The 57,178-nt window shown below is 52.6% G+C and carries 54 protein-coding genes (1 of these 54 cut by a window edge); 20 read left to right on the top strand and 34 right to left on the bottom strand.

Going from position 1 to position 57,178, the window contains the following annotated elements:
- The 3 genes in view from AC5E51_RS10605 to mtnC are tightly spaced (at most 7 nt apart) and all read left to right on the top strand, a layout consistent with a single transcriptional unit that may run on beyond the window.
- Positions 1-382 carry the 3' portion of a methylthioribulose 1-phosphate dehydratase gene (locus AC5E51_RS10605; RefSeq protein ID WP_068439271.1) on the top strand. 263 nt of this gene lie to the left of the window's left edge, so 382 of the gene's 645 nt are visible here — the last part of the coding sequence; its start codon lies beyond the left edge, outside the window; the stop codon is at positions 380-382.
- Positions 383-389: 7 nt separating this feature from the next.
- Positions 390-935, top strand: a complete 546-nt coding sequence (locus AC5E51_RS10600; protein WP_068439268.1) for a 1,2-dihydroxy-3-keto-5-methylthiopentene dioxygenase — start codon at positions 390-392, stop codon at positions 933-935.
- 7 nt (positions 936-942) lie between these two features.
- Positions 943-1,650 carry an acireductone synthase gene (gene mtnC, locus AC5E51_RS10595; RefSeq protein WP_488045996.1) on the top strand — a complete coding sequence of 236 codons (708 nt, stop codon included), beginning with the start codon at positions 943-945 and terminating at the stop codon, positions 1,648-1,650.
- A 137-nt stretch (positions 1,651-1,787) separates the two neighbouring features.
- Here the strand turns inward: mtnC and AC5E51_RS10590 are convergent, their stop codons facing one another.
- From AC5E51_RS10590 to ccoG, 3 genes are all read right to left on the bottom strand, one after another.
- Positions 1,788-3,476: a class I SAM-dependent methyltransferase gene (locus tag AC5E51_RS10590; protein ID WP_488045995.1), complete on the bottom strand. Its 1,689-nt coding sequence runs from the start codon at positions 3,474-3,476 to the stop codon at positions 1,788-1,790.
- Between the two features lie 121 nt (positions 3,477-3,597).
- On the bottom strand, positions 3,598-4,110 hold the full coding sequence (locus tag AC5E51_RS10585) for a hypothetical protein (RefSeq protein ID WP_297533864.1): 513 nt from the start codon (positions 4,108-4,110) through the stop codon (positions 3,598-3,600).
- Between the two features lie 123 nt (positions 4,111-4,233).
- Positions 4,234-5,556, bottom strand: a complete 1,323-nt coding sequence (gene ccoG / locus AC5E51_RS10580; protein ID WP_488045994.1) for a cytochrome c oxidase accessory protein CcoG — start codon at positions 5,554-5,556, stop codon at positions 4,234-4,236.
- Positions 5,557-5,669: 113 nt separating this feature from the next.
- Here ccoG and AC5E51_RS10575 point away from each other — a divergent pair, with 113 nt between their 5' ends.
- A complete protein-coding gene (locus tag AC5E51_RS10575; protein WP_488045993.1) occupies positions 5,670-7,055 on the top strand; it encodes an aminotransferase-like domain-containing protein in 1,386 nt (461 codons plus the stop codon).
- Positions 7,056-7,099: 44 nt separating this feature from the next.
- Here AC5E51_RS10575 and AC5E51_RS10570 read toward each other — a convergent pair whose 3' ends face one another.
- The 4 genes from AC5E51_RS10570 to AC5E51_RS10555 all read right to left on the bottom strand — a co-directional run bounded on the left by AC5E51_RS10570 (position 7,100) and on the right by AC5E51_RS10555 (position 10,833).
- Positions 7,100-7,543 (bottom strand): hemerythrin domain-containing protein, encoded by a 444-nt coding sequence (locus AC5E51_RS10570; protein WP_488045992.1) that lies wholly within the window; start codon positions 7,541-7,543, stop codon positions 7,100-7,102.
- 136 nt (positions 7,544-7,679) lie between these two features.
- Positions 7,680-8,630 (bottom strand): SGNH/GDSL hydrolase family protein, encoded by a 951-nt coding sequence (locus AC5E51_RS10565; protein ID WP_491778553.1) that lies wholly within the window; start codon positions 8,628-8,630, stop codon positions 7,680-7,682.
- Between the two features lie 230 nt (positions 8,631-8,860).
- Complete coding sequence (fghA, locus tag AC5E51_RS10560) at positions 8,861-9,694, bottom strand: S-formylglutathione hydrolase (protein WP_491778552.1); 834 nt, start codon at positions 9,692-9,694, stop codon at positions 8,861-8,863.
- Between the two features lie 17 nt (positions 9,695-9,711).
- Entirely contained in the window at positions 9,712-10,833 is a 1,122-nt protein-coding gene (locus AC5E51_RS10555; protein ID WP_297533868.1) for an S-(hydroxymethyl)glutathione dehydrogenase/class III alcohol dehydrogenase, read from the bottom strand.
- Positions 10,834-10,946: 113 nt separating this feature from the next.
- On the opposite strand from AC5E51_RS10555, the gene AC5E51_RS10550 reads away from it, so the two are divergent.
- A complete protein-coding gene (locus AC5E51_RS10550) occupies positions 10,947-11,819 on the top strand; it encodes a LysR substrate-binding domain-containing protein (RefSeq protein WP_491778551.1) in 873 nt (290 codons plus the stop codon).
- Positions 11,820-11,884: 65 nt separating this feature from the next.
- Here AC5E51_RS10550 and AC5E51_RS10545 read toward each other — a convergent pair whose 3' ends face one another.
- From AC5E51_RS10545 to AC5E51_RS10535, 3 genes are read right to left on the bottom strand one after another with little or no spacing between them, the layout of a single operon-like run.
- Positions 11,885-12,202: a hypothetical protein gene (locus AC5E51_RS10545; protein WP_491778550.1), complete on the bottom strand. Its 318-nt coding sequence runs from the start codon at positions 12,200-12,202 to the stop codon at positions 11,885-11,887.
- The gene (locus tag AC5E51_RS10540; protein ID WP_301388925.1) at positions 12,177-12,437 is read right to left on the bottom strand and encodes a hypothetical protein; all 261 of its coding nucleotides are present in this window, start codon (positions 12,435-12,437) and stop codon (positions 12,177-12,179) included. Before AC5E51_RS10540 ends, AC5E51_RS10545 begins: the two co-directional genes overlap by 26 nt.
- The gene (locus tag AC5E51_RS10535) at positions 12,365-13,087 is read right to left on the bottom strand and encodes a metallophosphoesterase family protein (RefSeq protein WP_491778549.1); all 723 of its coding nucleotides are present in this window, start codon (positions 13,085-13,087) and stop codon (positions 12,365-12,367) included. The genes AC5E51_RS10540 and AC5E51_RS10535 overlap by 73 nt, the downstream gene beginning before the upstream one ends.
- Before the next feature lie 424 nt (positions 13,088-13,511).
- Here AC5E51_RS10535 and AC5E51_RS10530 point away from each other — a divergent pair, with 424 nt between their 5' ends.
- Positions 13,512-15,035 carry a carbon-nitrogen hydrolase family protein gene (locus AC5E51_RS10530; RefSeq protein ID WP_068439052.1) on the top strand — a complete coding sequence of 508 codons (1,524 nt, stop codon included), beginning with the start codon at positions 13,512-13,514 and terminating at the stop codon, positions 15,033-15,035.
- A gap of 60 nt (positions 15,036-15,095) precedes the next feature.
- Here AC5E51_RS10530 and AC5E51_RS10525 read toward each other — a convergent pair whose 3' ends face one another.
- The 13 genes from AC5E51_RS10525 to AC5E51_RS10465 form a co-directional block, all read right to left on the bottom strand.
- A complete protein-coding gene (locus tag AC5E51_RS10525) occupies positions 15,096-15,554 on the bottom strand; it encodes an acyl-CoA thioesterase (RefSeq protein ID WP_297533871.1) in 459 nt (152 codons plus the stop codon).
- Between the two features lie 410 nt (positions 15,555-15,964).
- The gene (locus AC5E51_RS10520) at positions 15,965-17,257 is read right to left on the bottom strand and encodes an adenylosuccinate synthase (protein ID WP_068437373.1); all 1,293 of its coding nucleotides are present in this window, start codon (positions 17,255-17,257) and stop codon (positions 15,965-15,967) included.
- Between the two features lie 36 nt (positions 17,258-17,293).
- Positions 17,294-18,460, bottom strand: coding sequence for an ATP phosphoribosyltransferase regulatory subunit (locus AC5E51_RS10515; protein ID WP_068437370.1), 1,167 nt, complete (start codon positions 18,458-18,460; stop codon positions 17,294-17,296).
- A gap of 10 nt (positions 18,461-18,470) precedes the next feature.
- Positions 18,471-18,671, bottom strand: coding sequence for a DUF2065 domain-containing protein (locus tag AC5E51_RS10510; RefSeq protein ID WP_068437367.1), 201 nt, complete (start codon positions 18,669-18,671; stop codon positions 18,471-18,473).
- A 119-nt stretch (positions 18,672-18,790) separates the two neighbouring features.
- Positions 18,791-19,660, bottom strand: a complete 870-nt coding sequence (gene hflC, locus AC5E51_RS10505; RefSeq protein ID WP_068437364.1) for a protease modulator HflC — start codon at positions 19,658-19,660, stop codon at positions 18,791-18,793.
- Complete coding sequence (hflK, locus tag AC5E51_RS10500; protein ID WP_491226430.1) at positions 19,660-20,844, bottom strand: FtsH protease activity modulator HflK; 1,185 nt, start codon at positions 20,842-20,844, stop codon at positions 19,660-19,662. The genes hflC and hflK overlap by 1 nt, the downstream gene beginning before the upstream one ends.
- A 123-nt stretch (positions 20,845-20,967) precedes the next feature.
- Positions 20,968-22,278, bottom strand: coding sequence for a ribosome rescue GTPase HflX (gene hflX / locus AC5E51_RS10495; protein WP_491778548.1), 1,311 nt, complete (start codon positions 22,276-22,278; stop codon positions 20,968-20,970).
- A 199-nt stretch (positions 22,279-22,477) separates the two neighbouring features.
- Complete coding sequence (gene hfq, locus AC5E51_RS10490) at positions 22,478-22,723, bottom strand: RNA chaperone Hfq (RefSeq protein WP_068437341.1); 246 nt, start codon at positions 22,721-22,723, stop codon at positions 22,478-22,480.
- Between the two features lie 216 nt (positions 22,724-22,939).
- Complete coding sequence (miaA, locus tag AC5E51_RS10485) at positions 22,940-23,914, bottom strand: tRNA (adenosine(37)-N6)-dimethylallyltransferase MiaA (RefSeq protein ID WP_491778547.1); 975 nt, start codon at positions 23,912-23,914, stop codon at positions 22,940-22,942.
- On the bottom strand, positions 23,914-25,803 hold the full coding sequence (gene mutL, locus AC5E51_RS10480; RefSeq protein ID WP_076516523.1) for a DNA mismatch repair endonuclease MutL: 1,890 nt from the start codon (positions 25,801-25,803) through the stop codon (positions 23,914-23,916). The genes miaA and mutL overlap by 1 nt, the downstream gene beginning before the upstream one ends.
- 16 nt (positions 25,804-25,819) lie before the next feature.
- Positions 25,820-27,154 carry an N-acetylmuramoyl-L-alanine amidase gene (locus tag AC5E51_RS10475; RefSeq protein ID WP_068437331.1) on the bottom strand — a complete coding sequence of 445 codons (1,335 nt, stop codon included), beginning with the start codon at positions 27,152-27,154 and terminating at the stop codon, positions 25,820-25,822.
- A complete protein-coding gene (gene tsaE, locus AC5E51_RS10470) occupies positions 27,142-27,642 on the bottom strand; it encodes a tRNA (adenosine(37)-N6)-threonylcarbamoyltransferase complex ATPase subunit type 1 TsaE (protein WP_491778546.1) in 501 nt (166 codons plus the stop codon). The genes AC5E51_RS10475 and tsaE overlap by 13 nt, the downstream gene beginning before the upstream one ends.
- Positions 27,642-29,162, bottom strand: a complete 1,521-nt coding sequence (locus AC5E51_RS10465; RefSeq protein ID WP_076516520.1) for a bifunctional ADP-dependent NAD(P)H-hydrate dehydratase/NAD(P)H-hydrate epimerase — start codon at positions 29,160-29,162, stop codon at positions 27,642-27,644. Before AC5E51_RS10465 ends, tsaE begins: the two co-directional genes overlap by 1 nt.
- 66 nt (positions 29,163-29,228) lie before the next feature.
- On the opposite strand from AC5E51_RS10465, the gene queG reads away from it, so the two are divergent.
- The gene (gene queG / locus AC5E51_RS10460; protein ID WP_491778545.1) at positions 29,229-30,317 is read left to right on the top strand and encodes a tRNA epoxyqueuosine(34) reductase QueG; all 1,089 of its coding nucleotides are present in this window, start codon (positions 29,229-29,231) and stop codon (positions 30,315-30,317) included.
- Between the two features lie 57 nt (positions 30,318-30,374).
- Here queG and AC5E51_RS10455 read toward each other — a convergent pair whose 3' ends face one another.
- Entirely contained in the window at positions 30,375-30,845 is a 471-nt protein-coding gene (locus AC5E51_RS10455) for a Dps family protein (RefSeq protein WP_068437323.1), read from the bottom strand.
- Between the two features lie 169 nt (positions 30,846-31,014).
- On the opposite strand from AC5E51_RS10455, the gene AC5E51_RS10450 reads away from it, so the two are divergent.
- Together AC5E51_RS10450 and AC5E51_RS10445 are read left to right on the top strand one after the other, a co-directional pair.
- Positions 31,015-31,830, top strand: coding sequence for an SDR family oxidoreductase (locus AC5E51_RS10450; RefSeq protein ID WP_301181775.1), 816 nt, complete (start codon positions 31,015-31,017; stop codon positions 31,828-31,830).
- 58 nt (positions 31,831-31,888) lie between these two features.
- Entirely contained in the window at positions 31,889-32,623 is a 735-nt protein-coding gene (locus AC5E51_RS10445; protein ID WP_301181774.1) for a MauE/DoxX family redox-associated membrane protein, read from the top strand.
- An 84-nt stretch (positions 32,624-32,707) separates the two neighbouring features.
- Here the strand turns inward: AC5E51_RS10445 and orn are convergent, their stop codons facing one another.
- A complete protein-coding gene (orn, locus tag AC5E51_RS10440) occupies positions 32,708-33,250 on the bottom strand; it encodes an oligoribonuclease (protein ID WP_068437311.1) in 543 nt (180 codons plus the stop codon).
- Positions 33,251-33,349: 99 nt separating this feature from the next.
- On the opposite strand from orn, the gene rsgA reads away from it, so the two are divergent.
- On the top strand, positions 33,350-34,375 hold the full coding sequence (rsgA, locus tag AC5E51_RS10435; RefSeq protein WP_301181773.1) for a small ribosomal subunit biogenesis GTPase RsgA: 1,026 nt from the start codon (positions 33,350-33,352) through the stop codon (positions 34,373-34,375).
- Positions 34,376-34,384: 9 nt separating this feature from the next.
- Here rsgA and AC5E51_RS10430 read toward each other — a convergent pair whose 3' ends face one another.
- Positions 34,385-35,416 carry a flagellar motor protein MotB gene (locus tag AC5E51_RS10430; protein ID WP_301181771.1) on the bottom strand — a complete coding sequence of 344 codons (1,032 nt, stop codon included), beginning with the start codon at positions 35,414-35,416 and terminating at the stop codon, positions 34,385-34,387.
- A gap of 13 nt (positions 35,417-35,429) precedes the next feature.
- The gene (motA, locus tag AC5E51_RS10425; RefSeq protein ID WP_300428690.1) at positions 35,430-36,281 is read right to left on the bottom strand and encodes a flagellar motor stator protein MotA; all 852 of its coding nucleotides are present in this window, start codon (positions 36,279-36,281) and stop codon (positions 35,430-35,432) included.
- 163 nt (positions 36,282-36,444) lie between these two features.
- Between motA and AC5E51_RS10420 the strand changes: the two genes are divergently transcribed.
- The 3 genes from AC5E51_RS10420 (at position 36,445) to asd (ending at position 39,893) form a co-directional block, all read left to right on the top strand.
- On the top strand, positions 36,445-38,130 hold the full coding sequence (locus tag AC5E51_RS10420; protein WP_491778544.1) for an HDOD domain-containing protein: 1,686 nt from the start codon (positions 36,445-36,447) through the stop codon (positions 38,128-38,130).
- 66 nt (positions 38,131-38,196) lie between these two features.
- Positions 38,197-39,024: a sulfurtransferase gene (locus tag AC5E51_RS10415; RefSeq protein WP_068437297.1), complete on the top strand. Its 828-nt coding sequence runs from the start codon at positions 38,197-38,199 to the stop codon at positions 39,022-39,024.
- Positions 39,025-39,035: 11 nt separating this feature from the next.
- Positions 39,036-39,893, top strand: a complete 858-nt coding sequence (gene asd / locus AC5E51_RS10410; RefSeq protein WP_491778543.1) for an archaetidylserine decarboxylase — start codon at positions 39,036-39,038, stop codon at positions 39,891-39,893.
- 49 nt (positions 39,894-39,942) lie between these two features.
- Here the strand turns inward: asd and epmA are convergent, their stop codons facing one another.
- Positions 39,943-40,875 (bottom strand): EF-P lysine aminoacylase EpmA, encoded by a 933-nt coding sequence (epmA, locus tag AC5E51_RS10405; protein ID WP_297533887.1) that lies wholly within the window; start codon positions 40,873-40,875, stop codon positions 39,943-39,945.
- Entirely contained in the window at positions 40,868-41,434 is a 567-nt protein-coding gene (gene efp, locus AC5E51_RS10400; RefSeq protein WP_068437287.1) for an elongation factor P, read from the bottom strand. The genes epmA and efp overlap by 8 nt, the downstream gene beginning before the upstream one ends.
- Before the next feature lie 35 nt (positions 41,435-41,469).
- On the opposite strand from efp, the gene epmB reads away from it, so the two are divergent.
- The 3 genes from epmB (at position 41,470) to AC5E51_RS10385 (ending at position 46,651) form a co-directional block, all read left to right on the top strand.
- Entirely contained in the window at positions 41,470-42,498 is a 1,029-nt protein-coding gene (gene epmB / locus AC5E51_RS10395; RefSeq protein ID WP_491778542.1) for an EF-P beta-lysylation protein EpmB, read from the top strand.
- A gap of 151 nt (positions 42,499-42,649) precedes the next feature.
- Entirely contained in the window at positions 42,650-44,461 is a 1,812-nt protein-coding gene (locus AC5E51_RS10390; RefSeq protein ID WP_491778541.1) for a cyclic-di-GMP receptor FimW-related protein, read from the top strand.
- Positions 44,462-44,560: 99 nt separating this feature from the next.
- Positions 44,561-46,651 carry an EAL domain-containing protein gene (locus tag AC5E51_RS10385; RefSeq protein WP_491778540.1) on the top strand — a complete coding sequence of 697 codons (2,091 nt, stop codon included), beginning with the start codon at positions 44,561-44,563 and terminating at the stop codon, positions 46,649-46,651.
- 94 nt (positions 46,652-46,745) lie between these two features.
- Here the strand turns inward: AC5E51_RS10385 and serB are convergent, their stop codons facing one another.
- Together serB and AC5E51_RS10375 are read right to left on the bottom strand one after the other, a co-directional pair.
- Positions 46,746-47,954 carry a phosphoserine phosphatase SerB gene (gene serB, locus AC5E51_RS10380; protein ID WP_297533890.1) on the bottom strand — a complete coding sequence of 403 codons (1,209 nt, stop codon included), beginning with the start codon at positions 47,952-47,954 and terminating at the stop codon, positions 46,746-46,748.
- Positions 47,955-47,977: 23 nt separating this feature from the next.
- Positions 47,978-48,148, bottom strand: a complete 171-nt coding sequence (locus tag AC5E51_RS10375; RefSeq protein ID WP_175607907.1) for a hypothetical protein — start codon at positions 48,146-48,148, stop codon at positions 47,978-47,980.
- 144 nt (positions 48,149-48,292) lie between these two features.
- Here AC5E51_RS10375 and AC5E51_RS10370 point away from each other — a divergent pair, with 144 nt between their 5' ends.
- Positions 48,293-49,633: an adenylate/guanylate cyclase domain-containing protein gene (locus AC5E51_RS10370; protein ID WP_297533891.1), complete on the top strand. Its 1,341-nt coding sequence runs from the start codon at positions 48,293-48,295 to the stop codon at positions 49,631-49,633.
- 15 nt (positions 49,634-49,648) lie between these two features.
- On the opposite strand, the gene AC5E51_RS10365 is transcribed toward AC5E51_RS10370, so the two are convergent.
- The 3 genes from AC5E51_RS10365 to AC5E51_RS10355 all read right to left on the bottom strand — a co-directional run bounded on the left by AC5E51_RS10365 (position 49,649) and on the right by AC5E51_RS10355 (position 53,823).
- Positions 49,649-50,203, bottom strand: coding sequence for a tRNA-uridine aminocarboxypropyltransferase (locus AC5E51_RS10365; RefSeq protein WP_297533892.1), 555 nt, complete (start codon positions 50,201-50,203; stop codon positions 49,649-49,651).
- An 18-nt stretch (positions 50,204-50,221) separates the two neighbouring features.
- On the bottom strand, positions 50,222-53,053 hold the full coding sequence (gene uvrA, locus AC5E51_RS10360; RefSeq protein WP_491778539.1) for an excinuclease ABC subunit UvrA: 2,832 nt from the start codon (positions 53,051-53,053) through the stop codon (positions 50,222-50,224).
- 77 nt (positions 53,054-53,130) lie between these two features.
- Entirely contained in the window at positions 53,131-53,823 is a 693-nt protein-coding gene (locus tag AC5E51_RS10355) for a LuxR C-terminal-related transcriptional regulator (RefSeq protein WP_068437262.1), read from the bottom strand.
- 188 nt (positions 53,824-54,011) lie between these two features.
- On the opposite strand from AC5E51_RS10355, the gene AC5E51_RS10350 reads away from it, so the two are divergent.
- From AC5E51_RS10350 to AC5E51_RS10340, 3 genes are all read left to right on the top strand, one after another.
- A complete protein-coding gene (locus tag AC5E51_RS10350) occupies positions 54,012-55,379 on the top strand; it encodes an MFS transporter (RefSeq protein WP_488045982.1) in 1,368 nt (455 codons plus the stop codon).
- Positions 55,363-55,998, top strand: a complete 636-nt coding sequence (ssb, locus tag AC5E51_RS10345) for a single-stranded DNA-binding protein (RefSeq protein ID WP_491778538.1) — start codon at positions 55,363-55,365, stop codon at positions 55,996-55,998. The genes AC5E51_RS10350 and ssb overlap by 17 nt, the downstream gene beginning before the upstream one ends.
- Before the next feature lie 221 nt (positions 55,999-56,219).
- Positions 56,220-57,083 (top strand): MaoC/PaaZ C-terminal domain-containing protein, encoded by an 864-nt coding sequence (locus AC5E51_RS10340; RefSeq protein WP_068437253.1) that lies wholly within the window; start codon positions 56,220-56,222, stop codon positions 57,081-57,083.
- Positions 57,084-57,178 lie beyond the last annotated feature (95 nt).

Raw genomic sequence — 57,178 nt, 5'->3', positions numbered from 1 at the left:
GCACACGCAACTGTATCGACGCGATGGCAATATCGGCGCCGTGCTGCATACGCACTCACCGACCGTCGTGTTACTGTCGCAGATCTGGAAAGAAAACAGCCTGAGCATCACCGGCTGGGAGCTGCAGAAAGCCTTCGCTGGCGAAACCACCCACGAAGGCACAGTGACCTTCCCGATATTTCCGAATGATCAGGACATCGACCGCCTGTCTGCGCAGGTAGAAGCGCACATGCAGGAACACGGTCAGGGACATGCCTACCTGATCCGTGGCCACGGGGTTTATACCTGGGGCAAAGACCTGGCAGAGTGTTACCGCCACCTTGAGGCGCTCGAGCACTTGTTAGGTTACCAACTCGAATTATTAAAAATACGCCAACCGTGAGGCCACTATGAGCGTACTCCGCGTATACACAGACCACGACGTCACCAACCTGTTGTTCACCACCGACAACAAAGAAAAAATGGCCGCAAAACTGGCAGAAGCTGGCGTGCGTTACGAACAGTGGGAAACCGACGCAGAACTTGAGCCGGGTGCGCCACAGGAAGAGGTCATCGCGGCCTACCAGAAAGACATCGACCGCCTGATGAAAGAAGACGGCTACCAGACTGTCGACGTGGTGAGCCTCAGCGCCGACCACCCACAGAAAAACGAATTCCGTCAGAAGTTCCTGAGCGAACACACCCACAGCGAAGACGAAGTGCGTTTCTTCGTGGGCGGCGAAGGCCTGTTCACCCTGCACATCGGCGAAAAAGTCTTCGAAGTGCTGTGCACCGAAGGCGACCTTATCAGCGTACCCGCGAACACCACCCATTGGTTCGACATGGGCCCGAACCCGAACTTTATCGCCATCCGCCTGTTTAACAACCCAGAAGGCTGGATCGCGAACTTCACCGGCAGCGATATCGCCGACCGCTTTAACCGCTTGGAAAACTGATTCCGCTATGCAGAACGTCAAACTGATCCTGACCGATATCGAAGGCACCACGTCTTCGATTTCCTTCGTTAAAGACGTACTTTTCCCGTACGCGGCAGACCACCTGCCCGCGTTCGTAAAAGAAAATATTAACGACGAAAAAGTTCAGACCGCCCTGCAACAGACGGCAGAACTCGCAGCAGAAGACGGTGAAAACATCAGCGCCGACAATACAGACGCACTCATCGCCAGACTGCTGCAATGGATCAGCGAAGACCGCAAAGCTACCCCACTCAAAGCCCTGCAAGGTATGATCTGGAAAACCGGTTACGAAAATGGCGACTACCAGGCCCACATGTACCCGGACGCCACCGAATACCTGAAAAAATGGCACGACAGCGGCCTGCCACTGTACGTGTATTCCTCAGGCTCGGTAAAAGCCCAGGAACTCTTCTTCGGCTACTCGCAGGACGGCAACCTGCTGCCATTATTTAAAGGTCACTTCGACACGCTGATGGGCGGCAAACGCGAGACTCAGTCATATCGGAATATTCTGGCTGAACTGCAGAAAACACACGCCGGATTAAACGCCAAAGACGTGCTGTTTTTGTCAGACATCAAAGAAGAACTGGATGCCGCGAAAGAAGCTGGAATGCAGACCGTATGGCTGCTGCGCGATAGCGATATACCGACGGATGCGGAGCATAAAGCCGTGAAAAGTTTTGCGGAGATCTGAGATTCCTCTATCGATATATACGCTCCCTACGCCTGCCTCCCTCCTTGTAGGAGGGGATCATATCCCCGACACGGCTTTGGTCATCAAGAAACCTCTCGAATAAACCATGGGGTGTGCAGTGCACACCTGAATTGCTCTCAAGCACCATAATTCCACGCAGTCTCGCCACGCCGATAAATCGCCACCGCTGCTCGCTCAGACATATACTGAAAAAGCTCTTGCTCCCAGGACTTCTCGCGGAATAGTCCTAAGGTGCGATTAATTTCGAACTTAAATACCAGCGGTTGCTTATCATTAGCAAAGCGCCAGGTTTCGACAATCGCTTCCTTGCGGCGACGCAATAATTCAGGTGTCGGAATTTTATCCCGTTTCTCGTTATTTACCTTGCGCGCAGCAGGAAGAAGATTCCACAAATCATTATTTCGCCAGAGAGAAAACGGCAAAGCATGATCGACATCCATCGAAGCAAGAGTAATCTTTTTATCCGTCCATACACAGGCAAGGTTCGGGTGCTCCTCATACATCTGACGAGCAATAGACTGCTCTCGCTTCAAATCAACGTTTGGCAATAGGAATGGAAGAGCTATTCCTTTGTTTATATCAGGACAATTCTTCTTTGCGAACTTTTCACACAATTCGGCCCACCTGAGAATAATTGAATCTCTGATCCAGTGACTGGATAAACAGAACTCCCTCCATAAATCAGACTCAATCAGTACAAGAGAGGCTGCCTCATTATAGTGATACATGCCACCGCCCTCTGAGTGACGCACAGGACCTGTTATGATCGCCTTAGCGAATGTCTTAAGAACCAGGTTTAGCTGCGCTTTAATATCTTTCGAATAAGTTCCTTTCTTCCAGGAAGCCAATAGGATTGCATAGGCAGTTTCAGGGCTAACTTCTTCTCCATATGAAGCCAAGTCGATTAATTTTTTCAAATTCTCTCTGATTAAAAGACGCTTTTTTGAATCTTTGAAGTCCGTCTGGCTCTGCGGAATATGTACTGGCGCCGCGATGAGCGGCCAGTAATACGCTAACCAACACTCTGCCAGCGCTTCAATCGGCATCCCGACGTAACCATCGGCGAACCATGTCACTGCGTTCTCGTCACGCTCAGCAATATCACAGAATGCCCGAAGTAAAGCCAGTTTATAAGTAGCGACTTTTCTATCGTTTCTTAGTACAGATTCAATGCGATCTAAAGGGCGATTAGCCTCGCTGGTCTTCTCAAAAATCAGAGTATTCCACGCATACCCAGAGCGACCGAGACTGTCATTATCTTGAGTATGACTTATGAATGTGAAACCGATCTGTTCAGCAATTAAGCGAATTCGTTCTGGATCAGTGGGAACATAGAGGCGGCCATCAGGATCACGGAAGTCTCCATCGAGATCATCTCTGGTAGCGGGAATCGAGAGTAATAAGCGACCTCCTACTTTCAAGAGATTTCTGATATCGAGAAATGCCTCTAGCTGCTGCCCTTGAGGGATATGCATAAGGACAGCACTGCACACTACGCCATCGAATTTCTTGTCTACTGAAAACCCAGGAAGTACACCAGACCAAAGGCAGCTGGAAAGAGATGGATAACGTTGAATTGCAGCCCGCCTGAGTTCTTCGACAGGCTCGATTCCAAATGCGTTATACCCAGCACCAAGCAGCGCACGGAGGTCACGTCCAGAACCACAACCAACGTCCAGAATCTGCGAAGCCGGCTTTGGAAAGGCCAGTGAAAAATATTTCGATATCGGGCTATCGATGGCGTCGTAGCGACTAATTACATCGCTGACGTTATGAGCATAGAACTTCGCCGTTTGGTCATCCATTACGAGTGATACTCCTTACTACCTCACTCGAAACACTCTACCTGACGATTGACGTTATGTATAACATGCATCAACCTCAACTTGATACGGTCACTTCTGGATCATTACAGCACGCTGAAAATTAACCGACTTTGATGCTGATTCCAGCAGCAATAAGAGCCTTGGCTGCTTCAACGGAAGCAGCCTTAGCGCCCCTAATACGGGGCTGATATAAATGATCTGCTTCAATTGAGATAGTCAGCTGATAGCCATCATTCTCCCACATGTTTTTCAACTCGATCAGTCGTTCTGTGCACCCTACAGTATCTGGCTTAGAAGAAGTCTTGGGGTTCGTGGAAGATGAACATGGAGATGCGGTCAATTCAGTTATCTCTAACTCATTGTTTCCATGAGTTCTAACATGCCGGATATCCGCAACTACCCCTTCTGGCATCTGGAAACCATCTAAGCCGAACAAAATACTTTGCATGTGATCACATACAGCATCTTCCGCATGCTCGGTACCGTCGCAATAGGTTGTCTGTTTACTCCAGCATACGCCCAATTCATGGCCATTTAAGGTGACCTTGCAGGATACTGTTCCATATCCGGTAGGCAGCCTTGCATTTCCGAATCCATCTAGTTTCTTACACATCGCTTTCTCCCTGCGTAACGCTTTTCGTGAATCCAGTTTGTTAGAACTGAGACTTAACAGCAATTGAAAACTGGCATTCTGCGTCAGGGAATAGGACGTCCCCTAAATGATGGCGCAATCAGGCTATCGACCCACAATAAACGTCGTCCCTCGCACCACCTTTTCATCGTCTGCCGTAATTACAAACTCAATATCACTGCGATACGCGCCATGGCTCAGCGCCGCTGTGTCCACGCACACCTGATACTGTTGTGTTGCGACGCCATTATCTGGTACCAGCAGTGTTGCAGGCCCGGTCAGTTCTGCATGTGTAAGGCCTTGTATCGCCACATCAACGCGGTGACTGCCCGCTGCGAAGTATTCCACTTCGAGCTGGTAGCTGTTGCAGGTTTGGTCATTAACGGTCTGATAGTAGAGCTGTTGCCGGTCACGTTCGATGTCGACGACGATGCTGTCACGTTGGGCGATAAAGCTACCCAGAGTAACCACCGCGATACAGATCACAACAGCATAGGCCAGGGTACGTGTTCTCAGAATTGGGCTGACGCCATTGCGAAGTTTTCCTACCGAGGTGTAGGTAATTAGCCCTCGTGTTTTTTTAATTTTATCCATGACGCTATCGCAGGCATCAATGCAGGCACCGCAGTCGATGCAGGCAGCCTGCAGGCCATCGCGAATGTCGATCCCCGTTGGGCATACCTGTACGCAGAGGCTGCAATCAATACAGTCGCTGCTTCGTGTTTTGTCGTAGGTAACTGTCCGGGTATTGTCATCGAACATAACGCTCTGAAAGCGCGAGTACGGGCAGGCGTGCAGGCATATTTTTTCACGCACCAGCCCCGCGTTCAGGTAAGTGAGTGCTGTCATGGTGGTGAGCCAGATGCCTGTTGTGATGCTCGCTTCACCCAGTAGGGTTTCAGGCACTAATTCACGAATAGGTACAAAGTAGCCGGTGAAGGTGATGGCGGTCGCGGCGGCCAGCAGTAACCAAAGTGCATGTTTACTGACCCTGCGCAGGCGTTGCTCTGTGGTGAGGCCTTTTTCATCCATGCGCTTACGCGTCCAGGCTGGGCCTTCGGTCACTTCTTCGACGCGCAGGAACAGCCAGGTCCAGACACTCTGCAGGCACGCTGTACCACACCAGATTCTGCCCACCACAGCCGATGCCGCAAATAACGCAATGGCAGCGATAATGAGTACACCCGCAAGTACCGGGAAGTCGTGCCAGCCCCACTGGGTGCCAAAGAAATATAGCCTGCGGTCTTCAATCGAGAACAGTAACGCCTGCTGCCCATTGATGTTGACCCAGGCAAGGCCAAAGTATGCGAGCAGCAACGGCCAGCTGATCAGGCGGCGCAGTGTCTGAAAGCGGCCGGAGAATAACCTTACGTGTATCTTCTCTCCGGACTGAGCGGGCGTAATATCCAGTGCTGGAATTCTTTGCATACCTGTTACCTCCTCAGATTACAGCTTTCTCTCTATGCTGAGGTGAGGGTACGCGCCCTATCTGTACCACAAAAGGCACACTTTTATAAAATTTAAGTGGTACAGTTAACCTTATGAAGATTCATCAATATCAGATTCTCGAAGACTTACTGGCTGAGCAGATAGTCGAAGGCAGATTGAATGCCGGCGACAGGCTGCCTTCTGTAAGAGTGTTATGCGCGAGACATGATCTTGCGAAAGGGACTGTGCTGCACGCGCTCAGTCGTCTTGAGGCGCGCGGGCTGGTTGCCGCCAGACCTCGATCTGGATATTACGTTACTGAACGCGGGGCTCCCGTGTCAGCCACACCCCGCCCGGCTGCACCCGTTAACGCCAGAGTCAGTCCATTGCTGATGGACTTAATGCAACATGGTGCAGCTTTTGATTTAGTACCCGGCGCCGGAGGTGAAAACACACAAGGGCTGGAATTATTAAACCGCTCAATCAATCGCGTAATGCGGCGCCAGCGTGGCCAAAGCCATCTTTATTATGATGACCCTGCCGGTGCACTCGTGCTTCGTGAACAACTCTCAATGAGGCTACTACGCAGGGGCTGTCAGCTTAGCTCTGACGATCTGATGATTACTGCGGGATGCCAGAATGCATTATTTCTTGCACTAATGGCCACCTGCAAAGCCGGTGATGTAGTCGCTGTAGAGTCACCCGGATTTTATGGCGCTCTGCAGTTGTTAGAACAACTGCAGCTGAAGGTAGTAGAAATACCGTCCTCACCACTGACGGGGATGTCAGTCGATGCTTTGCAGCAGGCATCAAAGAAGTGGCCAATCAAAGCCTGCATCGTTTCTCCCTGCTTTTCGACGCCCGCCGGGGCTGTCATGCCAGAGCCCGAACGCCAGCACTTATTACAACTCGCAGAGCAGCGTGACTTTGCTGTCATTGAAGATGATATCTATGCCGATACGGCGCTTTCGTATACGCCTGATCCACTTAAGAAACTGGATCAGACTGGGCGTGTCATTCTATGTAGCTCTCTCTCAAAGTCTTTATCCCGAGACCTGCGCATCGGCTGGATCAGTGGTGGCCGCTGGCAACAGGCCTTACTGCAATTAAAACTGGTTACTCAATTAGCCAGCCCTTTAAGTGTACAGAACGGGCTTGCGGAGTTTATCTCCAATGGAGACTACGATTCGCATCTGAAACGACAACAAAAATGGTTACGCCAGCAAAGGGATGAACTCTCAGATCAAGTTCGGGGCTGGTCTGCTGTTAAGAATGTTGGAATTCCGGAAGGAGGTTTAACTCTTTGGGTCGAATTGCACGGAGATTGCGATACTTCAGCACTGTTCCCAGAGCTTAAAAATGAGGGCGTTTTTATTGCACCGGGTGCACTATTTTCATCAAAGCATAAATTCAAAAATTACATGCGTCTGAGTTTCGCACACCCCTGGAATAGCCGCCGACAGAAAGCCCTGTCGGCGCTTGGTAAACTACTCAGCTAGCTGGTTCAGATAGGTAGCTCAGTTACGACACTCAGTACCTGATATCAGGCGCTGCGACGACGCTCCATATCGTTGTCGTATTTTTCAGCCAGAACTTCTTTCTGATTATCGGTCAGTTCTTTACCTGCCACCTGAAAAACTTCCTGCTCTTCTTCCTCAAGATGGTGCTCAACAAGATGCTTCAGGTCTTTAAACTTTTGCAGCCACTGCGAGCTACTCATGTCGATAGCTTCCAGTTCTTCTACAAGGTCATCGATGTCTTTGTGCTCTGCAACACTGTGACGCGCTTTATCCTGGCTATTATCGTGCGCCATTAACTTTGAATAAAAATGGCGTTCCTCCGCAGCAGCATGTTCGGTCAATTCTTCTTTAAGTAACTTCATCTGCTCTCTTCTGGCCGACTCGTCACCTGAGGTGGAAACAATGTTATCCATCAGTTCACGTTGTACTTCATGGTCTTCACGTAGTTTTTCAAAAATCGTGCTCATGGTGTTCTCCTGAATTGATGCTTCCTGAAATTTATCGCGGTTGCCTTAATTCAGTTGCGATAAAAATCAGAAAGTTCAAAAAAGGTTCATGCGCTCACACACGATCGAAGAGTTGCGCATGAGAAAACAACAGCCCTCAGCGGCGACTACCACGGGAGTTACCACGTAAGCCATGGTGGCGGTGTCCGCGTTTATGTCCCCAGGTACTATTGCCCGGAGCTTCAGAAATCACGTTGTAACCGATGCTTTCCAGAATAATATTGGCCGCATTTTCAACTGTCGCCAGGTCTGGATGGATACCGTCACCAAGGTGAGAATATTCCGCCCAGTAATCAACTATCAGCGCTTCGGGAAGATCAGATGCAATGGTCGTCATCACGATGTTATTTAGCATCTGGTAATCGGTGGGAGAGATCGTCCACTCCAACAATGAACTCTGACGGAAGAGCTCCAGATCGATACTGCTCACGTCCGGGTAAGGCGCGAATATGGGGGTCATACCCAAACCAAGTATCAACTGCCCGACTTCGACCATACGGTCGGCAGCGTCCTGCATATCTTCTTCGTCACATTGCTGCGCATCGCTTTCAGGGAGTCCAAAGGCATCTGAGTGCAGGCAGTCGTTGGGGGCCGTTACAACGACGTATTCTGCGTTGTAGCTGCCGTCGGCCAGAGAATAAACACGAGAGCTGGCACGCAACACCTGAGTCTGGTAGCTGTCAGACTGGGCGGTGCTACAACCGCCACCATAGAGTGCGGTACGGCAACTTTCACGTGCAAAAGTCGTGGCTGAAGCCTGAGCTTCGGTAATGACATAGCCGCTGTGAGTACGATTGCGGATCAGTGCATCCCCTAACGAAATATACTGTCCGGTACCAACCGATAAGCCCAGTAAGGGCGATGACAGGTCGCCATCGAAAGGGGCCTTGCCATTAGCAAACGAAGCGCCAACGATCAGCACGGGAAGTGTCTCTGGTGTTTCCTCTGCGTGAGGATTTCCAACATGCCCACCATGATGGTGAGGGCCAGCAACGGAGGCTAGTGAGGTACCGAGCAGTAAACACGCGGTCAGCAGGTGTTTGCGCATATCAACATTCCTTGTATTTTTTGGGGAGATTAGGGTAAAAACGCCAGAAACATAATCAATGGCGCCCCCCGCAACAAGGACTGAAACTGCAAAAGCCGCATGCCTGACTCACTTTGTCTTTCCTTTCAATGGTCACAGGAAGCAGAGCCAAAACGACGCATAAAAAAGCCCGGCAATGCCGGGCAAGAGAAGCTCTGAGAAAACACTCAGAGAAGGTTCATACGAAATTCTCAACCGAGGTATTTCGCATGAAAGCGGAGATGCTCTTCTATAAAACTGGAGATAAAAAAGTAACTGTGGTCATACCCTTCATGACGACGGAGTTTCAGTGCGTAGCCAGATTCTGCAGCGGCTGCTTCCAGCGCTTCAGGCTTCAACTGCTCGACGAGGAAGTTATCCGCAAGCCCCTGATCCACCAGCAAAGGTAATTGCTTATCCGCATGACGAACCAGATAGCTGGCGTCGTGCTTCGCCCAGGTAGCCTTATCAGCGCCAAGGTAATTACCCAGCGCTTTTTCGCCCCAGGGGCAATCCATTGGATTACAGATCGGACTGAAGGCGGAGATACTGGTGTAACGATCCGGATTATTCAACGCCAGTGTAATCGCACCATGACCACCCATTGAATGACCACTGATAGCGCGTTTATCCGTGACCGGAAATTCGGCTTCAATCAGTTCAGGTAATTCTTTAACGACATAATCGTACATCTTGTAATGCTCAGACCATGGCGTTTCGGTCGCATTCACGTAGAAACCTGCGCCCAGTCCAAAATCGTAAGCGCCGTCAGGGTCGTCGGGTACGCCTTCACCGCGAGGTGATGTATCCGGCATCACAATCGCCATACCTAATTCGGCCGCCACGCGCTGTGCACCGGCTTTGTGAGTGAAGTTCTCATCGGTACAGGTGAGGCCAGATAACCAGTAGAGCACAGGTACATTTCTGACTTCAGCCTGCGGTGGCAGATAAATACCGAAGCGCATCTCACAGTTAAGCATCGCAGAGCGGTGCGTAAACTGCAGCTGACGACCGTCAAAACAACGGTTTTCGCTGACTTTTTCCATTACTTAATACCCGGTGTTCAGTAGTGAATTACGGTACGGATACTCTTGCCTTCGTGCATCAGGTGGAAGGCTTCATTAACGTCATCCAGTGGCATGGTATGCGTAATAAAATCACTCAACTTAAATTCGCCAGCGAGATAGCGTTCGACGTAATCCGGCAGCTCAGAACGGCCTTTTACACCACCAAAAGCGGAGCCTTTCCAGACGCGCCCGGTCACCAGCTGGAACGGACGGGTAGAGATTTCCTGACCGGCACCTGCAACACCGATGATCACAGACTCGCCCCAGCCTTTGTGGCAGCACTCAAGCGCAGAGCGCATAACGTCGACATTACCAATACATTCAAACGAGTAGTCGACGCCACCATCGGTCAGTTCAACAATGACTTCCTGAATCGGTTTGTCGTAGTCTTTCGGGTTAATACAATCAGTCGCGCCCAATTGTTTCGCCAGGTCGAATTTGCTTTCATTAATATCGATGGCAATGATGCGTGATGCTTTTGCCATGGTCGCACCGATAACCGCCGACAGACCAATACCACCCAGACCGAAAATAGCGACAGTCGCACCCTCTTCTACTTTGGCAGTATTCATCACGGCGCCCATACCAGTCGTGACACCACAACCGAGGAGGCAGACTTCTTCCAGAGGAGCTTCTGGATTTACTTTGGCCAGTGAGATTTCCGGCAGTACCGTGTACTCAGAGAAGGTTGAGCAACCCATGTAGTGGAAGATCGGCTTGCCGTTCTGGCTGAAGCGGCTGGTACCATCTGGCATCAGACCTTTGCCCTGAGTTTCGCGTACCGCCTGACAAAGATTGGTTTTACCGGATTTACAGAATTTGCACTCGCGGCATTCGGCGGTGTACAGCGGAATCACGTGATCGCCTACTTTCACACTGGTCACGCCTTCGCCGACGGACTCAACGATACCACCGCCTTCGTGGCCCAGAATCGCAGGGAAAATACCTTCAGGGTCATCACCAGACAGAGTAAACGCATCGGTGTGGCAAACGCCAGTCGCGACGATCTTCACACGGACTTCACCTGCTTTGGGCGGTGCAACCTGAACTTCTTCAATAGACAGCGGCTCGCCGGCTTTCCACGCGATGGCAGCACGGCAGGTAATAGTCTCGGACATGGGAGGTCTCCTTATTATTCCGGAATTCGGTGTCTTCACTGCGAACATTGTAGTTCGTTACCAAATAGAGATAATCTAGCAATCTATAAAATCACTATTACATATTGGTAACAATGAACCTTTGGCAAGGCGTGAATGAATTTGTCGCGGTCGCAGAATCGCAGAACTTCACCAAGGCAGCGGCTGGGCTTTCGATCTCAACGGCGCAGGTCAGTCGGCAGGTTCGACTGCTCGAAGAGCGATTGGGCATCAAACTGCTGTACCGGACGACAAGACGCGTACACCTGACCGAAGCCGGACAGCTCTACTATCAATCCTGCCGCCCATTAATAGAGGCATTGCAGGGCGCGGAGCATGCGGTACAGCAGCTTCAGAGTGTACCGCAGGGGTTAATCCGTCTGACGGCCCCAGTGACCTACGGCGAGCGCCAGCTGGCACCGGTGTTGAATGCTTTTCTGGAGCAGTATCCGGACATCCGCCTTCACTGTGAACTGACCAACCAGAAGATGGATCTGATTGCCGACGACTACGATATTGCGATCCGGCTTGGCAAAATTGATACCCCGGACCTGGTCGCGCGACGGCTGGGCAGTCGTCAGCTATTTACCTGTGCGTCGCAGGCCTATCTGGATGATGCTGGCATTCCTGAGACACTCGATGCGCTTCGCGATCACAACTGCCTTGTCGGCACGCTGGATTATTGGAGATTCCGCGATGAACAGGGTGAGCGCATTCTGCGGGTGAATGGACGCCTGAGATGCAACAGTGGTGAAGCCCTGTGCGATGCTGCAATGCGAGGTTTAGGCATTGTTCAGCTGCCGAACCATTACGTGGGTAACGCATTAAAACGAGGTGAGCTGGTTGAGGTACTGACCCCTTTCCGCCCAGAGAAAGAAAGCATCTCGGCGTTATATCCGCCGGGCCGCCAACTGTCACCGAAAGTACGGGTATTACTGACGTATCTGACCGAGCATCTGGGGCAATAACCTCTAACGAAAATAAAAAAGCCCCGGCGTACCAGGGCTCTCTCTTTAGCAACGTATACCGGCTATTAACGGCTGATCAGAGCCAGCTCGGCGTCTTCGTTCAATACCGTCCACCAGATGTTGTCGTCGCTGTCATAACCGAGCAGCGGCTGTTCAGCACAGGCACCGTCACGCGCTGGCGGCGTGTCGACATAGCTTTCCAGCCACATACCGTCGATGATGCAGCTGACATCTGCCAGAGGCTGCCAGTCTTCGCCATTGTGTTGTGCCAGAATCACACTGCCACCTGACACACCCGCTGATGCGGTAAAGGCAACGGCGTAAGGGTCAGAGACGGCGTCAGAGATGTCCCAGGACTCAGTGGCTGTGGCTGGCAGTATCACGTGCAATCAGTGAGCGCTGGTACTGGTGCTCATGGCCCTGAACGTAAATCACATCGTGTTCAGAGAAGAACGCGCGAATTTCGTCTGCGACACTGTATACCCAGTCGTCATCTTTCGTGCCTTCGACAATCTGTTCACGCGTCAGACCGTATTTCGCACCGATCAGGCCATCGTGACTGGCGACAACAATGCGATCGACTTTTCCCGGTTTTCTTCGACCACATTTTCGATCCACTTAATCGCCAGCGGCAGGTTGTAATAAGCGAGACCGATGATCAGAACGTTTTCGCGGATAACGTAGTAGTTCACCCATTCGTAGCCCGGCATGTGCACGGCATCTTCCGGGATAAATTCACGCATGGCGTTAATCCAGCCGGTGGTGTACGAGTAATTGAGTTCGTGGTTACCCATTACTGGCAGAAATTCCATGCCCTGCGTTTTGTAGGGACGCGCGACGCTGGTCCACTCTTCCCATTCAACCGCAGAGCCTTTGTCTGTCAGGTCACCTACGGGTATCACCAGATCCACACCCGCTACCAGCTGATGTTTGAGCACCTCGTCCATCGGGTGCATCGCCACATGGGCCTGCCCGGTTTCATCCGAGCCGCCCTGAGTATCTGGCAGTACGCCTACCGTGAAAGCACCGAAACGCGCTTCTTCGTTGACGCCTTCATTCTGAGGCTCCTCTGTCTGTGGAGCTTCAGCCTGAGGCGCTTCAACGACTGGCGTATCGAGACTGGTATCAGGTGTTTCAGTGTTGCTGCTGTTACTGCTGTTACTGCTGTTACTGCTGTTACTGCTGTTGTTGCTATCGCCACCACAGGCTGTCAGTGCCACAGCGGCAGCCAACAGGCCAAGGTGAGCCATTACTTTAGAATTATTCATGGATTGTCCCCCAAATTTCTGGAGGACTCAGTAAGCCCACAGGCAATGTCGTTTCTGTGACAGGCCGACAGACGCTAAAATCCATACGGGCCAGATTTCCGTTGCCGTACTGCACTTAGGCGCTGATGCAATGTCATCACTGATTCGTCTTTACTGACAACAGGCTGTTGCTGTCATTTAAGCGACACAGTTAAAGCGTACTCGCGCGCGCAGGGCGTATCTCTTACATTTACTAGCCAGCACTATCCCAATTGCGGATTACTCTTTTCAGAAAATATTGAATCCTTTTTACCGCAACGGGTCTCACTGACTGTGGTTGTCCTCTGCTATCGACCTTGTGTTGTCGGCAGCATTTTTTTGAATAGAACCGCATTCCTGCTAGATTAGAGAAAAATTTCCCCGTTCTTAAAAGAGAAGTACATACATGGCATCAGAACGTCTTCATCTTGAGTTGTGCAACCTGACACTGAAGCAGTATCCCGATATTAAAGTACTCATGGATGAAGCTTATCCGGAGCTGGGCGGCTCCTGGCCAAAGCACACGATTAAGCGCCTGATCGAAGAGTTTCCAGAGGGACAGATTGGCGTCATTGATGGCGATACTCTGGTCGGTATCGCCCTGTCCGTACAGGTAGACTACAAACGCTTCTCCAACCCCCACACCTACGAGGATATTGTTGGTGCTAACGACGTTATCCGCAGCAATCCTGATGGTGATGCGCTGTACGGCCTTGATGTCGTTATTAAAAAATCTCACCGTGGCATGCGGATTGGCCGACGCCTCTATGACGCCCGGAAAGAGCTTTGCCGCCAGTACAACTTTCAGGCAATTCTTGCGGGTGGCCGTATCCCGAGTTATCACACCTATCGCAAAGAAATGTCGCCTATGGAGTTTATCCACAAGGTCGACACGAAAGAGATTTACGACCCGATTCTCTCCTTCCAGCTGTCTAATGATTTTCAGGTAAAGCGCCTGCTGAAAAAGTATCTGCCGGAAGACTCTGAGTCTGTTGGCTACGCGACGCTACTGGAATGGAATAATATTCTGTATGAGCCGACCGATACTGTTCTTGAGTTCCGCAAAACGACAGTACGCGTGGGCGCGGTTCAGTGGCAGATGCGTACCGTTCAGTCACTGGAGGAGCTGCTGAAGCAGGTCGAGTACTTTGTCGATACGGTATCGGACTATCAGTGCGACTTTATTGTGTTCCCGGAATTTTTTAACGCACCGCTGATGGGGCTTGGTCCGCAGACATCTCAGACAGAAGCCATCCGTTTTCTCGCCGATTTTACCGATCCGATCCGCGATGCCATGTCGCGCATGGCAGTAGAATACAACGCGAATATTGTTACCGGCTCGATGCCGATCATGGACGACGGAGCGATTTATAACGTCTCGTACCTGTGCCACCGCAGCGGACAGGTGGATGAGCAACGCAAAATTCATATCACGCCGCACGAGAAAAATGACTGGGTCATTAAAGGCGGCGACAAACTACAGGTATTTGAAACTGACGCAGGCCGAGTGGGTATTCAGATCTGCTATGACGTTGAGTTTCCGGAGCTGTCCCGGATCATGTCGGAGCAAGGCCTGGAAATTCTGTTTGTGCCTTTCTGGACAGACACCAAGAATAGCTATCTGCGTGTACGCCACTGCGCCCAGGCCCGAGCCATTGAAAACGAATGCTATGTCGTCATCGCAGGCAGCGTTGGCAACCTTCCAGAAGTGGAGAGCCTCGACGTACAGTATGGTCAGTCCGCGGTACTGACACCGTCGGACTTCCCATTCCCGCATGATGCGACTTTGTCTGAGGCGACAGCAAATACAGAGATGCTGCTGTTTTCGGATCTGGATATGGATAAGTTACGTATTCTGCATAACGAAGGGTCGGTCAGAAACCTGAAAGACCGTCGCAAAGACCTGTACGACGTCCTTATCAAGAAGTAAGACAGAGAGGAAAAGCCGGGATGCTGATGAACAGGCATCCCGGCAATTCTGAGACTACGCTCAGGCAGATTCCGTCGTTTTATTGGTCTCGGCCAGATATGGCTCTAACTTCAGAATGTTCTCACGAAGGCCTTCCGGGATGTCACACGGGCGGCCTTTTTTATAATCAAAAAAGACCATGGTGCTTTCACCTTTAGCGACCAGGCGTGACGTCTCATGGCTCCACACGCCGTATTCCTGAACGATGCGGCCGGAATCCAGTTTCACACTTTTTATACCAACACTAATGGTATCCGGGTACTTAAGCGGTGCCAGGAACTTAGCACTCGTGCTACCAAGAATCGGGCCCATGCCCGTCTTAGCCATATATTCTTCAATTTTGATCGCTTCGACGTATTTAACGCGCGCGCTTTCAAAATAACGGAAGTACACCGTGTTATTCACATGGTGGAAATAATCCATTTCGCCCCACGCTACGGGTATCTCAACAACAATCGGATAATCGTATAAATCCAGCATGATAATCGCCCCATTAATACTTCATTGGTGCTCGCCATCGTGGCCAGCGATAAGAAAAGGTGTCAGTCAGCGCCGACAGAAGTACTAGAGCAACGACTATGCCCGCTGAAAAAGAAAGGGTGAAAATTAATCAAATATACGAAGAAAGTACCAGTCAAAGTTGGCAAGGGAGAACTTTATAAACACGGACTAGTACTTTTTCATTAGTCATAACGGCAAGACTTATCCGGCCACGAACACGTCCTGAGAAACTTGAACCGGCTCCTTGGAAACGGGAATTAAAGAAACGTCAGAAAACAGATAAGCCACACGTCGGTTTTGATTGGTTACTGCCAAATCGTCAGCTTTTCGTCAGGCAATAAAAAACCCGCCGAGGCGGGTCTTAGGAGCATTACGAGCGAACGTCGTAATCAGAGCTCGAAGCTGTGACGAAGAACAATAGTCTCAACGCGGTCCGGGCCGGTAGAGATAATATCGATCGGCGCACCAATCGCTTCTTCTACGAAGCGGATGTAAGCGCGTGCATTCTCTGGCAGATCGTCAATGCTTTTGGCACCGAAGGTCGTTTCAGTCCAACCCGGCAGCTCTTTATAGACCGGAGTCACTTTCTCGAACTGGTCAGCAGACGCTGGTACTTTCAACGCATTGCCATTCTCGTCCTGGTAACCGATACACACTTTGATGGTGTCCAGACCATCCAGAACGTCCAGCTTGGTCAGGCAGATGGTGTTGATAGAGTTAACGCGGATTGCATGCTTAACCAGCATAGCATCGAACCAACCACAACGACGGTCACGGCCGGTGGTCGTGCCTTTCTCTTTACCAACGTCTGCAAGGTGCTTACCGACGTCATCAAACAGTTCCGTCGGGAACGGGCCAGAACCAACACGGGTCGTGTAAGCCTTAGTGATACCCAGAATCTGATCCAGATACAGTGGGCCAACACCGGAACCTGTCGCCACGCCACCGGCAGTGGTGTTAGACGAGGTTACGAACGGGTAAGTACCGTGGTCGATGTCCAGCAGAGTGCCCTGAGCACCTTCAAACATGATGTCGCCACCGTCTTCACGCACGGTGTGCACCAGATCGACAGCATCAACAACGATGTCTTTAATCTGTGCAGCCCAGTCCATACAGGCAGCCAGTGTCTCTTCGTAGCTGACCGGATCCACGCCATAGTAGTTCACGAGTGAGAAGTTATGGTATTCCATGACTTCTTTCAGTTTGTCGGCAAACTCTGGCTGATACATGTCATCAACACGCAGTCCACGACGGGAAACTTTGTCTTCGTACGCCGGGCCAATACCGCGGCCTGTCGTGCCGATTTTCGCGTTACCACGCTTAATTTCACGCGCCTGATCCAGAGCGACATGATATGGCAGAATCAGTGGGCAAGCGTGAGAAATACGCAGACGATCCATCACAGGTACGCCGCGATCTTCCAGTGCGCGGATCTCTTTTAACAGAGCATCTGGCGCCAGAACCACACCATTACCGATCACACAACGAACGCCATCACGCAGGATGCCGGACGGGATCAGGTGCAGTGCAGTTTTCTCACCGTTAATTACCAGGGTATGACCTGCATTGTGGCCACCCTGAAAACGGACGACGGCCGCTGCTTTTTCAGTCAGCAGGTCAACAATTTTACCCTTACCTTCGTCACCCCACTGGGTGCCCAGAACAACAACGCTTTTGCCCATGGCAGAATCTTTCACTCAGTCGTTAAATTTAAAAATTCAGGCGCTGACCAGTGTCCACTGGCCATCGTTTTGCTGCAGTCGCTGAGACGCCCCTGCAACATCACCATTCGCTTCGGTCACTACACGGTATCCTTTGGCCCGTAAGTCCGTGATTGCCTGCCATAACGACGGATCATCCGACGCGGGAGCAGCCACGGTTTCCTTTACTTCAAACTGACGCTGACCGAGAGCCGCCAGTACTTTAAGGTCTGCACTGAAACCGGTTGCCGGACGTGCTCGCCCGAAATCCGCACCGGTTTCATCATAACGACCGCCCTGAGCTACAGCATCACCGTAACCCGGCACATAGGCCGCAAATACCAGACCTGTGTGGTAATCATAACCACGTAATTCTGTCAGATCACAGGTGATTGATACCTGAGGGAAACGCTGCATCAGCGCTTCAATCGCCTGTGTCATATCGCTCAGCTGCTGCGCCCCTACTGGCACCAGTTCAGCTAAACGTGCAAATTTGTCGGTCAGTGCACTGGCACTGCCCTGCATTGAAGCCACCAGGCTGAATGCTTCGGTTAAACGGCTGTCACTCAGCTCACGCTCAACCCACGCCAGTGTGTCCGTCTGACACTTAAGCTTGAGCAGGTCGAACAGTTCGCTCTGCTGCTCATCACTCAGGCCAGCACTGTCGGCTAACGCGCGGAATACACCGACATTACCCAGATCAAGGTGAACACCTTCGATACCCGCTTCAGACAACAGGCTGAGCATCACGCTGATGATTTCGACATCGGCACTGGTGCCGGCTACGCCGTACAGCTCCGCACCAATCTGAGTTGGCGTGCGGCTGGCCAGCAGTGACGCCGGACGCGTGTGAAACACAGTACGGCAGTAACTCAGACGACTGGTGCCTTCCGGAGCCAGGCTGTGTGCATCGATACGAGCAACCTGTGGTGTCGTATCAGCGCTCAATCCCATCAGGCGACCTGACAACTGGTCGGTCACTTTGAAGGTGCGCAGGTCCAGGTCTTTACCGGTGCCAGTCAGCAGTGAATCAAGATACTCCAGCGCCGGCGGGATAACGAAGTCATAACCGCAGTTATCGAGATAATCGAGCAGATGGCGGCGTAACTGTTCGATACGACGCGCCTGTGGCGGTAGGATTTCGTCAATGCCATCAGGCAGCAGCCAACGGTCAGCTCCAGTCATTGTCCAGCCTTCAATTGTTAAACAGGTAAAGCAGGATGAGCCCCAGCGACATGCTGAAGAGCCCGATCATTCTCATGGTGCGGTCATCTGTCTCGGCCATCCGGATCACCAGCTGGCGCCATCGCGCAGGGTAAAGAAAAGGGATAACGCCCTCAATAATCAGCACCAGACTGACGGCCACCGCCAGTGTATGCCAGGCTTCTGCGGACACTTTCTCTACCTTGATGTAAAACAGAATTGCACAAAAAAACCGGGCTACCAGCCCGGTTGCGGGATTCTACCAGAGCTGACCGGGCTTGAACATGCAAACATGTTCAGGCCCGGCTGCCATTAGTTCCCTTTGGAGTCGTTCAGGTAACGGAAGAAGTCGCTCTTAGGATCGAGCAACAGAACATCGTTGCCTTCGAAGGTCTCAGTGTAAGCCTTCAGACTGCGGGTAAATGAGTAGAACTCAGGGTCTTTGTTGAACGCCTGCGCATAGATGCGCGATGCTTCAGCATCGCCCTCACCTCGGATCTGCTCGGCTTCCCGGTAGGCTTCTGCCTCGATCACCGTTTTCTGACGATCTGCGTCTGCCTGAATACCTTCAGCCAGCTCGTTACCTTCAGAGCGGATCTCACGGGATTCACGACCACGTTCTGCCGACATACGCTGATACACGTTATTGCTCAGCTCATCTGGCAGGTCGATCGCTTTAACGCGAACATCCAGTACTTCGATACCCAGCTCGTCCTGCGTCTGCTCGTTGAGCATTGCGGTCAGTTTGGTCATCAGCTGATCACGCTCACCAGAAACAACTTCGTACAGGCTGCGCGCTGCGATTTCGTCACGCAGACCCTTGTTCACCTGGTTTTCCAGAAGAAGCGTTGCACGAGTGCGGTCACCCGATGTCGCCTGGTAGTAATTACGCACGTCTTTGATGCGCCATTTCGCGAACGAATCAACGATGACGTATTTCTTACCTGACGTCAGGAAGCGTGATGGCTGAGTATCCAGCGTCAGTACACGCGCATCGAAACGCTTGATGACATCGGCCAATGGCATTTTAAACCCGATGCCCGGCTGAACATCGTCGTCAATCATCTCACCGAAGCGCAGCTTAATCGCACGCTCGGTTTCTTTGATGATGTAGAAGCTCTGGCTACCAATCAGGACCACCAGCGCGATAACGATCAGCGAAGTAAATGCTTTAGGTGACATTATCGACCCTCCCGACGAATAGTAGATGAACTGCCTGAAGTACGACGCGAGTTAGCCTCACGGATCACTTCATCAGTCAGGCGCTTGATGTCTTCATCACTGAGATCAGACTGACGAGCCACACCCTGAGCCTGCTGGGTCAGTTTATCGAGTGGCAGGTACATCATGTTGTTACCGCCTTCGACGTCCACCAGAACTTTACTGCTCTTGTTGTACACCTGAGTCACGGCATCAATGTAGAGACGTTCACGGGTAACCGCGGGTGCCTTGTTGTACTCGCTTAACAGCTTGGTAAAGCGATCGGCTTCACCTTCTGCACGCGCCACAACACGCTCACGGTAGGCGCGGGCTTCTTCGAGCTGACGCTGAGCGCGACCACGGGCTTCCGGTACCACCGAGTTCGCGTAGGCTTCTGCGTCATTGATGGTGCGTTCTTTATCCTGCTTAGCACGCTGAACATCATCAAACGCTTCTTTCACCGCCGCTGGCGGGGTTGCGTCTTTGATGTTCACGTTCTGCAGAGTGATACCTGTATTGTACTCATCCATGTAGAACTGCAGACGCTGTTTAACCGCTTCTGCCAGAACCACACGACCTGTCGTCAGGATAGGGTCCATCTCGGTAGAACCCACCTCATGACGCAGCGCACTTTCGGCGGCATCACGCAGAGTCAGCTCAGGGTCTTCAACACGCAGCGCATAAGACACAGGATCGGTGACCCGGTACTGAACGTTCAGTTTTACGTCGACGATGTTTTCGTCTTCGGTCAGCATGCTTTCACGGATTTCAGTTTCACGAACACGGGTCGCGTTGACGATGATTACGTCTTCAATCACTGGCAGTTTCCAGTTCAGACCTTCACCTTCGATGCGATCGAACTTACCAGTACGTAATACGACGCCGCGTTCCTGAGTGTCGAGGATGTATACAGAATTCATCGCCAGCAGAATTGCCGCAATGACTGCGGCAACAACAAGAAAGCCTGTGATGCTGCCATCACCGCCGTTGTTGTTATTTCCGCCGCTTTTCTTGCCGCCGAATAAACCGTTCAGTTTATCAGTCAGCTTGCGGATCACTTCGTCCAGATCGGGTGGCTGATTACCACCACCGCCGTTGCCCCTGTTATTGTTACCCCAAGGGTCTTTGGGCTTGTTGCCATTACCGCCAGGCTCATTCCAGGCCATAGATCACTCCAGTCAGTGTGGCTGTTTTGTCATAAATGAATAGTACGTCCGTAATGATAACGGATTTGAGCGCAGCGGCCAGCCCATCAGGCATCGAATCAGGCAACTAACCGCCGACTTTTGCTATAACCAGGGATCTGCAGGTTGCGCGATAAAGCGCGACTCAGGAACCTCAGCTTTAGATAACGCTCGTTTAAAGTCTTGCAACTGCATGCGAATCTGCAGATGGATGTCACCATTATCGGCAAAATCCTCGCCCTGAACGCCACCGCTTTCGTAAAGAATTGCACGAAGACGTGCATCCGCAGGTGCCAGCGTGAGCCGATCTTCGAAGATCTCTTCGCCCAACAACTCAGACATCGCCTGACACAGCAGGTCAAAACCAAGCCGTTCCTGTGCCGACACCCAGACCGCAACGGGGACACCATCCTCGTTCCGGTCGATGCGCGGCTCACCAGATTCCAACAGATCGATCTTGTTGTAGACACGCAACTCCGGCAGTTCGTCCGCCTGAATTTCACCGAGTACCAGCTCAACCTGCTCGATATTGCCTTCCCGTTCATCCGAGGCGCAGTCGATCACATGCATCAACAGATCAGCCTCTGCCGCTTCCTGCAGAGTGGCACGGAATGCCTCTACTAGTTTATGGGGCAGGTGTCGGATAAATCCAACCGTGTCTGCCAGAACGATTTCACCCACGTCATCAATTTCGAGGCGTCGCAAGGTCGGATCAAGCGTTGCAAACAACTGATCTGCAGCATAGACATCAGCCTGCGTCAGTGCATTGAACAGAGTCGACTTACCCGCGTTGGTGTATCCGACAATAGCAACGGTCGGCACATCCGAGCGCTTACGCGCACGGCGACTCTGGTTGCGCTGTGCCCTTACTTTCTCAAGACGGGCATGAATACTCTTTACCCGTTCCCGCAGAAGACGTCGGTCAGTTTCAAGCTGAGTTTCACCCGGCCCGCGCATGCCGATACCACCTTTCTGACGTTCAAGGTGAGTCCAGCCACGGACAAGACGGGTCGACTGATGCTGCAGCTGCGCCAGCTCAACCTGCAGTTTACCCTCGTGGGTACGGGCGCGTTGGGCAAAGATATCGAGAATCAGGCCGGTACGGTCGAGCACCCGGCACTTGATTTCACGCTCAACGTTGCGCTCCTGACTGGGTGTCAGTGCATGGTTAAAAATCACCAGACTCACATCATGCATACGCACGGCCTCGGCGATTTCTTCAACTTTTCCCTTACCAACGAACGTTTTTACGTGAGGTACATCCCGCTTAGTAGTTACCAGATCTACCGGGTCTGCCCCCGCAGAGATAACGAGTTCACGGAATTCACTCAGATCCTCCCGGTTCGCTCCTTCGGGGAAGTCGACGTGTACGAGAATGGCTTCTTCACCACCACTGTCAGGACGCTCAAAAAACACAGATAGATGTACCTTTGTCGGCGATTATTCAGAATTTGGAAATCTGGTCGTACCGGATGCTTCCGATAAAAAATAGCAGATGCGAGACACAATGATGCCTCAGACGCTCAATAACAACACTGCGGTTGTTTCAGTCGGATGGTGGGAATATCAGCGGGCCCGCCCTCTTTACGGCAAAGCCCCTGATCAGGCCGGGCGATTATTCCTCGCCTTCACCCTGTTCTGCTGCTGGTGCCAGACGCACATTGCGGCTTGGAACTACAGTAGAAATTGCGTGCTTATAAACCATCTGAGAAACAGTGTTCTTCAGCAGGATAACGAACTGATCGAATGATTCGATCTGACCCTGCAGCTTAATGCCGTTAACCAGAAAGATAGAAACCTGGATACGCTCCTTACGAAGCTGGTTCAGATAAGGGTCTTGTAAAGAGTGCCCTTTTGACATAGTTGTTCTCCTAAATGAGAGAGTGCCTTCCAATCTGCGGTCGGCGAAGTAATAGTAGATTGCCCCATTGGTGGCCAGAACCTGCCCCAAAACTAACATGGAGGCCATGAAATAAACCGGTACACCTACACCGGATCATCTGTACAGACACATATTTGGTCGTTGGGTTCAGCCCGAGAATGCCGAATTCTGCATTGTTATGGTAATTCAATACGGTCAGCAGCCGTTCTCACGGCTAAATATGGCGCTGGTGCTGAGTATTTTCAAGGTATTTCTGACAATATCCGGATCATCGGTATCCAGCCAATGAAGATCGGGCCAGCTACGCAGCCAGGTGATCTGACGTTTGGCCAGTTGGCGCGTCGCAATAATGCCCCGTTCTATCATCTCGTCGTAGTCGTATTCACCATCCAGATAGTCCCACGCCTGACGATATCCAACGCAACGGATGGACGGCATATTCTTATCAAGATCACCACGGGCACGCAGCGCTTTTACCTCGTCGAGAAAACCATCGGCCACCATAATACGGAAACGCTCGGCGATGCGTTCGTGTAAACGCTTGCGCTCTGCCGGGCATACCGCGAGGTTCACGACATGGTAGGGCAGCGGTTCGGTCTGTTGCTCGGCCCAGTACTCCGTCAGTGTTTTGCCAGAGATCAGATACACCTCAAGCGCACGCTGAATACGCTGAGAATCCATAGGTTTCAGGCGGCGTGCGGACTCAGGATCGATATCTGCCAGTCGCGCATGCATCGCCGGCCAACCTTTCTCAAGGCCTTCTTCGAGTAATTGCTGCCGGATTGCCTCGTCGGCTTTCGGCAGATCTGCAGCGCCGTCGCGGAGAAATTTGAAATACATCATGGTGCCACCCACCAGCAATGGCACTTTGCCGGCGGCGGTAATGTCGGCCATTTCCCGTAAAGCGTCTTCACGGAAATTAGCGGCGGAGTAAGTCTCGGCCGGATCAATCAGATCAATCAGGCGGTGCGGTGCCTGCGCCTGCATACTGGCGTCCGGCTTGGCGGTACCGATGTCCATGCCTTTGTAGACCAGCGCTGAATCGACACTGATGATTTCGCAATCGTGGTTCTTAACCAACTCCAGAGCGAGCGCCGTCTTGCCTGAGGCCGTCGGCCCCATCAGAAATATCGCGGGCGGTAAACTCACAGGAGGTAAGGGTTCTGACATCAGCGCCCCCGCAGAAAGAGCTTATCCAACTCTGACATCGTCATCTGAGTCCAGGTCGGTCGCCCGTGGTTGCACTGTCCGGAGCGCTCGGTGGCTTCCATATCCCGTAACAAAGCATTCATTTCAGGTAGGGTCAGCTTCCGGTTTGCCCGTACAGAACCATGGCACGCCATGGTCGACAGCAGTTCGTTGCGATGAGCAAGAATCCGGTCCGAGGCGCCATGTTCCATCAGATCACTCAGCATATCAGTGATCAGTTGCCCGACATTTGCCTGCTGCAACAATACCGGAATCTGGCGGATCATCAGGCTCTCTGGCGACACTCTTGCCAGCTCGACGCCAAACTGACGAAATTCATCGGAGAACTGCTCTGCCGCATCGGCCTCACGCTCACTGACGTGCAGAGTTTCGGGCACGAGCAAAGGCTGACTCTGAACGCCCTGCTCATCCACCGCGACTTTTAAACGCTCGTAGGTAATTCGCTCGTGTGCAGCGTGCATATCCACGACCACCAGACCGTGAGCATTCTGCGCGAGTATATAAATGCCATGTAGTTGAGCGACGGCAAACCCGAGTGGCGGCAGGTCTTCTGCACTGGATTCAGGAAGTGGTTGTGGCGCTCCCTGATTCAGCTGTTCGTAACTGCGTAATTGTTCAGCCACTGCGCCCTGCCCCGGACGACTGTCAGAAAAACTCTGACCAAAAGAACCGCCAGAAAAATTCTGAGCTGTTGAGGTCGCGGCGCCGTCAGCGGTTGCAGAGAATGGAACTCGTTCGGTAGCAGGCTGTTGCCAGTCGAGCCGGTTCTGTCCCTGAAACTCTCCCGCTTCTGTACCTGTTGCCGCCGGAGCTGCACTTGGCTGCAGATTCGCGGTCGGCTGTTCCGGGCGTATGTCCGCCAGAGCGCGGTGCAGAGAACGGAAAATAAAATCATGCACCAGGCGACCATCGCGGAAGCGCACTTCGTGCTTAGTCGGGTGAACGTTAACGTCCACCAGCTTCGGGTCCAACCAGAGATAAAGCACAAACGCCGGATGACGACCATGATAAAGCACATCACGGTAGGCTTGTTTAATCGCGTGCACGACCAGTTTGTCACGCACCGCCCGGCCGTTCACAAAGAAATACTGCATATCCCCCTGCGAACGCGAAAACGTCGGTAAACCCACCCAACCTTCAATTGTCAGGCCCGCACCTTCGGTTTCAATGTGCACTGCGTTATCCATAAATTGCGGATTAAGCAGTGTTGCCACCCGTTTCTCACGATCAATCGTCCGGGCCGCAGGGCGCAACGAATGAATGACGCGGTTGTTATGACGCAGCGTAAAAGCAACGTCATAGCGACTGAGTGCGAGCTTTTTCAGTGTGTCTTCAAGGTGAGAGAATTCTGTCTTTTCTGTACGCAGAAACTTACGTCGTGCTGGCGTATTAAAAAACAGGTCACGCGCTTCAACCGTGGTGCCTGTTGGGTGGGCTGCCGGGCTGACTTCCGCCTGCATATCACGCCCTTCCGCTTTCACCTGCCAGGCTTCATCTGAGCCTTTCTCTCTGGATGTCAGAGTCAGGCGTGATACCGATGAGATACTCGCCAAGGCTTCACCACGGAAACCCATTGTGCCCACGGCTTCGAGATCATCCAGCGTAGTAATTTTACTGGTGGCGTGGCGACTGAGAGACAAAGGCAGGTCGTCTTTGCCGATGCCGTGCCCGTCATCACGAACGCGAAGCAGCTTAATGCCACCCTGCTCGGCATCAACATCAATATGCTGAGCACCAGCATCCAGCGAATTTTCGACCAACTCTTTAATGATATTGGCTGGACGTTCTACAACTTCGCCCGCAGCAATCTGGTTCGCAAGACGTGGCGATAACAGGTGTATTCGGCTCATAGCTCAGACTGAAAGTTCAGGAATTTGGAATACGCAGTTTCTGGCCGACTCTCAGCGAGTTACTGCTCAGGCCATTCAGTTTGCGCAGCTCAGACATTCCCATGCCGCTGCGAACTGCCAGCTCAGAAAGAGTGTCGCCACTACGGACTGTGTATTCGATGTATTGTTGTGCTGCTTTCTTACGCGCCGCCATCAAGGTTCCGGCCGGAGGATTATTCTGAAAATAATCTTTAATGCCGTTGAAAATCGCACGCGCCATTTTCTTCTGGTAAGCGCTGGTTTTCAGCTGCCGGGCTTCGCCAGGGTTTGAAATAAATCCTGTTTCTACCAGTAGCGCCGGCATGTCCGGTGATTTCAGTACGACAAATGCGGCTTCTTCGACGTTCTTCTTGTGCAGTTTACTGATCTTGCCCATTTCCTGCAGAATTTCATCGCCAATCGAAACACTGGCGGTGCGCTTATGCGTCATCGACAGATCCAGTAACGTCATCGCCAGGTGATCCTCACGATCACCAATGCTGACACCACCAATTAAGTCGGACGAATTTTCTTTGTCGGCAAGAAAGCGTGCCGTCTCACTGGTCGCTCCCCGGTCTGACAACACAAATACCGAGCTACCGCTGGCACTGGGGTGCTTAAACGCATCGGCATGAATAGAGACAAAGAAATCGGCATTCGCTTTACGGGCTTTTTCTGAGCGCTCACGTAAGCCGATGTAGTAATCGCCGGTGCGGACCATAAAGGGGGCAAAGCCAGTTTCCTGATCCAGCAGGCGTTGCAGTTCTTTGGATATCGCCAGAACCACATGTTTTTCCATCACGCGGCCAGGGCCAAGGGCTCCGGGGTCTTCGCCGCCGTGCCCGGCATCGATGGCAATAATAATGTCACGCTGATCGGTTTCGTAGGTTTCTGCTTTCTTAACGATATCAGGCGCACTCATAGACGCCTCTGACAGAGGACGTTCAAGATCTACGACCAGACGATGGTGAGACACCCCTTCAGAAGGGGGTAACGGGAAGCTGCGATATTTCATCGTCGCGCGGGTTTCTACCACAAGACGCAGGTCGGTCTTGTTGCGGCGCCCACTGCGTACACGAATCACTTCGCTGGAGTCGTCGGCTACCTTTTCTAACGACGACATTTTCAGCGACGCATTTTTAAGGTCAACGACGATGCGGTCCGGCCCGGTCAGCTGGAAGATTTTATGTTCGTGCGGTCCGCTGAGGTCGAGCACCAGACGGACTTTATCGGGAGACTGCCAGATACGTACGTCGCTGACGTCTGCCCATACTGGCAGCACACAGAGTGTCACGACGAAAAACGCGATCAGCCGCTTAATTATTCCTGCCATTCTTTTACCAGCTGCTGCAGTTGCCTGCTCCACTGTGCCCCTTTATCTGTCTCTGCCTGCCAGTTGAGGATACGTGCCTCACCTACATCGTCAATATGAATCGCAAGATCGGCCTCGGGCAATACACCGCGCCCACGCTCAGGCCACTCGATCAGGCACAAAGTTCCATCCGTCAGATATTCGCGAATCCCCATGTACTCAAGCTCTTCCGGGTCACCCAGACGATAGAGGTCAAAATGGCAGACCCGACCATCCGGCAGATCGTATTCTTCAACCAGAGTATACGTCGGGGACTTCACCGGGCCTGTATGACCAAGCGCCTGAATCAGCCCACGACTCAGGGTAGTTTTGCCAGCGCCCAGAGTACCTTCGAGAAATACCAGGCCACCGCCCGTCAGTATTGAAGACATACGGCCTGCAAAACTGACCATTTCATCTTCGCCGGTCAGGCGTATCTGGCCAGTAGTCTGTGGATTGCTCTCAGTCATCAGTTCACCAATTGTCGGATAAATGGCATCAGGTCTGTCGCAAGAAGTCCGCGCGTCCCGGACTCCGCTGCCGCGAGATCAGCAGCTGCGCTGTGCAGGCAGGCGCCACGAACAGCCGCCTGCCATGGCGTTAACCCTTGAGCCAGAAGCCCGGCTATCACACCCGTAAGAACATCACCCATTCCGCCGGTCGCCATGCCCGGGTTGCCATCAGTGCAGATCGCCAGCTCGCCTTCGGGAGAAGCAATGATACTGCCCTGCCCCTTGAGAATAACAACCGCATGGTATTTCTCAGCAATTGCCTGCGCCGCACCGAGGCGATCAGACTGAATATCCGCTACGGACTTGTCCAGCAACCGCGCAGCTTCGCCTGGATGCGGAGTCATCACGACGTCACGCTCCGGAAATTCCGTCTGCCATCCCGGAGAGGCAATAATATTCAATGCATCCGCATCCAGCACAACCGGATAGTCACTCTGAAGAACCTGCTGCAGAAGCAACTCTGCCCAGCTGCTGCGCCCGAGTCCGGGGCCGCAGGCCAACACTGACACTTTTTCCATCAGGGGCTGCATTTCAAGCCCGGCATTAATCGCCGCCGCCATACACTCCGGGCGCCGACCAAGCACCACAGAGACATTAGCCGGACGCGTCGCGCAGGAGGTCAGGCCTGCGCCGGTACGACAGCAGGCGTCCACGGCCATAGCAATAGCACCGCCGAAGCCGGTTTCGCCGCCAATCAGCAACGCATGGCCATGGTTTCCTTTGTTGGAGTTACCGCGTCGGGAATACAGTAAGGGGCCATCCTGAGTAAGCGAGTGATAACTCACTCGTTTCGCCAGTACAGAAACCGCTTGTCGCTCTGCATCGGTTAACCCAAGCGCCGCGTAGTGAAGTTCACCACAGCAGTCCGGGCCGTCGCAGGTCAGCAGACCTGGCTTCATACCGATAAAGGTCATCGTCGCATCTGCCTGAACCACATGGCCCATAATCATGCCGGTACTGGCGTTCAGGCCGGAGGGAATATCCAGAGCGAATACCGGCGCCTGGTGTTCGTTCATCGCCTTGATCGCTTCGGCAAACTCACCCTGTACGACCGCATTCAGGCCTGTACCTAATAAACCATCAACCAGAAGGTCAGCATCTGCGGGCAGATTGCCATCGAATTCACGGGCAACGACACCGGCGCTCTCGGCCATGTGCCGGGCATCGGTCGCCGATGGGCTTTGTCGGGTAACATCGCCAAGCATCAGAACAGTTACCGACAGGCCCTGCTCGACTGCTAATGCAGCGATTACCCAGCCGTCACCACCGTTATTGCCAGCACCGGCAAGAATGCACAGGTGCTGCGCTTCGGGCCAACGCTCACGCAGGCATTCAAATGCCGCTTCGCCAGCCTGTCGCATCAGACTGTAGCCATTGTCTCCCATGCGCTGAATAATCAGCCGGTCGAGCTCCCGTACGCCAGCAACGCTGTCGATGTTTCCGGGAAGATGGTCATAGCCTGTGTAAGGTCGCTTCATCGCGGTTGGGCCTGCGCTTGTGATACATTGCCGGGATTATATAAGTCCCAGGGCAGCCCGGCCAGAATGACATCCTCCAGGACAGTACTTACCCCAGAACAACTACAGAAGTTGCGTGATGATATTACGCAATGGTCGCTCGAGGCTGGCTTTCAGCAGTGTGGGTTCAGTAGCGTCGATACAGGAGAGCACGGCAATCGGTTACAGCAGTGGCTGGATGCCGGTTATCACGGTGAAATGAGCTATATGGCCGATCACGTGACAGAACGGGGCCCAATGCGCGCTCTGCCTGATGAGCTGCTTCCCGGCACGCTGAGTGTGATCAGCCTGAGAATGGACTATCTGGCGCCAGGTGTAGAGGTAGCGAAGCATCTGCAGGATAAAGACAACGCGTATATTTCTCGTTATGCGCTGGGGCGCGATTATCACAAGTTAATCCGCAAACGTCTGACACAACTCGGAAAGCGCATTCAGTCTGAAATCGGCGAGCTTGGTTTTCGCGCATTTGTCGACAGCGCGCCCATTCTCGAACGCGCTCTCGCAGAACAGGCAGGAATCGGCTGGATTGGTAAGAATACGATGGTGCTTAACCGAGAAGCCGGCTCGTATTTTTTCTTGGGTGAAATTCTCACCGACCTTCCGCTCGAACCCAATGAAACGCCACTGAAGAATCATTGCGGTCGCTGTACCTCGTGCCTGGATATTTGCCCGACCCAAGCCTTTGTAGGCCCCTACGTTCTCGACGCGAGAAAATGCATTTCTTACCTGACCATCGAACTCGACGGGCCAATCCCCGAAGAGCTTCGCAATGGCATAGGCAACCGTATCTTTGGTTGCGACGACTGTCAGATTGGCTGCCCCTGGAATCGCTTCAGTAAAAGCAGCGAAGAACCCGATTTCACCCCGCGCCACCAGCTGGATAAAGCGACACTGCTCGAGCTGTTTCAGTGGGATGAAGCGACCTTCCTGAAAAAAACCGAAGGCATGCCAATCCGCAGAACAGGCTACGAAAACTGGATGCGGAATATATCGGTAGCGTTGGGAAATGCCTCGCAAAGTATTGAGGTGCAGGAAGCGTTGAAAAAGCAGAAAGGAAATATTTCAGGGTTAGTCGATGAGCACATCGACTGGGCCCTGCGACAGCAGGGCCAGTAACATCATCTGTGCAGATGGTTGTCAGTGGTGGCAGTGCACCGGATTATCGGTTACTGATTACTGACGCAGTGCACGCAGCATCCACGCCGTTTTCTCGTGCAGACTCATGCGGGCCGTAAGCAGGTCAGCCGTACCCTCATCGAATACTTCGTCAGTCATTTTGATAACGCTCCGACACGTGCGCACAACCTGCTCGTGTCCTTTGGTCAGGATATCGACCATCTCATTAGCTTCCGGCACACCGTCAACCTCTTCCACAGAGCTCAGACGCGCAAACTCTTTATAGGTACCCGGCGCCGTGAATCCCAGAGTACGGATTCGCTCGGCGATATCGTCCACGGCTTCGGCCAGTTCGGTATAGTGTTCTTCGAACATCAGGTGTAACTCACGGAACTGCGGGCCGGTGACGTTCCAGTGGAAGTTGTGGGTCTGCAGATACAGAGTGTAAGAGTCCGCCAGAACTTTACTCAGGCCCTCGGCAATCTGTTTACGGCTTTCTTCATTAATACCAATATCGATCGAAGTCATACATGTACTCCTTCTGAAAATGAATCGCTCCCTTATAGGGACAGGGGCTGTTTCACTTTGTTCCGGAGATTTGCTCCAGAATTATTTGACGCCTCACTGAGCCTCTGCCAATGTCGATGCTCTTCTTTTATGAATTCTCATCAATATTTTCTGAACAAGAGTGCAGCATATGGCGACCACGAACCTGACGTCTGTCTTCAATAACAAACTCATATGGATTACCGGAGCGTCTTCCGGGATTGGTGAGCAGCTGTGTTATGACCTGAGTAAGCTGGGTGCCCGCCTGATCCTGTCTGCCCGCCGCGAAGACGAACTTGAACGGGTGAGAAGCGCGTGCCAGAGTCCGGAAACACATATTGTGCTGCCACTCGACATGTTGAATGAAGCCGATGTAATCAACGCAGCTGACAAGGTGGCCGACGAATTCGGCGTCGTAGATTACCTGTTCAATAATGCCGGAATCACGCAACGCTCACTGATCAATGAGACCGAAGCGGATATCTACCGCAAGGTAATGGAACTGAACTACTTCTCGCAGGTGACGATTACCCGCAAAGTACTGCCCGGTATGCTGGCTCGCGGTTCAGGGCATATTGTCACTACCTCGAGCATTGCAGGCCTGATTGGTATTCCGTACCGCTCGGCGTATTGCTCATCGAAACATGCCATTATTGGTTTTATGGACTCACTGCGCTCAGAGGTGCACGACAAAGGTTTGCGCGTGACGACACTGTGTCCGGGCTTTGTGCGCACCAGTATTATCGAAACTGCTCGTCGTGAAGGCACTGCTCTCGAAAAAGTGGACGACACCGTGATCAAAAATGGCATGGCCGTCGATGAGGCAGTAGCCGAAGTCTTAAATGCCGTAGCCAATGAAAAAGAACAGGTCGTTATCGCCAAAGGCAAAGAAGGCATGGGGCCAATCATTAAACGATTGTTCCCAAGTGTGATTTATAAAATGGTTCGGAAAATGGCATTAACCTGACTCCTGCGACAATGAACTTTTGAGCAAAAAGCAAGTCTGTTTTCACAGGAGGTGAATCATGAGTAAACAAGCCGTTATTTACCGCATGGTGATGGAGAAACACATCTGCCCATACGGTTTAAAGTCTCTCGACCTGCTTAAGCGCGAGGGTTTTCAGGTCGAAGACAACTGGTTAACGACCAGAGCCGAAACCGATGCCTTTAAAAAAGAACATGAGGTCGAAACGACTCCGCAAACATTTATCGATGGAAAGCGCATCGGTGGTTACGACGCCCTGAAAGATCACTTTGGTAAGTCAGGTAAGAAAGAGAAGACAACAAGCTACACCCCGATCATTGCGATTTTTTCTGTCACGCTTCTGATGGCGCTGGGCGCTTCTCACATGGTGAGTGGCAGCTTCTTCGGTGATCGATGGTTTGAGTTGTTTATCGCGTTCAGCATGTGTGTTCTTGCGATTCAGAAATTGCAGGACCTCGAAGCCTTCTCCTTGCAGTTCTTGGGCTATGACCTCTTAGCACAGAAATACGTCCCCTATTCAAAGATTTACCCGTTCGCCGAGGCGTTTGCCGGTATTGGTATGATTGCTATGGTGTGGACACCACTGGTTGCACTTGTTGCCTTATTCATCGGTAGTATCGGCGCCGCGTCGGTCTATAAAGCCGTTTATATTCAGAAGCGGGAACTGAAGTGTGCCTGTGTCGGAGGCAACAGCAATGTTCCCCTTGGTGCGATTTCCATGACCGAAAATCTGATGATGGTAGGAATGGCAATCTGGATGCTTCTCTTTCGCTGACTCAGCTTTTCAGCGGATAAGAAACGAAAAAAGCGCCTCGAATTATTGAGGCGCTTTTTCATAAAGCTAAGCTTGATCGATTACTTACACCGCCAAAAAGTGTTTACGATAGTGCTGCATTTCAGCAATCGACTCACGAATATCATCCAACGCCTGATGGGCCCCTTTCTTCTCGAATGAAGAGACAGCCTCCGGCTTCCAGCGACGAGCTAATTCTTTCAGCGTAGATACATCGATATTACGGTAGTGGAAGTAGCGCTCAAGCTCGGGCATGTACTTCACCAGAAAACGCCGGTCTTGATGAATGCTGTTGCCGCACAGTGGCGAAGCGCCCTCTTTGACGTGTTCTTTCAGGAAGGCGATCGTTGCCAGCTCGGCAGCACGAGCATCCTGAGTACTGTCTTTCACCCTTTGCGTCAGCCCTGAGTTACCGTGGGTGCGGGTATTCCACTCATCCATCGCATCCAGCAATACGTCTGGCTGGTGCACCGCAATAACCGGCCCTTCAGCAATAACGTTGAGGTCGCTGTCGGTCACAATGGTCGCGATTTCAATGATAACATCCTGCTCTGGCTCCAGACCTGTCATCTCCAGGTCCATCCAGACCAGATTATCTTTCTGACTCATGTCGCATTCTCGGTAACTATATTGGAGATATCAGTCTAGCAAGTTGCACCAAACCCAGCCAACCGCGACAATAGCGCCATCTTAAAAATCAGAGCGAATATGGCTAAGCGCAAACTAAATCGCCGTCAGGCCTGGCGGGTCGAAAAGATTCAGCAGGAAAAGGCTTCGCGAGCGAAACGCAAAGAGCGTGATATTTCAGACCAGCTGAGCGCCGGTGAGCTGGGCGAGGAAATGCACGGCCTGATTATCGCTCACTTCGGCTCTCAGGTTGAGGTCGAAGACGAACACCGTACCCGCTATCGCTGTTTTCTGCGCGCCAACCTGGGGTCACTGGTCACCGGCGACCACGTTGTCTTCCGACCAGGGCCTGAAAATAACGGTGTACTGACCGGGGTGGTCGAGATGGTGCAGGAACGTGAATCTGAGTTATCACGACCGAATCCGTACAACGAGATCAAACCCGTCGCTGCGAATATCGACAATATTCTGCTAACCATCGCTCCCGAACCTCATGCCCACCGCAACCTGATTGATCGCTATCTGGTTGCTGCAGAGAACTGTGGTATAGAACCCATATTCCTGCTCAACAAGGTTGACCTGATTGACGAAGAGATTCAGCCCTACTTCGATGAACTGCTCGGCGACTATGAAGTACTGGGTTATCGATCATTGCGCGTATGCAGTAAAGACGAGAGCAGCCTCGCTGACCTTAAAACCTTTCTGAATGACCGTGTCAGTGTCTTCGTTGGGCAGTCTGGCGTAGGCAAATCGTCACTGATTGCGACGCTGCTTCCGGGCGAAGATCTGCGTATCGGAGCTTTGTCGGAAAATACCCGCAAGGGCAAGCATACGACAACGACTGCAAGGCTGTATCACTTCCCTGCGGGCGGTGATCTGATCGACTCTCCGGGGATTCGTGAATTCGGGCTATGGCATATGTCACCAGAAGAGGTGATGTACGGTTTCCGCGAGTTGCGTGATATCGCCGGTCATTGTCGCTTCCGCGATTGTGCACACGAATCTGAGCCGGGTTGCGCCATCATTGAAGCACTCGAAAACGGTGAGATCAGCGACGAGCGCTTCTTCAGCTACAAACGCATTCTGAGTACGCTGACTGAACTGTAAGTCAGCGTACTACCAGAAAACTTCTTCTTTATTGGGCGGATTATCGTAAGGGTTATCGGCCCGGTTACGTCTTTGCTGCAGCTCTTCGAGCAAGGTCCCGGTGCGATTAATCGTAGGCGTTCTGGGATCGTCTTCGCTACTTTCACCATTCTCACCGTTGATAAATTCAACATCGGCATCACTGCCACTGCGCCCTTTGATGCCTGCATCGAGCGCTTTATTGAGTAGCGTAATTGAAATGCGTCGATTGACCGCCGCCGCCGGGTCATCGGGTTTCAACGGTGCCGTATCGCCCATGCCAATCACCTGAGCGATCTGTGACTTAGGCACACCAGCTTCCATCAGGGCACGACGAGCCGAATCCGCCCGCAGCGACGACAGGCCCCAGTTGATGTCGTCTTCATCGCGTTGGTTTACTACGCCAGATGAATCCGTATGGCCGGTAATCTGTAAACGATGATCCAGACCTGAGAGCATGGGCGCCAGCTCCCATAAAATATCCTCAGAGTAGTAGCGTAAATGAGCGCTGCCCTGATCAAACATTGGGCGATTGGTCTGATCCACAATCTGCAACCGCAGACCTTCGGTCGTTAGGTCGAGCAACAGCTGATTCTTGAACGGACTCAGTGTCGGGCTGGCAGTGATCATCGCCTGAATTTTGGCTTTCATTTCTTCCATGCGCCGTTGCTCAATGGCATCAGCCAGGCTTTCAATCTCATCCGCCTGAAGAATTTTCTCGGGATCAATGGTTTCTGAGACAGCGATATTGTCAGAGGTTGTTGGTGAACCGCCAAGATCAATAACGTACTTAGACGGCACCAGCTTGCCCTCTTCAAAGGCTTTCGGGTCCTGAAAGTAACCCGATATGGCCTCCCGCTCCTGTTCGTTGGAGGAGTTAATGACCCATAGCACCAGAAATAAGGCCATCATTGCCAGTGCAAAGTCCGCCATCGCGACCTTCCAGGCGCCACCATGCTCTTCGTGTTTGCCCTTCTTATAACGACGGACAACGATATTCTGATGTGGGCTTAACTTCTCCATCAGCAATCACTCATCAGCGGCTGCGCACTTTGCTTTCGACTTCATTGAAGGTCGGACGCTTATGGGTGAACAGTGACTTACGGCCAAACTCCACCGCCAGCTGCGGCGGTAGTCCGTTCAGGGAGGCGATAATGCAGGCCTTTGCAGCTTCGTAGAGTTTAATTTCTTCTTCGGCGATATGACGCATGACAGAAGAGATTGGCCCAACCAGACCATAGGCGAGTAAAACACCACTGAATGTCCCGACCAGAGCGGCCGCCACATGAGCACCGATTTCGTTGATATCACCGCCAATGGCGCCCATGGTGATCACGATACCTAATACTGCGGCAACAATACCAAAGCCCGGCAAGGCATCTGACACTTTACCAACCGCCATGCCCGGTTGTTCCAGCTCGTGCATGCGTGCCTCTATTTCCTGATCCATCAGGGATTCCAGCTCGAACGACGTGAGGTTACCTGCGGCGATAATGCGAAAGTAGTCAGCAATAAAGACGGCCAGTTCATGATTCGCCTGAATCGCGGGATAGCGCGCAAAGAGTGCACTGGTGTCCGGGTTCTCGACATCCCCCTCAATCGCCATGATGCCTTCCCGGCGCGCTTTATTGAGAATGTCATAGAGCAACCCAAGTACATCCATATACATGGTTTTTGAGACGCTCCCGCCCATAATCACCTTGGGAATCAGGCGAAATGACGACCAGACAACATGCCAGGGATTCGACAGAAGAAAGGCACCAAAGGCCGCGCCGACAATAATCAGTATCTCGAAGGGTTGCCACAATGCCAGCAGTTGGCCATGTGACATCACATAGCCATACAGGACACTGCCAAAAACAATCACGACACCTGCTACAAATAGCATCCAGCCAATTTCCTCAGCGGTACTCCGCATTTAACTCAGGATGCGAACCGAAACCCTTCCGTGACAAAAAAGACACACAGATTACACGGGACGAAATACGCATCACGACTATAGTAAGTAAAGGATACAAATGACCGTTTAACAAACCGGGAACACTCTCTCCATGCAGAATTCTGCGCTTCAGACGCCCAGCGCCGCTCAATGGGAGGCCGTACTGGCGTTCCGTGACTTACCTATCCTGAAAGAAACACGGGATGCATTAAGGGTCGAACTCAAAAATCCGCAGGTCAGCTTTGAATCGCTGGTACCTGTGGCGGAAAGAGATCCGGCACTCTGCTGGCACTTACTGCAAAAAGCCGTCAACCATAACCCCGGTTGCCGCGAACAGATTCACGGCGTTTATAACTGCCTGTCGCTGCTCGGCATGCAAGAGCTGATTATTCTGGTGAAGAAGCTCCCGGTGATTGAAGACCACCCGGAGGATGCTTCACAGAAAGTGTATCGGCAGGCACTGTACACTGCGCACATGGCCGGTTGCCTGGCAGCACAATGGGCGAGTGCGAAAGGCACACCCACGAGTACGGCCTATTGGTCAGCCATGCTGGCTAACTCTATCCTCTGGCCCTGGCTATTGCTCGATCAGTCCAGTCACAACTGGTTTCACTACCTGAGCGAGGGCGATGATCTCAGTACCGCTTCTCGCAAAGTATTCGGTAACTCACCCGAGAACTGGAAACGCCTGGTGCGTCGGCACAACCTGCCCGACCCGGTTGTCGATATGTTTCAACGAGATAAATTACCAGAGAGGAAAGACTGGCGACGCCTGCGCAAACAAGACCCAAGAGATCTGGATACCGGACGCCAACTGATCCACAAAAGCCAGAGTGCTTCTATGCTTGCGCTGACCGCAGCGAATACTGCCTGGCACCTTCATATAAACCCGGAAGGTGAGCGAAGCCAGCGCTGGTTGGCAATGAGCAGTCATGCGCAGGGGCGCCGCTATCCGACACTGGTCAGCGAGAGCCGTAAAGTTCAGCTGGATGAAGCGCGTTTGAGAAAGTCTGCATTGGCCTCTGGCATTGCGTTGCTGACTACACCGAGACCAGAAGCACTGTCGTACCCTAAATGGACACCTCTTCCAGAAGTTGCGCCTGCATATGCGGCCACGACTTCGCCCAACGACACGACAGCCAAAGTCGTGCAGGCCGAACCGGATGTACGCTCAGAAGCCGAGATTGATAAAGTGTCGGCGCCCGAAACTCAATCGCCAACCAAACCTGCTCGTCATGGCAGCGCGTACCTGTCTAAGTTGATGGGGCAATTGTCTGAGTCCCCCGCAAGCTTCGGTGACTGGCACTATCTGATGCAGGGGGTATTGAAAGGTATTCATCTTGGCATTGGCATCGATCACGCGATTGTTATGCTGCCCGGTAAAAATCGTTCATCCCTGCGTACAGTCTACTCGGAGAACCCTGACGGCCTGACGCCTCTGTCGAGTACCAGCATCCCGTTGCAGGTCGCTCCTTTACTACGTCAGTTAATGAAGCAGTCTGCGGCCGTTCATATCACGCCGGCGACTTGTGGACGATACTTCAAAGGCATGCCCCCGGAGCTTGCCGATGCACTTCCGCAAGAATTGTTGCTGATGTCAGTCCACGCAGGTCGCGACCCCATCGGAATTGTCATTGCCGCAAACTCTGGCAATAAAGCAATATCCAAAGCGCAATACCAACGTTTCCGGCAACTCTGCACGACAACCAGTCAGGGGCTGGCTTCTCTCCGACAGCTCAGTGCCCAGAAAAATAAACCCGCGGGTAAGGCCCATAAGGCCGCGCGACAGACGTCGTGACCTGACACAGGGTGGTCTCTCAGATACACTTCGTGCCAACGAAATAATTAGCTGAGTGAACCCCCCATGGCTGACCTCCCTTTGTTGCTGGAGCCAGAACAACTGGCTGACCTGTTACCGCTCGATAATGTCCTGGTCATCGACCAGAGTAAGGCAGAGACCTTCGTTGAAGGTCATATTCCGGGTGCAGTTCACCTCGACTTCAAACGTTTACAACGTCCGGGTACACCCGTCCCTGGTCTGTTACCAGAAGTCTCAGATCTTGAAGCCGTATTCAGCGAGCTGGGACTGACGCCTGACACTCACGTTATCTGCTCTGACGACGAAGGCGGTGGCTGGGCCGGGCGTCTGATCTGGGTACTCGACTGCATAGGCCATACAAAATATTCCTATATTAATGGCGGTATCGTCGCCTGGCGTCAGGCGGGCTTACCACAGGAAACCGGCACCGTTACCCCGCAGGCGTCTGACTATAAAATCACTGCGATTAACCCGGATGCCACCTTCACCAAAGCCCAGGTACTGGATAACCTCGGAAAACCGGACTTTGCCATCTGGGACGCTCGCTCAGCCGCCGAATACACGGGTGAAAAAGTGATTTCAGCCCGCGGTGGCCACATTCCGGGAGCCGTGAATTATGAGTGGACCCGTGGAATGGACAAAGACCGCGGTTTACGTATTAACGATCTGGATGCTTTCCGCACCTTACTGTCAGGCCTGGGTATCGATGAGACTAAGCGTATCGCTACGCACTGCCAGACCCACCATCGTTCCGGATATACCTACCTGGTTGGTAAAATTCTGGGATTCGATATCCGGGGTTACGCTGGCTCGTGGTCTGAGTGGGGCAACGACGAAAACACACCGGTTGTGACCGGCACGGAACCTAATTAAGAGATGACCCAATGAGTTTTAAAGACAATCTGTTTATCGCCAGCCAATACGTTGTCCCACAGCACCTGCTCTCTCGTGCGGTGGGTGCTCTGGCTGAGACAGAAATGGAATGGGTAAAAAACCCGCTCATTAATCTGTTCATCAAAAAGTTTGGCGTCAATATGAGCGAAGCTCAGCGCCAGACGGCCTCTGAGTTCTCCTGTTTTAACGACTTTTTTACACGCGAATTAATTGATGGTGCACGCCCGATTGAAGGTGATGCCTCTGTCCTGTGTTCACCCGCTGACGGTGCCGTATCACAACGAGGGGAAATCGTTGATGGCCGTATTTTTCAGGCGAAAGGACAGGATTACTGCCTGACTGAGCTGCTCGGTGGAGACGCCAAACGCGCAGCGCCTTTTATGGGTGGCGAATTCGCGACCATTTACCTGTCGCCGAAGGATTACCACCGGGTACACATGCCGATGGCCGGCAAACTGCGTGACATGATTTATGTTCCCGGCGACCTGTTCTCTGTGAATCAGGTAACCGCCGAGAATGTACCTCGCCTGTTCGCTCGCAACGAACGGGTTGTCTGTATTTTTGATACCGACAAAGGACCGATGGCGATGGTGCTGGTAGGCGCTATGATCGTCGCCGCCGTTGAAACCGTCTGGGCTGGCCACATTGCTCCGCCACGCCGCGAACTGAAGGTCAGCGAATACGGCGCCCCAGTCGATGTATCGCTGGAAAAAGGCGCAGAAATGGGTCGCTTCAAACTCGGTTCGACCGTCATCCTGTGTCACCCGAAAGGCGTTGTCGACTGGAAGGATGCCTTTGAAGCGGGCTCACCGGTGAGAATGGGCGAGGCCATCGCAGACCTTTCGTGATCAGGCTCAAGCCCGACCTATCTATGGCCTTGGCCTGATCCAGTCGTGATCAGGCTCTTGGCCAGTCAAAACTGAGTACATCACTGATGCGCTCAGCCTGAAGTACATGCATCAGTAAGCGGTCTACGCCCATGGCTACGCCAGAGCATTCCGGCAAACCATGTTCAATCGCCGCCAGTAAGTGCTCATCCAGAGGACGCCCATCGGCTTCTTTTTCAAAGCGACGACGCTGTTCCTCCGCATCGGTCAGTTCGTGATATCCGTTGGCTAATTCAGTGCCGTTAAAGAACAATTCAAAACGTTCTGCCACCGGGTTGCCATCGGCATCGTAATTCACCTTCGCAAGCGCTGCCTGACTTGCGGGGAAGTCATAGATAAACACTAGAGTTTCTTCGGGCAAGGCCGGTTCGACCTTGTGGCTCATGATGATATCTAACCAGCCGTCACGGCCAAGCTGTAAATCCTGTCCTGCGGCAGAAATACCGACCGCAGCGATGTCCTCATCCGATGCCTTATGGACATCGATACCAGCAAACTGCTTCAGCGCACTGGCGTAGCTCATACGCACTTCGGGTAACTCTGCCCAGCGGGTTTTAAACAGCGCCCGCACCAGGTCCCGGACTTCTCCCATCAGACGATCCAGCGACCAACTGACACGGTACCATTCGAGCATGGAAAACTCAGGGTTATGACGACGCCCTGCTTCCCCCGCACGAAACACCTTACACAGCTGCCAGATATCTCCGCTTCCTGCACACAGCAGGCGCTTCATTGCGTACTCAGGCGAGGTATGTAGCCAGCGCCCTTCGCGAGTCTGCATCGGTTCAATATTGGGATCAGAAACAGGCGCGTTTCCTAACAGAGGAGTATCGACCTCAAGCACGTCGCGTGCGTAAAAGAACTCACGAATAGTGCGGTAAAACGCAGATCGGGCAGCCAGAGCTGCCCGATCGCAAGAGGGTTGCCAGCGCGAATCAAGCACGGCCGACGTATTCGCCCGAACGGGTATCAATCTTCAGTACTTCACCGATATTGATAAACAGAGGGACTTTAACAACCGCACCGGTCGACAGGGTTGCAGGCTTACTACCACCGTTCGCAGTGTCGCCTTTTACACCCGGATCGGTCTCGACCACTTCAAGCTCTACAAAGTTAGGCGGTGCAACGGTAAGAACAGCGCCGTTGAACAGGATGACAGTGTACACGTCCTGCTCTTTCAGCCACTTAACGGTGTCGCCTACGGCTTCCTGAGAAGCGCCGTGCTGTTCGAAAGAACCATCGGTAGCCATGAAGTGCCAGAATTCACCGTCGGTGTAGAGGTATTCCATGTCCACTTCCATCACGTCAGCGCCTTCCAGGCTGTCTCCTGACTTGAAGGTCTTCTCAAGCACACGACCGTTACGCAGGTTACGGAGCTTAACACGATTGAATGCCTGGCCCTTGCCCGGCTTGACGTACTCGTTTTCCACAATGGAGCACGGCTCATTGTCGAGCATCACTTTGAGACCCGATTTAAATTCGTTGGTAGAATAGTTAGCCATTTTGACTTCCGCTTACTGTCAGGTAATAAATTAAGGTGCGTATCATAACGCGAACAGAGCCGCCTGTAGAGATGCAGGATTGGCGACAGATTCTCGCTGACTCTTTCCGTGACGGTGAGCGCCTGCTCAGCTATCTGGATATCCCAAGTGATAAGGCGTTACAGGCAGATCATCCTGCTCTGGCTTTCCCTTTACTGGTGCCCCGGCCCTTTGCTGATCAGATGGCTCGTGGTGACTTGAATGATCCGCTGCTGCGACAGGTTCTGCCCATCGCCAGCGAAACCCATGCAGCAGACCTGCCGGGCTACAGTGCCGATCCTCTTGGAGAGCGCCAGACGAACATACGCCCTGGGATTATTCACAAATACCAGGGGCGGGTACTGATGCTGGCTGCGACCGGGTGCGCCGTAAACTGCCGTTACTGCTTCCGCAGGCACTTCGACTACGCTGACAACCGCTTGAGTCGGGAGGAAAGAAAATCGGCTCTGGACTATATCCGTGCCGACACCAGCATCTCAGAAGTCATACTCAGTGGTGGCGACCCGCTGATGCTTCAGGATGCTGCATTCGCCGACCTGATAACCGCCATTGACGAAATAGACCACGTACGACGTATTCGCATACATACCCGGCTGCCAGTAGTTATTCCGCAGCGCCTGACGCCAGAACTGCAGACAGTGCTCAGTCATACCCGTGCAGATAACGCCATGGTGCTCCATGTTAATCACCCTAACGAGCTGACCGCTCTCCATGCGGAACGTCTGCGTGAACTCAGAAGCAGTGGCGTAACGCTTCTCAACCAGAGCGTGCTCCTGAATGGCGTTAATGATGACATTGTTATTTTGGCCGAATTAAGCGAGAAGCTCTTTACAATGGGGGTGCTGCCCTATTACCTTCACCTTCCAGATAAAGTTGAAGGGACGCAGCATTATTTCGTCGACGACAAGGACGCCACCGCGCTCTATCTCGGTATAAGAGAACAATTGCCGGGCTACCTTGTCCCACAACTTGTGAGAGAAGTGCCCCGAGACCCCTACAAGCGTCCCCACCCCGTTCTGGCCTGATCGCACCGGTATTTTGTGATAGCGTAGCCAGTTCGTGTAAAAGAAATTCACATTTCTCTTTTGAAACGGTTAAATGTCGTGTAGTTGCTGGAAGATACACGCCATAGAGGCTATATAAATCGCTAACCCCGAAAGTTAACAGCAGGATCGCATGGACAGCCAGAGCACACCGATAACATTGCATATCCCGAATGCAACTCAAGGCGAGTTGTCGTTCTGTGGTTCGGGACTTCCGGCGTTCTCACAGTGGGCCAAAAGCCTGCCAATGGCAAATACCGGGGAAGCTTCCCGACGCCTCTATCAGGCCATCCGCGAGTTAAACGCATTAAGCTGCCCTCCGGCACAGCGATTTGAACTCCTCGAAGTTATCCGCCCTTATATACACTCGGTCTGCAAAGTCCTGAATAAGCACTTTTTGCAGTCCTCTGTATCCCTGAATGATAAGCAACTTAAGATCGCTAATCTGAGCCAAGCGTTGCAAGGGCATCTCGCGACTGGTTACAAAATGGTGGTCGCACACAGTGTTGATCTGCTTGGCGCCGGAGACCGTCCGCCCAAGCACTTTGCACCGGCTATTCACCGAGCAATTGTCGACAGCAGTCAGATTATTCTGCGGGCCTACCAGCTGTATTTTCAGCCGCCAGACAGAACCTGGCTGGACGTGAACCAGATCTACCTGATGGCAGAAGCGCGCCGTCTGGAAAACATCACTATTGAAGATCAACAAGCACGGTACGTTTACAAATCTACAATCCGTGACGCCTTCGCACGCATACACCTTTTGGGGACAGCGAAACCCAGCAACCTGCGCCAGCAGGATCTGGCACAACTGTATGAAGTATGTGAATACTGGGCACCTCACGCTGAACTGACGCCGGCTGACGATGAAAGCGCTCTGTTTATCATCAACCTTCATCGCGACCGCCCAGGCCAGTATCGCCAGCATCTGCGCGATAACCAAAAGATAAATTTCCGCAGCCTGAACACGCAAAAACTGGTTCAGGCGCTGAAGCTATATGCGTCTGCGGGCAGCGATGGCCGGATTACCGTGCCAGATAAGACCAGCGAAACGCTGATTTCCCATACGATTCAATCCTGGGGAATTCACTGGCAGCGTTCATTCCGTCGCGTGCCTACCGATGGTCAACTGAGTGTCTGCGTCGGTCTGTCTGCATTGCACTACTACACGGCAGGGAAACGCGACTTTGATCAGGTTTCCCTGAAGATGAAACCTGTTGATCAGGGCCCTGCCGGTAAATCTGTTGATACCGGCGCCACTGTGTCTGACGATGTCTGGGCAGATGCCTTTGACGCCGGTGGCTCGCGTATGCCAGACAATAAAGCGATGAATCTCGATGCGATCGAGTTCATCAACCGCCATCAGATCGAAGAAGAAGAAAACAGCGAGCCCAAAACCCGCTACAGCAGCTATGGCGTCATTCTTATCAATACCAGTCCGGGCGGCTACTGCCTGCAATGGAAAGGTGAGCTACCCAGCGCCATTCAGGCCGGTGAGCTGATCGGCATTCAGGAGCGCGGCGTACGCCACTGGTCTGTCGGGGCAATCCGCTGGATTCGTCACCTGCGAGGTCAGGGGACTCAGCTGGGCGTTGAACTTCTGGCACCTCGTGCCGAAGTCGCTATCGCTCGCCTGCTGCAAAAAACCGGCAGCAACGGTCCGCAGATGCGAGCTCTGGTTCTGCCTGCGATTAAAGCGATCGCTCAGCCTGCCAGCGTCATACTGCCGCGGGTGCCCTTCCGTACCGGCAATAAGATTGAGTTGATGCATGAGAAACTCAGCGGACGCTATCAGTTAAGCAAAAGCCTGGCGTCTACTAATAGCTTTGGGCAATTCCAGTTCAGGGCTTCCGGAGTCTCATCCGAGCAAAAACGCCAGGTGGCCACCAGCGTTGGTGATGCTCTGATTGAAGATGATTTTGATTCTCTCTGGAATAAACTCTGATTGGGAAAACGGGTGACAAAATTTGTCACCTATGTCGTTTTTCTTTGATTCGACAGCACCTATAATTTCGGGTTTTCTTCAACCGAGGTATGCTCACTCATGTCGCTATCCCGTAACACACTACAACTACTGTTACTGACGCAGACTCAGAACGACGCAGAACAACTCGTCAGTCTGATGCGCAATTCCGGTTTCAGTACACGTGCCCGGACAGTGATCACACATGAGCAATTTGAAGAGGCCCTTAAGTCCGCCCAATGGGATGTCGTAGTTGCCGATCCGGATCTGGAAAACATCGAGTTCACTGAGCTGCTGAGCCAGATTCATCGACTGAACTACGATATTCCTTTGATTCTCATACCGGGAAATTCCAGTAATGCTCTTCTCGAAAGCGCACTGACGAAAGGCGCCAGTGCCGTCGTGGCTTTTGATGAAAGCAACATCCTGATGCAGACCATCCGACGCGAAGTCGAGCACTTGCGCAACCGCCAGGAAGTCCGCCTGTTGAAGGTTAAACTACGAGACGCAGAAAAGCGCTCGCGCACGCTGCTGGAAAGTTCACGCGATCCGATTGCTTACATTCATGATGGTATGCATGTCCATGCAAATTCTGCCTATCTTGAAATGTTCGGTTATGAATCGGTCGAAGACCTCGAGGGTATGCCGATCATGGACATGATTGCCTCGGACAGCCAGGCGAGTTTTAAGGATTTCCTGAAGCAATACCGCACCGGCATACCTGATAGCTTTGAGCTCGAAACCACGGGCGTTCTGCCGGATGGTGAGCAATTTCCGATGACCATGAGTTTCAGCGACGCCACCTACAGCGACGAGCCATGCAATCAGATTCAGATCAGTCGTCGTGATACAGAGAGCGAATTGGCTGCTGAACTGACCGAACTGCGGCACCGTGATGCGGTCACGCAGTTGCACAACAAGGAATATTTCCTGGAGCGCCTGACACGCGCTGTCGATCACGCCGTTCTCGAAAAACAGTACAGCACTCTGGTGTACGCGGAAATTAATGGCTTCGATACTATACGTCGCGATGTTGGTATTGAATCCAGCGATACGGTGATCCGCGAAATCAGTCAGTGCCTGAGCAGCATCGCGCATGAATACGATGTCACCGCGCGAATTTCAGATGATACCTTTATCTGGATGATGCCGGGTGGTGACCCAGCCAAGGCACGCCAGCAAGCCCAGAAACTGATCAGCACGGTCAATAATCTCCTCATTGATCTGGAACAGCGTACCGTGCAGCCAACACTCAGCCTTGGCATAACATTGATCACAGACGCCAGCCCGGTACCGACCGAGATCCTGCAACAGGCTCACCTTGCCTGCGATGCTGCCGCCGAAGAGAACAAGCAGAGTAGCAGCAGCGCTCACCTGTTTATGCCGGAAGACAAATCGGAAGCACGACAAACGCGCTCGATGGAAAAGCAGATCACGACGGCACTGTCGCGAAATCAGTTACGGCTTCTGTTCCAGCCTCTGATCAGTATGCGGGGTGATGATGCCGAACATTACGAGGTGCTGCTTCGATTACCCGGAGGAGATGCCTCAGACCCTCAGGCCGGGGCATTTATTAACAGCGCCGAGGTCAGTGATACGCTCAAACGGAAACTGGATCGCTGGGTCATCCTGCATGCTACCAAGCTTCTTTCTGAGCGTCAGAAACAAGGTAAAGACACCAAGCTCTTTATCAATATTACTGGGGCGTCTCTGCGCGATGAGAAGTTACCCGCCTGGGTTCAGGTCGCACTGAAGGCCGCCGGACTCAATCACAACGCGATCATTTTTCAATTCTCAGAAGAAGATGCTGTGCGCTATGCAGCGCCTGCCAAACGCTTCTGTTATCTGGTGCGCGCGCTCGGCATCAGTACCGCTGTCAGTCGTTTTGGCTGCGAGCTGGAGCCGATGCGCCTACTGCAACAGGTAGATATTGATTACGTAAAAGTCGACGGTTCATATATCCGCGAGATTGGCGGCGATAACGCTAACGGCAACAAAGCGTTGAAAGAGCTGCTCAGCGAGGTACACGAGGCAGGGAAAATCAGTATCGCCCCATTCATCGAAAGTTCATCCACCGTGGCCAATATCTGGCACTACAGTGTTCACTTTATTCAGGGCTATTACGTTCAGGCGCCACAGGCGGATATGACGTATGACTTCTCAGAAGAATAAGCCAGAGCTTCTACATCAGTAGAAGCTCTGCTCTCTATAATGCGAATGCGAGCTCTATAAAAGGACCTGGGAACTGGCTGAGCAGCACCCGCGCTTAATGAATATCGCGGTCGTGGTAACCAAGAAGATAAAGCAGCCCATCCAACCCCAGTGTTGAGATCGCATGTTTGGCGTTTTCACGTACCAGTGGCTTCGCACGGAACGCGATGCCAAGACCAGCCACCGATAACATCGGCAGATCATTCGCACCATCACCCACGGCGATGGTCTGCTCGAGGCGGATGCCCTCACGCTCCGCGAGTTCACGTAGTAGCTCAGCTTTACGCTGACCATCAACAACACGCCCGGTCACGCGCCCCGTCACGACGTTGCCTTCCATCTCAAGCTCATTCGCGTAGACGTAATCAATGCCCAGCTGAGACTGGAGATAACGCCCGAAATAGGTGAAGCCACCTGACAGAATCGCGGTTTTGTAGCCCAGCGCTTTCAGGTTACGGATCAGACGCTCAGCACCCTCTGTAACAGGCAGGCGCTCAGCAATGCCCTGCAACACGTCCCCATTCAGACCTTTCAATAGCGCAACCCGCTGTTCAAAACTCTGTGTGAAGTCGAGTTCTCCCTGCATTGCCCGCTCGGTGATTTCAGCCACCTGCTCACCTACGCCGGCGGCGTGAGCAAGTTCGTCGATCACTTCGGTTTCGATCAGGGTCGAATCCATATCGAAGCAGACAAGGCGACGGGTACGTCGGTACACATCATCTTCCTGGAAGGCGATATCAACGTTCAGATCGTTGGCGGCTTCCAGAAACTGCGCTCGCATGGCAGTCTGATTTGCTTCACCGCGAACAGAAAACTCGACACAGGCGCGGGTTGTCTCGCTTTGCTTATCCAGCGGGACACGGCCAGAAAGGCGACTGATCTGGTCAATATTGAGGTTGTGCTCGGCAGCAATAGAAGTCACGCGTGCGATAGCGTCGGCCTGAATGGTCCGCGCTAACAGCGTGATGATATGACGGGGTTTCCCCTGACCAGCGACCCAGTGCTCGTAGCTTTCAGGCGTCACCGGAGTGAACGAGACTGACAGCCCCATTTCGTGGATTCTGAAAAGTACGTCTTTCAGAACCGGAGCTGCTTCCGCCGTTGACGGGATGGCTGCCAGTATCCCTAACGAAAGCGAGTCGTGGATTTCGGCCTGACCGATATCCAGTACTGTCACTTCATACTGTGCAAGGATACTACTGATGGTCGCAGTAACACCGGGCTTGTCAGCACCGGTGATACGAATGAGCACTAATTCCGTCACGGAGGTCTCGCTTAATCTGCAGATCAGAGTTTGTCGGTGTCTGATTTCGCTGCGGCAACCACGGCACGCAGTTCTTCGATCAGTTCAACGGTCTCGTGTACAGACAGAGCACGCACGCGGTCAACACTCATCAGAAACAGACCTTTCTCAAGTTGTGCCAGTTTGTCCTGCAGAGACTGTTTCACATCACTCATGGTCATTCCTCATCTAAACTATATCTAAACTGTAATTTACTAGCTGTCATCCATCACAGAAGTCGTGTTCGGTGCTGGCGTTGCGACAAGCGCGGCATATAATACCATTAAAGTTATGGAAATTTAGAATTATCAGGACAGCCGATGCCCAATCTCCGCACATTCAGCGAAACACTCAACACCAGCCAGCGCGCTGGTCTACTGGCAGCGGTCATGGTCCTGATTGCGGGCATCGTACTGAGCGCTCTCGCCTATACCGAGGTACGCAGTTACGCCCACCAGCAACTCACTTCAGAAAACACGCGTCAGCTGCAACATCTCGGTGCATTACTGACTCCAGCATTAGTGCGGGACGACCGGATTACCCTGAACCTGACCCTGAGTGAGTGGGACGCCGGTAATGCTATGCCTGCCATTCGTGTGCTTGACCGCGAAGGCAAGCCAGCAGCCAGTGCCGGGCGTATTAACGCAGAACTGACCATGATGCCCGTCGAGATCCGCCAGGACGGTACTCTTTATGGCTCACTGGAAGGTTATACAACAGATGCTCCGGCGCAGACAGCAGCGACACGAGTGGCTTCGCAAAGTCTGCTGGTCACTGCAGCCCTGAGTCTGATTGCGGGCCTGGCGGGCTGGATGCTAAGTGAGAAGTACGCACGCTACCTACGCCAGCTGCGAACGAAACTCAGCGGCTGGCGCGATGGTGAAGAGCTGACCCTACCGATGGGGCCGGGAGACCCAGACCTGCAGTCACTGCACTCCGTTCTGGGCGACATATCCAAACGTGAGCAACAACGTCGCGCGGTTGAGGTTGCTCTCGGGCAGTTCATGGGCAATGAAGACACCCCATTCCCTGACCCGATGAAGTACTACGACTGCGCCATGCTTTTTATTGAGATTCAGGACCTTGAACTACTTCAGCAACGTCTCAGCGCTGAAGAGCTGACCACCACGCTGAATCAATATCATCGCCTGCTCTCTCAAGCCGCTAAGCTCTACAACGGTAAAGTTGACCGCTACCTCGGTGACGGCGTCGTTATGCTGTTTGGCGTACCCGGCCGGGACCGCAATGCCGCCATGCACTGCCTGTATGCGGCACGCCTGTTTACCAGCCTGGTTAATCACCTGCACGAAACGAGCTCTGGGGTACTTCCGCTTGAGTTTAACGTTGCAGCTCACTGGGGCCCGGTACTTATGGCGCCTCTTCAGGATGGCGTGTCGACTCAATACAGCCTGATTGGCGATGCTGTGCACTGGGCATACCACCTGGCGGCCCAAAGTGAAGAACGCCGGATCATTGCCAGCCAGACCTTGATAGAAATGCTTGAAGACGGCCACGATATCATCTGGAGCGAGGGGCCGAATATTCGTGACCTGCATGGTGGCGTGCAGCCAACCTACTGGCTTAACCAGCTACCAGAGAAAACAGAATCTCTGATTCAGCGCCAGATGAAACACATCACCAGTATGACTGAAAGCGCCTGACCACCAGCACCTCACTTACCGACGGCGCATCTGCTCCTGCAACTCTGCCATACGTTGCAGGACACCAATCCCCTCAAGATAGTTACCTTCAGGCGCGCACTGATGCGCCATCATCAACACAGCCTCAAGTGTGCTGACGCCGCCTTCCACCTGACTGGTACGGAGGTATTCAGACGGTCCATCCGGGCTGAGCGAGACTCGTGGAAGCGATAACAACCAGGGATTAAGTAACGTTAAGCGCCGGACTTTGCGCCAGGTGCCGTCGAGTACCAACACCGTATGAATGGCTTGCACATCTGCTTCGATTGAGCATTCGTCCGATGGGTAGAGGAGCGCAACACCAGCGTCTGCTGGCACCGCGAATACTTCTTCAAAGGTAAATTGATCGCCGACTTTCAGTTCGCACCCCTTGATACTGCGTTCGAGTAAGGGCGCTGTGGACAATGGATGCTTAGCTTCGTCCGGGTCCTGCCAGATCACTAAGCGGAACGGCAGCTCATAATGAATCAGATGGCTGCAGAGGCAGACCTTCTCTGGCCTCCCGCAGCCATCACAGACCGACCTGCTCATCGCAGCCTCATCAAAGCTTTACCCACGTTCGAGAAGAGGCTGCAGGAAGCGCCCGGTATGCGAGTGCTCCATCGCACCGATGTCTTCAGGAGTACCTTCACCGATAATCAAGCCGCCCTTCGAACCACCTTCTGGCCCCAGATCAACAATCCAGTCGGCGGTTTTGATGACATCAAGGTTATGCTCGATCACCACCACGGTATTACCATGATCACGAAGACGATGCAGAACAACTAACAGCTGTTCGATGTCATGAAAGTGAAGGCCCGTGGTCGGCTCATCAAGAATGTAGAGTGTCTTACCGGTATCCCGCTTCGACAGTTCTTTCGCTAACTTAATACGCTGCGCTTCACCACCGGACAACGTGGTCGCTGCCTGACCGAGGCGAATATAACTGAGACCGACGTCCATCAATGTCTGAAGTTTACGAGCCACTGCCGGGATCGCATCGAAGAATTCACGCGCATCTTCGACCGTCATATCCAGCACCTCATGAATATTCTTACCCTTGTAGCGGATATCCAGAGTTTCGCGGTTGTAACGCTTACCCTTACAGACATCACACGGCACATAGATATCAGCCAGGAAGTGCATTTCGACTTTGATCACGCCATCACCCTGACACGCCTCACAACGTCCGCCTTTCACATTGAAAGAAAAACGACCGGCTTTATAACCGCGTGAGCGCGCTTCCTGTGTTCCAGCGAATATTTCACGAACCGGAGTGAATATCCCGGTGTAAGTCGCAGGGTTGGAGCGCGGAGTACGACCAATCGGAGACTGATCAATATCCACGACTTTATCGAGCTGATTCAGCCCCGTGATACTTTTATGCTCCGAAGGCTTAAGCGTGGTTGCACCGTTCAGTGCTGTCGCAGCCAGCGGGTATAAAGTGCGGTTAATCAGGGTTGATTTACCCGAACCGGAAACCCCGGTGATACAGGTCATCAGCCCCAAAGGAATGGTCAGATCAACACTGTCCAGGTTGTTACCGTTAGCGCCTTTTAACGTCATGACTTTTTTCTTGTCATATTGCGTACGCTTTTCCGGAAGAGCGATAGCCCGTTTGCCGCTGAGGTATTCCCCCGTGACAGAGTTTTTATTCTTCATCACCTGAGCGGGTGTGCCTTGCGCAATCACTTCACCGCCATGCACACCAGCACCCGGGCCAATATCGATCAGATGATCGGCACTACGAATTGCGTCTTCATCGTGTTCGACAACGAGTACGGTATTACCAAGATCACGAAGGTGGAACAGGGTTTTAAGCAGGCGGTCATTGTCACGTTGATGCAGACCAATCGATGGTTCATCAAGAATATACATCACCCCAACAAGACCAGCACCGATCTGAGAAGCCAGGCGAATCCGCTGAGCTTCACCACCCGAGAGCGTGTCAGAGCTACGGTTAAGTGTCAGATATTCAAGACCGACATTGACCAGAAATTGCAGACGATCACGAATTTCTTTCAGAATTTTTTCAGCAATTTCACCTTTATGGCCATCCATCTGAAATTCTGAAAAATAGTTATGAGCATCTTCGACCGGCATGCTGGTGCAGGCATGAATGGTTTTATCGCCCACAAAAACGTTACGGGCCTCACGTCGCAGACGTGAACCATCACACGCAGGGCACGGCTGAATGCTCAGGTACTTAGACAATTCCTCAAGCACCATCTGAGAGTCGGTTTCGCGGTAACGCCGCTCAAGGTTTGGCAGCACCCCTTCAAACGGGTGAGATTTGCTGACGCGATCACCACGGGAATTCACGTAAATAAATTCGATTTTTTCATCACCAGAGCCACGCAGTATTGCATCGCGATGTTCAGGCTTCAGGTCTGCCAGAGCAGTATCAATATCAAAGCCATAATGATCCGCCACTGAACACAACATCTGATAGTAATAAACGCTACGACGGTCCCAACCGCGAATCGCGCCCTCGCCCACACTCAGAGAATCATCGTGTACGACGCGGTCAGGGTCGAAATACTGTTTCACACCCAGACCATCACACGTCTGACAGGCACCGGCCGGGTTGTTAAATGAAAAGAGACGAGGCTCCAGCTCTGAAAGGCTGTAACCACAGTGCGGACAGGAAAACTGAGAAGAGAACATCATGGGTTCTTTCTCTGGCGCATCCATATCAGCGACCAGCACCAGACCACCACTGAGTTCGAGACAGGTCTCGATGGATTCTGACAGGCGCTGCTCAATACCTTCTTTGACTTTAAAACGATCTACCACGACCTCGATCGTGTGCTTTTTGCGCTTATCAAGGTCGGGAGTATCATCGAGGTCACACACAGTGCCGTCTACACGAACACGAATAAAACCCTGTGCACGCAGGCTTTCAAATACATGCAGGTGCTCACCTTTTCGATCCCGGATTACAGGCCCAAGAATCATGCATTTACTGTCTGCGGGTAACAGCATAATTTCATCAACCATCTGGCTCACTGTCTGAGCCTCAAGAGGCACATCGTGATCCGGGCAGCGCGGCGTTCCGACACGCGCAAACAGCAGACGTAGGTAATCGTAGATTTCGGTGACAGTACCAACGGTCGAGCGAGGATTATGAGAGGTCGATTTCTGTTCAATAGAAATCGCCGGAGATAAGCCTTCAATCAGATCGACGTCGGGCTTTTCCATCATCGACAGGAACTGACGAGCATAAGTAGATAGTGACTCAACGTAGCGCCGCTGCCCTTCAGCGTACAGAGTGTCAAACGCCAGAGAGGATTTGCCCGAGCCACTGAGGCCCGTGATTACCACGAGTTTATCCCGTGGGATATCAATATCGACGTTTTTGAGGTTGTGTGTACGTGCGCCGCGAACGAGAATTTTATCCATGTGGAGCTTTCACTACCTGAGTCAAAACCTCCATTGTAAAGCAAGGCGAAGACGGGTTCAGCCGCTTTTACTGTGAATTATCCTGTTGCTTCTGCTTCTTCCTTGTCATGCAGCTCGTGCATATTTTCTTTTGCCCAGTTCACCGCCTGAATTCGGTTAGTCACTCCGATTTTCCGGAACAGGTTATAAACGTGAGTTTTTACCGTATGCATGCTGACGTTGAGTTCATCAGCCACTTCAGCGTTTGTCGCCCCTGTAGCCGTCAGGCGCAGTATCTGCTTTTCACGACGAGTGAGAATACCGGCAAAGCCGGTGGCGTTTTTAGGGCGCTCGCGGGTTCTCTCAAGAAAAGCCGCCATGAGATGGCGTGGTAGCCAGAGCTCGCCGAGAAACAGACTTTCAATGCCTCGACACAACTGGCTGTGGGTCGTACCGATGTAGAATAGACCATTCAGTTTAGGCCAACTTATCAGCTGTTCGGAGGGGTGTCGTTTCGCCACATTAAATACGGCAATACCAACATCGGCTTGCAGGTCATGAAGACAATCCACCAGCTCGCGGATACGTTCTGGAGCTGCGCTCCCGGAATCAATCAAAGCAATCACTCTGTCTGCTTCGAATTCCCACTCTGCCCGCCAGTGACGAACATCTATCAGCTGACACTCAATACCTGTGTTCTGATGAACGTTGCCGATCAGTATCGAGTTCTCAAGGTTTGTCTGACCAAAAAGAAGTATTCTTCGTTCGATGGCAGGTGATCTCTGGTCCATAAAGTCTCTCCATGTACTTTCGCCCAAGCTAGTCGCTTCCGTCTTGGTATATCCCTTATACCCCTAAAGGAGTTTACCGCAATCAGACTAAGATGGTAGTGGGATTTGGCGTCATCAAGACTCCCCCTCCAGCGCCGACAATCTGGTAGACTAGCCGCCCTGATTCACAGTTATCGATTGGCCGCACAGTGACCCCAGATAAAACCGAACAACGCGCCGTGATCTCCCTCGCCTCACTATACGCTCTTCGTATGTTGGGCCTGTTCATGGTTCTGCCCGTCATGATGCTCGAAGGCGAGCAACTGGAAGGTGCAACACCTCAGCTGCTGGGGCTGGCTATGGGCGTATACGGCCTGACCCAGGCGCTGTTACAGATCCCTGCCGGCGCACTCTCCGATAGGATTGGCCGCAAGCCAGTGATCATCGGTGGATTGCTGATCTTTGCCCTGGGCAGCGTTATCGCGGCCACCTCAGACAGTGTCTGGGGAGTGATCATAGGGCGCGCATTGCAAGGCGGTGGCGCTATCGCCAGTGCGATTATGGCCCTGGTCACTGACCTGACCCGCGAAGAGCACCGGATGAAAGCGATGGCTTCCATCGGTGCCAGCATCGGCCTTTCTTTCTCCGTCGCTCTCATACTCGGGCCCTGGCTGGCTTCCTTCGGTGGCCTTCACCTGATTTTTGCTGTCACCGCAGTACTGGCCATCGGCGGCGTTCTGGTTACTCTTTGGGTTATTCCTGCTCCCCCGGCCAAACAACACAGAGATGCCAGCGCAGCTCTTCCTGTCATTATCGAACAACTTAAAAATCGCCGCATGTGGCCCCTGAACCTGGGGATTTTCTTACTCCATGCTCTGATGGTCGCTATTTTCGTCGCTATCCCTGCTCAATTGGTTGAAGCAGGTCTGACGGCGGATCACCACAGCTGGCTATACCTGCCCGTACTGCTGGTCGCCTTTGTCTTGATGGTGCCACTCATCATCATTGCCGAGAAACGCCAACGCATGAAGGGTGTCGTTATTACAGGCGCACTGATCATTGCTGCCGCACTTCTGCTCATGGGCGCAGCTTCCTCACTCTGGCACTGGATCGTATTACTGTTGTTGTACTTCTGGGGCTTCAACCTGATGGAAGCCAGCCTGCCCTCATGGCTTAGCAAAATTGCTCCCGCAGGCGCTAAAGGTAGCGCCATGGGAATCTACTCCAGCATGCAGTTTCTGGGAGCCTTCTTCGGTGGCAGTATCGGGGGCTGGGTTCTCAGCTACTATGGTGCACCAATTCTGTTTGTCGGACTGGGGGCATTGGTGGTACTTTGGGCGCTGTTAATGTCTCAGACCAATGCACCGCGTCATCTGGTCAGTGTCCGCCTGCCGGGCCATCGCCATCTCGATAATTCAGCCCTGGCATCACTTGAAGCTCTGCCCGGCGTTGCTGAAGCACTTTATCTTCCGGCAGAAGACGCGGTATATCTGAAAGTCAGTGCGGATGAATTCAGCCGCGAAGACGCACTGACCTTGATCGAATCCACAGGAGAAAAACATGGCTCGCAGTGTTAATAAAGTCACTCTCATCGGCACCCTGGGTCGCGACCCTGAAGTGCGTTACCTTCCGAATGGCAATGCCGTAGCCAACCTGTCACTGGCAACAGATGAAAGTTACAACGACAAGGCAACCGGCCAGAAGGTCGAGCAGACTGAATGGCACCGCCTGACCGTCTATGGACGTCTTGCCGAAATCTGCCAGCAATATCTGAAAAAAGGTTCACGAGCCTACTTCGAAGGCAAGCTGCGTACCCGCGAATGGGAAAAAGACGGCGTAAAACGATACACCACAGAGATCATCACGAACGAGATGATGATGCTGGATTCACGCGGCGACGGCATGAGCTCTGGTGCAGGGCAGATGCCAGGCAACATGAGTGGTGGCATGGGTAGCGGAATGGGCGGTTACCAGCAACCACCTCAGCAGCCACGCCAGGCTCCGCAGCAGCCGGCTCAACAGCCAGGCGGTTATCAACAGGCGCCACAGCGCCCGCCTCAGCCTGCACAGCAACCGGCTCAGAGCGGATATGGCAATCAAGGTGGTTATCAGCAACCTCCGCAACAGGCACCTCAGCAGCCTGCTCCGCAGCCAAGCAATAGCTTTGATGATTTTGACGACGACATCCCGTTCTAAGGGAATTGAAAACGGGGCTTCGGCCCCGTTTTTTATATCTGGCCCCAGAAACTTAAAAGACACCTGTCTGACAAAACGTCAGATTCGACGTTAACTGTATGTCTCTGAGGCCAAGTCTAATGCCGCATTAAGACTCTATAATGCTGCGCATTCACTACAGACTAATGGGCATAATAGGCCAGACACACTCCGACTCAGGTATTCAATTAAGGAAGCCTCAGATGTTAACGAAAGAGATCAAGAACCCTACTCCACCAGTCATTCAGTACATTCGTATTGCCCTCAAGAACCCAGCAAAACCGAAGCAAGAACTGGTCTGTGAAGAACGTGCACGTTTCTCCCGTAAAAACGTCAGGATCGATCCTTCCAAACTGGAAGAGTACCGTCGCCAGTGTGGCTTTGAGAAAAGTAAGTACCTGCCTTTCACTTTTCCTTTTCTGCTGACCTTCCCACTGCAGAGTGCGCTGTTTTTGTCGGATGCTTACCCTTACCCGGTCATGGGCCTGGTGCATATCCGTAATATCATCACTCAGCACAAACAGATTCCTGTCGACGCTACCCTGGATACCGATTGCACCCTGATCGGCCCGGAAAAGGTCCACAACGGTGAACTCTTCACTTTCTACACTCGCATGCACATGGACGGCGAACTCGTCTGGGAGTGCCGTAGCGTGCTCCTCAAGCGTGGAAAGAAGAACCCGGATATGGAAAAAGCGCCAACGCTGGATGTCCTTGAGAATCCTGAACGTATCGTAGACTGGGAAGTACCGGCCCTGACAGGCGTTAAGTACGCGCTTCTCGGGCGGGATATCAACCCTATTCATCTGTTCCCGTTCACGGCACGGGCATTCGGCTTCAAGCGTCCGATTGCTCATGGTATGTGGGCAAAAGCACGCGCCATGGCGTCGATCGAATCTCACCTGAAAGGGCGTCCTGCGGAAGTCACTGTAGACTTCAAGCTACCTATCTTCCTGCCGGGACAAGCGCAGCTGGGCTATAACGTCCGTAAAGACGGTGTGGACTTCGGCTTAACCGATCCAGAAGATGGCAAGCCATTCCTCGCGGGTCAGGTGAAATACATCTGAGCTACCCAGTTTCAGACAGACACAAAAAAACCGGCCATTGGCCACTGCTGTCCCACAGTTTTGGGATCATATAACGAGCCTCATCTGAGGCTCGT

This window comes from Thalassolituus sp. (assembly GCF_984348125.1).
The sequence above is the reverse complement of the archived record's forward strand: the minus strand, read 5'-3'. Positions and strand labels throughout refer to the sequence as shown.

What these genes read in the sequence shown, in the direction of transcription:
- queG (WP_491778545.1), top strand. Translation starts at nt 29,229, where the DNA reads ATGACATCCTCCAGGACAGTACTTACCCCAGAACAACTACAGAAGTTG.
- AC5E51_RS10385 (WP_491778540.1), top strand. Translation starts at nt 44,561, where the DNA reads ATGTCGCTATCCCGTAACACACTACAACTACTGTTACTGACGCAGACT.
- AC5E51_RS10465 (WP_076516520.1), bottom strand. Translation starts at nt 29,162, where the DNA reads ATGAAGCGACCTTACACAGGCTATGACCATCTTCCCGGAAACATCGAC.
- AC5E51_RS10355 (WP_068437262.1), bottom strand. Translation starts at nt 53,823, where the DNA reads ATGGACCAGAGATCACCTGCCATCGAACGAAGAATACTTCTTTTTGGT.
- AC5E51_RS10550 (WP_491778551.1), top strand. Translation starts at nt 10,947, where the DNA reads ATGAACCTTTGGCAAGGCGTGAATGAATTTGTCGCGGTCGCAGAATCG.
- orn (WP_068437311.1), bottom strand. Translation starts at nt 33,250, where the DNA reads ATGAGTCAGAAAGATAATCTGGTCTGGATGGACCTGGAGATGACAGGT.
- motA (WP_300428690.1), bottom strand. Translation starts at nt 36,281, where the DNA reads ATGCTATTTGTAGCAGGTGTCGTGATTGTTTTTGGCAGTGTCCTGTAT.
- AC5E51_RS10575 (WP_488045993.1), top strand. Translation starts at nt 5,670, where the DNA reads ATGAAGATTCATCAATATCAGATTCTCGAAGACTTACTGGCTGAGCAG.
- AC5E51_RS10455 (WP_068437323.1), bottom strand. Translation starts at nt 30,845, where the DNA reads ATGACTTCGATCGATATTGGTATTAATGAAGAAAGCCGTAAACAGATT.
- efp (WP_068437287.1), bottom strand. Translation starts at nt 41,434, where the DNA reads ATGGCTAACTATTCTACCAACGAATTTAAATCGGGTCTCAAAGTGATG.
- AC5E51_RS10525 (WP_297533871.1), bottom strand. Translation starts at nt 15,554, where the DNA reads ATGCTGGATTTATACGATTATCCGATTGTTGTTGAGATACCCGTAGCG.
- AC5E51_RS10415 (WP_068437297.1), top strand. Translation starts at nt 38,197, where the DNA reads ATGGCTGACCTCCCTTTGTTGCTGGAGCCAGAACAACTGGCTGACCTG.
- AC5E51_RS10375 (WP_175607907.1), bottom strand. Translation starts at nt 48,148, where the DNA reads ATGAGTGATGTGAAACAGTCTCTGCAGGACAAACTGGCACAACTTGAG.
- AC5E51_RS10570 (WP_488045992.1), bottom strand. Translation starts at nt 7,543, where the DNA reads ATGAGCACGATTTTTGAAAAACTACGTGAAGACCATGAAGTACAACGT.
- asd (WP_491778543.1), top strand. Translation starts at nt 39,036, where the DNA reads ATGAGTTTTAAAGACAATCTGTTTATCGCCAGCCAATACGTTGTCCCA.
- miaA (WP_491778547.1), bottom strand. Translation starts at nt 23,914, where the DNA reads ATGTCAGAACCCTTACCTCCTGTGAGTTTACCGCCCGCGATATTTCTG.
- AC5E51_RS10520 (WP_068437373.1), bottom strand. Translation starts at nt 17,257, where the DNA reads ATGGGCAAAAGCGTTGTTGTTCTGGGCACCCAGTGGGGTGACGAAGGT.
- AC5E51_RS10445 (WP_301181774.1), top strand. Translation starts at nt 31,889, where the DNA reads ATGAGTAAACAAGCCGTTATTTACCGCATGGTGATGGAGAAACACATC.
- tsaE (WP_491778546.1), bottom strand. Translation starts at nt 27,642, where the DNA reads ATGACTGAGAGCAATCCACAGACTACTGGCCAGATACGCCTGACCGGC.
- AC5E51_RS10475 (WP_068437331.1), bottom strand. Translation starts at nt 27,154, where the DNA reads ATGGCAGGAATAATTAAGCGGCTGATCGCGTTTTTCGTCGTGACACTC.
- AC5E51_RS10530 (WP_068439052.1), top strand. Translation starts at nt 13,512, where the DNA reads ATGGCATCAGAACGTCTTCATCTTGAGTTGTGCAACCTGACACTGAAG.
- rsgA (WP_301181773.1), top strand. Translation starts at nt 33,350, where the DNA reads ATGGCTAAGCGCAAACTAAATCGCCGTCAGGCCTGGCGGGTCGAAAAG.
- uvrA (WP_491778539.1), bottom strand. Translation starts at nt 53,053, where the DNA reads ATGGATAAAATTCTCGTTCGCGGCGCACGTACACACAACCTCAAAAAC.
- AC5E51_RS10600 (WP_068439268.1), top strand. Translation starts at nt 390, where the DNA reads ATGAGCGTACTCCGCGTATACACAGACCACGACGTCACCAACCTGTTG.
- mutL (WP_076516523.1), bottom strand. Translation starts at nt 25,803, where the DNA reads ATGAGCCGAATACACCTGTTATCGCCACGTCTTGCGAACCAGATTGCT.
- AC5E51_RS10370 (WP_297533891.1), top strand. Translation starts at nt 48,293, where the DNA reads ATGCCCAATCTCCGCACATTCAGCGAAACACTCAACACCAGCCAGCGC.
- AC5E51_RS10555 (WP_297533868.1), bottom strand. Translation starts at nt 10,833, where the DNA reads ATGTCCGAGACTATTACCTGCCGTGCTGCCATCGCGTGGAAAGCCGGC.
- ssb (WP_491778538.1), top strand. Translation starts at nt 55,363, where the DNA reads ATGGCTCGCAGTGTTAATAAAGTCACTCTCATCGGCACCCTGGGTCGC.
- AC5E51_RS10515 (WP_068437370.1), bottom strand. Translation starts at nt 18,460, where the DNA reads ATGACTGGAGCTGACCGTTGGCTGCTGCCTGATGGCATTGACGAAATC.
- AC5E51_RS10390 (WP_491778541.1), top strand. Translation starts at nt 42,650, where the DNA reads ATGGACAGCCAGAGCACACCGATAACATTGCATATCCCGAATGCAACT.
- hflK (WP_491226430.1), bottom strand. Translation starts at nt 20,844, where the DNA reads ATGGCCTGGAATGAGCCTGGCGGTAATGGCAACAAGCCCAAAGACCCT.
- mtnC (WP_488045996.1), top strand. Translation starts at nt 943, where the DNA reads ATGCAGAACGTCAAACTGATCCTGACCGATATCGAAGGCACCACGTCT.
- AC5E51_RS10365 (WP_297533892.1), bottom strand. Translation starts at nt 50,203, where the DNA reads ATGAGCAGGTCGGTCTGTGATGGCTGCGGGAGGCCAGAGAAGGTCTGC.
- AC5E51_RS10565 (WP_491778553.1), bottom strand. Translation starts at nt 8,630, where the DNA reads ATGCGCAAACACCTGCTGACCGCGTGTTTACTGCTCGGTACCTCACTA.
- AC5E51_RS10450 (WP_301181775.1), top strand. Translation starts at nt 31,015, where the DNA reads ATGGCGACCACGAACCTGACGTCTGTCTTCAATAACAAACTCATATGG.
- fghA (WP_491778552.1), bottom strand. Translation starts at nt 9,694, where the DNA reads ATGGAAAAAGTCAGCGAAAACCGTTGTTTTGACGGTCGTCAGCTGCAG.
- hflC (WP_068437364.1), bottom strand. Translation starts at nt 19,660, where the DNA reads ATGTCACCTAAAGCATTTACTTCGCTGATCGTTATCGCGCTGGTGGTC.
- AC5E51_RS10430 (WP_301181771.1), bottom strand. Translation starts at nt 35,416, where the DNA reads ATGGAGAAGTTAAGCCCACATCAGAATATCGTTGTCCGTCGTTATAAG.
- AC5E51_RS10585 (WP_297533864.1), bottom strand. Translation starts at nt 4,110, where the DNA reads ATGTGTAAGAAACTAGATGGATTCGGAAATGCAAGGCTGCCTACCGGA.
- ccoG (WP_488045994.1), bottom strand. Translation starts at nt 5,556, where the DNA reads ATGCAAAGAATTCCAGCACTGGATATTACGCCCGCTCAGTCCGGAGAG.
- AC5E51_RS10420 (WP_491778544.1), top strand. Translation starts at nt 36,445, where the DNA reads ATGCAGAATTCTGCGCTTCAGACGCCCAGCGCCGCTCAATGGGAGGCC.
- AC5E51_RS10535 (WP_491778549.1), bottom strand. Translation starts at nt 13,087, where the DNA reads ATGAATAATTCTAAAGTAATGGCTCACCTTGGCCTGTTGGCTGCCGCT.
- AC5E51_RS10340 (WP_068437253.1), top strand. Translation starts at nt 56,220, where the DNA reads ATGTTAACGAAAGAGATCAAGAACCCTACTCCACCAGTCATTCAGTAC.
- AC5E51_RS10590 (WP_488045995.1), bottom strand. Translation starts at nt 3,476, where the DNA reads ATGGATGACCAAACGGCGAAGTTCTATGCTCATAACGTCAGCGATGTA.
- hfq (WP_068437341.1), bottom strand. Translation starts at nt 22,723, where the DNA reads ATGTCAAAAGGGCACTCTTTACAAGACCCTTATCTGAACCAGCTTCGT.